This is a genomic window from Streptomyces sp. NPDC107765 (genome assembly GCF_055657085.1).
This window is the reverse complement of sequence record NZ_JBVKBL010000012.1, coordinates 281,569-339,239: the sequence shown is the minus strand read 5'-3', so window position 1 is coordinate 339,239 and position 57,671 is coordinate 281,569. Positions and strand designations below refer to the sequence as shown.

Sequence of the window (57,671 nt, the reverse complement as noted above, 5' to 3'; positions counted from 1 at the left end):
GATCAGGTTCGTACGGTCGGAGGCCGGTCAGCCTCCCTCTCAGCCCGGTACGCCCGGGCTCCCGCGAGTGCGTGCATCCGTCACCCTAATACGGGGCCGCGACGGGCCGTAAGGGAACGCGGACCCGGTCCGGTGGCCCGGGGGAGCCGCGCGGCGGTCCGTGACGGTGTGTCAGAGATCTCCTTGCGCGCTGCTGCGAGCCGCGTCGCCGCCCGTCCTAGAGTGATCGGGTGAGCGAGCAGAGCAAGTCCTCCCAGGCCCCTGACCGCACGCCGCGCGTGGTGATCGTCGGCGCCGGAATCGCGGGCGTGCAGACCGCGGTCGCCCTGCGGGAACAGGGCTGGCCCGGCACGATCACGCTGATCGGCGACGAGCCGCACCAGCCCTACGACCGCCCCCCGCTCTCCAAGGCGGTCCTGCTGGGCAAGGCCGACGGCTCCGCCTTCGACGTCGACTTCGCCGGACTGAACATCGACCTCCACCTCGGCCGCCGGGTCACCGCCCTGGTCCCGCAGGAGCGCGTGGTCGAGACGGAGGCGGGCCGGGTGCCGTACGACCACGCGGTGATCGCCACCGGTGCCGACCCGATCACCCTGCCCGGCAGCGAGGGGCTGCCCGGCGTCCATCTGCTGCGCACCCTCGACGACGCCGAAAGGCTGCGGCCGGTGCTCGCCGCCCAGCACGAGATCGTGGTCGTCGGGGCCGGCTGGATCGGCGCCGAGTTCGCGACCGCGGCCCGGGAGGCGGGCTGCGCGGTCACCGTCGTCGAGGCCGCCGACCGCCCGCTGGCCGGCGCGCTGCCCGCCGAGGTCGCCGCCCACATGACCGGCTGGTACGCGGACGCCGGCGCCGAGCTGCGGCTCGGTGCCCGGGTCGCCTCCGTGACCTCCGGGGCGGTCACCCTCGCCGACGGCACGGTCCTGCCCGCCGACGCGGTGGTCGTCGGCATCGGCGCCCGCCCCGCCACCGCCTGGCTCGCCGGCTCGGGCGTCGAGGTCTCCGCCGAGGACGGCTCCGTGCTCACCGACGAACGGCTGCGCACCTCCGCCCCCGATGTCTACGCGGTCGGCGACTGCGCCTCCTTCCCCTCCACCCGTTACGGCACCCGCCTGCTGGTCCACCACTGGGACAACGCCCTCCAGGGCCCCCGTACGGTCGCCGAGAACATCGCCCGCGCGGGATCCGAGGGGCTGGTCTACGACCCCGTCCCGTATTTCTGGTCCGAGCAGTTCGGCCGGTTCGTGCAGTACGTGGGCCACCACGTGGACTCCGACGAGCTGGTGTGGCGCGGCGATCCCTCCGGCGCGGCCTGGTCGGTGCTCTGGCTGCGCGGCGCCGAGGGGCCGGGCGGGACGCCGGCCGGCGGGAGCCCCGCGGGCCGGCTGGTCGCCCTGCTCGCCGTGGGGCGGCCCAGGGACCTCGCCCAGGGGCGCAAGCTCATCGAGCGGGGCGTGGTCCTGGACCGGGAGCGGGCGGCGAACGCGGCGGTACCGCTGAAGGCCGCGGCGCTGTAGCCGGCGGGCGGTGGGGGCGCCGGGGGCACCGCAGGCGCACCGGCGGCCGCGCCGCGGGCCCGTCGTCACCCTCCGGTGTGCCGGAAAGCCCCTGATGGGGATGCCCGGCTACCGGCTGTCAGTGCGAGGTGGCAGGCTTGTCCTGTGACCGAGATTGACGCAAAGATCGATGGACTCGTTCCCGCCTGGCTCACCCTCCCCGACATCGCCGAACAACTCGGCGTCGAGGTGACCCGTGTCCGGCAGCTGGTCAAGGAGGGCCAGCTGATCGCGGTGCGCCGCGGAGAGAATCGGGTGCTCCAGGTGCCCGCCGATTTCATCAAGGACGACAAGGTGGTCAAGGGCCTCGTCGGCACCCTCACCCTCCTCAAGGACGACGGCTTCACCGACGAGGAGATGCTGGAGTGGCTGTTCACCGAGGATGAGAGCCTGCCCGGCACCCCGGCCCAGGCGCTGCGCGAGAATCGCGGCACGGAGGTCAAGCGCCGGGCCCAGGCCCTCGCCGTCTGACGCCCCCGCCGCCGCGGCCGCCCCCGGCAGCCGCGGCGGCCTCCGCAGCCACCTCGATCCATGACCACCTTTCGGGGCGTACGGACCGGCAGACCCGGTCCGTACGCCCCTGACCTGGGGGGAAGCCGCCCATGAGCACCGCACGACAGGCCCTGTCCGACGCCCGGCTCTATCTCTGCACGGACGCCCGCAGGAAGCAGGGCGACCTCCCGCAGTTCCTGGACGCGGTGCTCGCCTCGGGGGTCGACATCGTCCAGCTGCGCGACAAGGGCATGGAGGCCGGCGAGGAGCTGCGGCACCTGGAGGTCTTCGCGGACGCCTGCCGGCGGCACGGCAAGCTGCTGGCCGTGAACGACCGGGCGGACGTGGCGCACGCCGCCGCCGGCGATGTGCTGCACCTCGGCCAGGGCGACCTGCCCGTCCCGGCCGCCCGCGCCCTGCTCGGCCCGGACGTCCTGATAGGCCGCTCCACGCACGCCGAGGCCGAGGTGGACGCCGCGCTCACCGAAGCGGGCGTGGACTACTTCTGCACCGGCCCCTGCTGGCCGACCCCCACCAAGCCGGGCCGGCACGCCCCCGGCCTGGACCTGGTCCGGTACACCGCGGCGCGCGCACCCGAGCGCCCCTGGTTCGCGATCGGCGGGATCGACGCCGGCAACCTCGACGAGGTGCTGGCGGCCGGCGCCCGCCGGGTGGTGGTGGTCCGGGCGATCACGGAGGCCGACGATCCGGGCGCCGCGGCCGCCGCACTGGCCAAGCGCATCCGGACCTGGGACGCCTGACGGGCCCCGGCGGCCCGCAAAATGTCCACCCACTGGACATGAACCGGACCAACCAGGCATAACGCCGATGACGGTTGGTGTGTGACCGGCTGCTGGTTAACCTGCCCGTATGGCCCTAGGTACAGCTTCCACCAGGACTGATCGCGCACGGACCGTGCGTGACCTGCTCGCTTCCGGCAAGCAGTCCTACTCCTTCGAGTTCGCCGCCCCGAAGACCGAGAAGGGTGAGCGGACCCTGTGGAACGCCATTCGCCGGATCGAGGCCGTCGCCCCGACCTTCGTCTCCGTCACGTACGGCGCCGGTGGCACCTCCCGTGACGGCACGGTGCGCGCCACGGAGCGCATCGCCACGGACACCACCCTCACCCCGGTGGCCCATCTGACCGCGGTCAACCACTCCCTCGCGGACCTGCGCAACATCATCGGCCAGTACGCCGACGCCGGGATCCGCAACATGCTCGCGCTGCGCGGCGACCCGCCCGGCGACCCCATGGGCGACTGGATCAAGCACCCGGACGGCGTCTCCTACGCCGCCGACCTGGTCCGGCTGATCAAGGAGTCCGGCGATTTCTGCGTCGGCGTCGCCGCCTTCCCCGAGATGCACCCGCGCTCGACGGACTGGGACACCGACGTGACCCACTTCGTCGCCAAGTGCCGGGCCGGCGCGGACTTCGCCATCACCCAGATGTTCTTCTACCCGGAGGACTACTTCCGGCTCCGCGACCGGGTCGCGGCGGCGGGTTGCCAGACACCCATCATCCCGGAGATCATGCCGGTCACGAACGTCCGTCAGATCGAGCGGTTCGCGCAGCTCAGCAATGCCGCGTTCCCGCCCGAACTGGCCGAGCGCATCCTGGCCGTCAAGGACGACCCGGCGGCGGTACGCTCCATTGGGATCGAGTACGCGACCGAGCTGTGTTCGCGCTTGATGGCCGAGGACGTGCCCGGGTTGCACTTCATTACCCTCAACCACTCCACGGCGACTCTGGAAATCTACGAGAATCTGGGGCTGCACCAGCGGCCCTGATCACGGTGGCCGGCGAGCGGCGGAAGAGGGGCGTATATGGGCTGGACGATCCTCTACCTCGCGTTCGGTCTGGTCGCCCTGTGGCTGCTGGGCGAGGTGCTGCTCCAGTACAAGGCCCGGCTGCGCTGGCGGTTGCTCGCCTTCGTCGGCTTCCTCGGCGTCGTCGTCGGCGTCATCATCCCCTCGGTGATCGTGATCGGGGTCGGTCTGATCGCGTTCGCCATCGGTCAGACGAATGTGACGCTCTCCTTCAAGCGCGGCTTCACCGAGGGCTGGGCGCTGGGCGGCAAGCCAGGTGAGAGCAAGCGGCGCCGCGGTCGCCGGTCCGGACCGCCCGCCGCGGAACCGTCCCTGGAGGTCTCCGACGTCGAGGCGGTGCCGCCCGCCGACGGTCCCGGCGCCGGCCCGGCCGACGGTCCGCAGGCCGGCCCCGGCCGGGGCGCGGACGGGGGCCCGGACACCTTCGAGAGCACCGGGGGCTTCCAGAGCCCCGGCTTCCCCGGTCAGGACGGCTACGCCGGACAGGACGGCTACGGCAGCCAGGACCCCTACGCGGGTCAGGACGCCTACGCCGGTCAGGGCTCCTACGACTACGCGAGCGGCGGGTACGGCGCGGGCGGCTACGGCGGTCAGGACCCGTACCAGGACCCGCAGGACCGGAGCGTGTTCGCCACCCAGTCCTTCGACGCCATCGACGCCACCACCGTCTACGCGCCGCAGCCGCTGCCCGACGAGACCGGCCAGTACGGCATCTACAGCCCGGACGCCCGAGCCCCGCAGGGCAGCGACTACGGCGGTTACGGCGGTTACGACGCGTACGGTGCCACCGCGGACGGCGCCGCGGGCAGCGGCACCGGGGACGCCAACGGCTATGGCTACGGCGGCAGTTACGGCGCGCCCGCGGCCGGCCAGGACCCCTACGCCGACCCGTACGCGGCCTACGGCGACGGCTCCGGCCAGGCCGGCTACTCCGACCCCTACGGCGGCCAGCAGTACGCCGCGCCCTACGACCCCTACGCCCAGCCCGACCCCTACGCCCAGCCCGACCCCTACGGCCAGGCGTCCTACGGCGGGCAGCAGTACGGCCAGGAGCAGCCCGCGGGACAGAACCCCGGCCAGGGCTACGGCGAGACCCGGCCCGGCGGGGTCTGGGTCCCGCAGCAGCGCGGTGACGAACTCCCGCCCGAGCAGCAGCCCTACCCGCCGTACCAGCAGCAGGACTACGACGGCCGACCGTACCGCTACTGAAGCGGGGACCGGGAGCCGAAGGCTCGTCCCGGCCCGCAGCGGCCCGCCGCCCGGCCCGCTCCGAGCGCCCCTGACTTCCCCCGACCGCCCCGGCCAGGCCCTACGTGGAGCCGTGCCAGTCGTCGCCGTGCACGATCAGGCCCGCGACGAGCGCCCCCGACATCCCGGCGTGCGCCAGACCGCCGCCCGGATGTGACCAGCCGCCGACCGCGTACAGCCCCGGTATCCGGGTGCGGTTCCCGGGCCGCAGGAAGCGGCCCTCCTGGCCCGGCAGCGCGGGGGCCGGTATCGCCTCCTCGTCCGCCGGCGGCAGCACCTCACGCCACAGCACCCGCTCGCGCAGCCCCGGCACCGCGGCCTCGGCCACCGCCGTCAGCCGGTCGGCCGCCTCCTCGACGGCCGCACCGTCGGGCCGGTCCACCGGGCCGTGCGCGGCAACCGTGGCGGACAGCGTCACCGCCTCGTGCTCCCCGTCGGGCCGCGTGGTGGGGTCGTCCGGGCGCAGCACCGTCACCGTCGGCCGCGCACAGGGCGTCCGCGGGCCCCCGCTGCCGTCCCCGAACACGCCCGCCAACTCCGCGGCGCGGTCCGCGGCATGGACCACCGTGCGGTGTACCGCGCCGGCCTCGCGGGGCCCGCGCAGCGCCAGACAGACCGTCAGCCGCCCCGGGGCGCGGTCCGCCGGGCCGGTCCGCGGCCGCACCTCGTCCGCGCCGTACGGCTCGCGGCCGCCCAGCAGCCCGGGCAGCCGGGCCGGATCGAGGCCCGCGACCACGAAGGCGGCCTCCTCCCGCCGGCCGTCGGCCAGCTCGACGCCCGCCACCCGGCCGTCCTTCTCGGCGATCCCGGTCACCTCCGCACCGAAGGTGAACTCCACCTTGCGGGCCAGACAGCGCTCGTACAGCGCGTCGGCCAGCGCCCGTACACCGCCGCGGGGGTACCAGCTGCCGAAGGTCTGCTCCATGTACGGCAGCACCGCGGCGCTCGCCGGGGCACGGCGCGGGTCCAGGCCGTACGCCAGCGCATGGCTCTCCAGCAGGGCGACCAACCGGGGGTCGGTCAGCTCGCGGCGGGCGATCTCGGCGAGGGTGGCCGTCGTCGGCCCCTTGTCGCGCCGGCCGAACAGCCCGCGCCGGCGCACCGCCGGATACGGATCGCGCCCCAGCACCCGCCAGTCCTGCCACAGCGGCTCCTCCAGAAGCGGTCGGCGGGCGGCGTCCCAGGCGTCGCGGGCGCGGCCCACCAGCTCGCTCCAGTGCTCACCGGCACCCGCGCCCAGCGCCTCGTCCAGCGCCGTGAGGACCCCGGCACGCGAGGCGTTGGGCAGCGACACCGCCGTGCCGTCGGCGAAGACATGGCGGCTCGCGGGATCGACCTGGGACAGCTCCAGGCAGCTCTCCAGCGGCTCGCGGCCGGTTTTGATGAACAGGTCGCGGTAGACCGCGGGCAGATGCAGCAGGCCCGGTCCCGTGTCGAAGGTGAAACCGTCCCGCGCCAGCTGCCGCACCGCGCCGCCGTGCGTCGCGGCACGCTCGAACACCGCCACCCGGTGGCCCGCGACGGCCAGCCGGGCAGCGGCCGCCATCGCGCCCATCCCGGCGCCGATCACTGCAATCCGTGCCATGCCTGCGACTTTATCCGCCGCCACCGACAACGCCGGAACGGGCGGGTGCGGCCGCGGCCGGCGGACCGCTCAGCCCGTCGGCGGTACCCCGGCGCCCGCCGCGGCCAGCCGCTTCTCCGCGCGCCGGGCCCGTCGCCGGCGCAGATACCGGCGGATCCGCGACCACAGCACGACCACCACCACGATGCCCGTGAGCAGCAGGAGGGCCGCGATGGACGCCGCGATCACCGGATGGAACACCGCGAAGACCACGATCCCGGCCACGCCCAGGTCCTCCAGCAGGCTCAGCACGATGTTGCTGGCCGGCTCCGGCGAGGTGTTCACAGCGATCCGGGTGCCCGCCTTGACCAAGTGGCTCAGCAGCGCCGTGGAGCCGCCCACCGCGCCCGCCGCCAGCTGGGGCAGCGACCCGTCGTGCCCGGCCAGCAGCGCCGCCACCACGCCGCCCGCGACCGGCCGGACGACCGTGTGCACCGCGTCCCAGACCGAGTCGACGTAGGGGACCTTGTCGGCGATCGCCTCGACCAGGAAGAGCACCCCGGCCACGATCAGCACGTCGGGGCGCTGCAGCGCGGCGGGCACGTCGTCGGTGACGCCGGCCGTGCCGAGCAGGCCGAGGAGCAGGACGACGGCGTAGGCGTTGATCCCGCTCGCCCAGCCACTGGTGAAAACCAAGGGAAGTACGGCCACGCCGCAGATGGTAGGCCGCCCGTGGGGCCCGGTGCTCAGTTTTGAGTATCCGTACTCAGACGGCCAGATGAGTAGGTACGCGGATGGGCCGGCGGCCGTCCGGACGGAAGAGTGGGGGCCACGGAAGGGAAGCGGCGCCGCACCGCCGACACGGGGCGGCGGAGCAGCGCGGCTCCCGGACGTGACGGGGGAAGACGGGGGAGTACGGGGGCTCCACGGGGGAGCACGGGGAGCACGGGGGAAACGCCGCCCTGGTCGGATCGGCGGGGGAACGATCCGCGCCAGGGTGGCGCACTCTCCGGTGCGGCCCCCCGGGGGAACACAAAGGAGTGCGCGCCGTACCTGACCAATACGGCGCGCACTCGTCCATTTCTGCGGTCGGTCCGCAGCTACCCGCTGCTTCCCTGGCCGGTCGTCACCGGCCTTCCGTGGAACGGCCGCTGACCCGGCCCTGCAGCAGCCGCGACAACGCGGCGTGCACCTCGTCGATCGACCGGTCCGGCTGGTACGACTGCCAGTCCAGGGCCGCCACCAGGACCATCCCGAACAGTGCCGAGGCGGTCAGTGGAATGTCGATCTCCCCGCTCAGCTCCTCCTGGTCGACCGCCTCGCGCAGCACGTTCTCCACGACCGTGATGGCCCGCTCCCGCACCACCATCAGCGTCGACTGCCAGGCGCGGTTGGTGCGCCACAGCTCGGCGACGTAGAGCTGGGTGAGCGCCGGGTAGCGGGAGATGAAGTCCAGCCCGGCCCGGATCATCGCGTCCAGTGCGTCGATCCGGCTGCCGCCCCGGTCGGTGACCTCGTCGGCGGCCGCCTGCAGGGAGGTCGCCAGCAGCTCTATGCCGTGCCGCAGCAGCTCCTCGAAGAGAACGTTCTTGCTCGCGAAGTTGTAGTAGACCGTGCCCTTCGCGACCCCCGCCCGTTCGGCGATCTCGTCCACCGTGGTGGAGGAGAAGCCCTGTTCGGCGATGAGTGTGACCGCGGCTTCGAAGAGCTTGCGCCGGGTGGCGTCGCGGCGTGTGTTGGAGCTGTCCATGGAGGGGATTGTGCCGCTCTCCGGGGTGTGCGTGCTCATAGGCTCAGCTCCGGGTGGAGGTCCTTCATCCGGACCACCTGGCGGCCACGGGCGGTCAGCGAGGTCAGCAGGAGCGCGCCGACGGTGAAGGCCGCCAGTACCGCACCGCCCTGCCACACGGGCGCGAGGTCGCCCCCGGTGATGAGCCGGCGCAGCCCCTCCACGATGTAACTCATCGGCAGATACGGGTGGATGGCGCCGAAGAAGCCGGGGCTGGTCTGCACCGGGTACGTGCCGCCGGCCGAGGTCAGCTGGAGCATCAGCAGCGCCAGCACCAGGATCCGGCCGGCCGGCCCGAACTGTGCGTTCAGCCACTGCACGATCGCCGAGAAACAGGCCGTGACCAGCACCAGGAAGCCGAGCGTGCCGGCCGCCCTGGCCATCTGCAGTCCGAGCCCGAAGTGCAGTACGGCCATCAGGGCCGCGGTCTGCAGCACGCCCACGCCGACCACCGGCAGCCAGCCGGAGACCGCCACCCGCCAGGAGGAGGCACCCATCGCCAGCGCCCGCCTGTTGAGCGGCTGGATCAGCATGTACGCCACCATGGCGCCGACCCACAGCGACAGCGGGATGAAGTACGGCGCGAAACCGGTGCCGTAGTTGGGCGCCTTGTGGGCGGCGCCGGAGGCCAGCTGCACCGGGTCGGACATCACCAGGGTGCGGGCGTCGCGCTCCTTCTTGCCGTAGTCGGGGATCCGCTTCGCCCCGTCGTGCAGCCCGCCGGCCAGCTTCTGCGAGCCGTCGGAGAGCTTGAACATGCCGCCGTCCAGGGTTTGCGCGCCGTCCTTGAGCTTGCCCACCCCGGAGTCGAGGTCCTGCATCCCGGTCGCGGCCCGGCCCGCGCCGTCGTGCAGCCGGTGCGCACCGTCGTTCAGCCGGTCCGCGCCGGCGGCGAGCTTCGCGTTGCCCGCGGCCAGCTTGCGGGCGCCCGCGGACACCTTGTGGGCACCGTCGTTGAGGTCGTTGATCTTCTTGACCGCGGCGTCCATGTCGGCGCCCAGGGTGGGGCCGCGCTGTGCCAGCTCGCTCGCCAGGGAGTGCAGGGTGTCCAGGTCCCGGCCCAGCCGGTCGAGGTTCTTCTGGTCGTGGACGTAGCCGCTGACCTCCTCGGCCCGGTCCGCCGCGGTGGCCGCCTGGTCCTTGATCCGCTTCAGTTCGGCGCAGGAGGTGTCGAGGGTGACCCCGCTCTCACAGCGCAGCCGGTAGTAGGCGGCGAGGTGGTCGGAGAGGCCCCGGGAGAGCCTGGCCCCCGTGGAGGCCGCCGCGGGCAGTTTGTCCAGGTGGTCGCGGACCGCCTGCGAGCCGTCCGCGACGAGCCGGGCGGCCTCGCCGATCTCCTTGCCGTGGGCCCGGACGAACGGCCCGACCTTGCCGACGACGCCGTTCACGGTGTCGGCCAGTTGCTGCGTCCCGTCGGCCACCTGCCCCGCGCCGTCGGCCAGTTGGCGCGAGCCGTCGGCGGCCGTACCGGCGCCGCGGGCGAGGTCACCGCTCCCTCGGGAGAGCCGTCCGGCGCCCGCGTTGAGGTCACCGAGGCCGGTGACGAGCCTGCCGCTGCCGTTCTTGGCGCTGCCCAGACCGTCGGCCAGCTTGCCGGCGCCGTCCTCGGCCTGCCCGATGCCGTCCTTGAGCCGGTCGGCACCGTTCGCGGCCTGCTCGGTCCTGCCGTGCAGCGTCGAGAACGAGACGAAGATCTTGTCGAGGAAGGTGCGCGACGACTTCGCCGAGGCCGCCGCGCGCACCTCGGAGAACACCGTCCGGGAGATCTGCCCGACGATGTAGTTGTTCGCGTCGTTCGTGCGCACCTTGAGGGCGCCGGTCTCCGGGTGGTCGCCCGAACTGGAGGCGATCCGCCGGCTGAAGTCCTTCGGGATGGACAGCGACAGGTAGTACGTGCCGTCCTCGACGCCCCGGGCGGCCTCCGCGGCGCCCACCGGGTGCCAGTCGAAGGTGTGGCTGTCCGCGAGGCCGTCGACGATGCTGTCGCCCGCGGAGAGGTGCTTCCCGCCGACCTCGGCGCCCTTGTCCTCGTTGACCAGCGCGACCGGTACCTTGTCCAGCCGCCCGTACGGGTCCCAGAAGGACCACAGGTAGAGCGCGCCGTACAACAGCGGCAGGAGCAGCAGCGCGGCCAGTGCGGCGCGCGGCAGCTTCCCCCTCCCGAACCGCTTCAGCTCAAGCGCGGCCAGCTTCGGCGAACGCATCGGCCGCCCCCTCCTCGTCGTCCTTCGCGTCGTCGTGCTTCGCCTCGCCGTCGCCGTCCCCGGCGGCCGGCTCCTCGGGCCCCTGCGCGGGGGGCTCCGCGGCCGCGTCCCGCGCGCCTCCCGCGTCCTGCCCGCCGGTCCGCTCCGGGCGGTTGCCGGTCCGGACCAGCACCACGTCCGCGCCGTCCCCGGGCGGCTCGCTGCACACCGCGAGGACGGTCGTGCCGGCCGCGGCGATGCCGCGCAGCATCTCCCAGGCGGCGGCACGCTCCCCGTCGGACAGCTTCAGGTCGGTGTCGTCGACGGCCAGCAGCCGGGGCCGGCCGATCATCGCGAGCGCCACGGAGAGCCGCAGCGCCTCCAGCCGCTCCAGGTCGCGCACCGACGTACGGATCCCCTTGGGCAGCGCCGCGAGGTCGAGTCCGGCCGTCGTCAGCGCGTCGTCCACCAGGGCGCGGGCCTCGGCCCGGCGCTCCCGGCGCGGCCGCAGCAGGGCGCGCAGCGAACCGCCGAACCGGCCCTGCAACAGGGCGCGTTCCCGCAGGTGCTCACCTACGGTCAGGGCGGGTTCGAGATCGGCGATCCCGGGCACATGCGCGAGTGCGGTGATCGACCGGACCGCGGCCTTCTTCTTGGGCAGCGCCAGTCCGGCGATCCCGGCGGTGCCCTCGGCGGACTTCATCCGGCCGGTGAGCGCGAGCAGCAGGCACGTACGGCCCGAGCCCGACGGGCCCTGTACAGCGATCAGCGAGCCGGGGCCGGCCGTGATGTCGACGTTCCGGAACGCCCAGCCGCGGGGGCCCTTGACCCCGAACCGCTCGGCCGTGACCGCCGCCCCGTGCGGGGTGCTGTCCACGATCCCTCCCTTGTACTGACTGGTCAGTACAAAAAGTATGCCGCATCCCACCCCGGGTTCCGCAAGGGGGTCCGGTGAACCGGTTCGGGCCCGGCAATCGCCCCCGCTTGCCCCGCTCCGCGTGAAATTCGCCGTCAGGCCAGGGAAAGTGCAGGTCAGGGCCGATTGTCAGTGGTGTGCCGCACGATGGGGTCAGACGGGCCGAATCAGCGTTCGGCCCCGAACCGGCATGTGACGACAGGAGGTTCGTCATGGCAGCTCGTCCCACCGGGGCCAGTTCCGCTGCGTACGGTCCCCCGAGCGATGTCCACCCCGTCCTGCGCAGGGCGGCCGCACCACCCGCCGCCCTGGCCCTGCTCGCCCAGGCCCAGCAGGGCCTCGAAGAAGCGCGGACCCTGGAAGCCCCCAACGAGCGGTTCGCCACCGCCCATCTGGCCGCGCTGCGCACCGCAGCCGCCGTCCTCGCCGTGCGCGCCCGTCCGGAGCCCACCCTACGCCGCCGGCCGGGAGCCGCTCCGCGGCGCGGCCGCCGGGAAAGCATCCGCAGCGCCTGGGATCTCCTCCCCGAGGTCGCGCCCGAACTCACCGAGTGGAGCGCCCTGTTCGCCTCCGGCGCCGCCCGCCGGGCCCGGGCCGAGGCCGGGATAACCGGCGCGGCCAGCAGCCGGGACGCCGACGACCTCCTGCGGGACGTCGCCATGTTCCTGCGCCTGGTCGAACGGATGCTGCTCCTCCAGCCGCCGCTGCCGCCCCAGCGGGCGGGATGAGCGGGCCGCCGCGCGGGAGGCGCGGGGCGTCACCGGCGGAGTGAGCGGGCCGCCGGCGGCGGGGCCAGGGGCTCCGCCGGGGAGCGTCACGGACGGGCCGCGAGGCCCCGGCGGGGCGGGATGAGCAGGCCCTCACCCGCTCCGCGGGGCTCCGTGGGCGGCGGACGGCGCGGGACGGAATAGGGTGGTGGACGACTGGATGTTCATGCCCCCGCCGAGGAGCCACCCGCCGTGTCTGACCCGCTGCGCCCGCGCGCATCCCTTCGTACCGCCGTGGTCTGGGACGTCCTGAAGGACGCCCTGGAGCGCCGGGTCAAGGCGGCCGGGCGCGACGCCCTGGACGTCCTCGACACCGGCGGCGGCACCGGCAACTTCGCCGTGCCGGTCGCCCGCCTCGGCCACCGCGTCACGGTCGTCGACCCCAGCCCCAACGCCCTTTTCGCCCTGGAGCGCCGGGCCGCGGAGGCCGGTGTCGCCGACCGGATCCGGGCCGTCCAGGGCGACGCCCACGGCCTGTTCGACGTGGTCGAGCGCGGTGGCTACGACACCGTGCTCTGCCACGGCGTGCTGGAGTACGTCGACGACCCGGCCGAGGGCATCCGCAACGCCGTCGACGCGCTGCGCCCGGCCGGCACCCTCAGCCTGCTCGCGGCCGGCCTCGGCGGTGCCGTGCTCGCCCGCGCCCTGGCCGGCCACTTCACCGAGGCCCACCAGGCCCTCACCGACCCGGCCGGCCGCTGGGGCGAGGGCGACCCGATGCCCCGCCGGTTCACCGCCGAACAGCTCACCGGCCTGGTCTCCGCCACCGGCCTGGAGATCGGTGCGGTGCACGGCGTCCGGGTCTTCGCCGACCTGGTCCCCGGGGTACTCGTCGACACCGAGCCGGGTGCCGTGGAGGCCCTGCTGAAGCTGGAGGCGGCCGCCGCCGAGCAGCCCGCCTTCCATGCCGTCGCCACCCAGCTGCACGTCCTCGCCGAGCGCGACTGACGGGGGAGCGGGCCCGGCCGGCTGCGTGCGGTCGGCCACAGGCCACCCGATCAGCCCCTTGGCCCCGTATGATCGGTGTACGACGTTCCGGCATGACGGACAGGCGGGTGGGGAATGCAGCCAGCATCACCCCCGGCCACCACGGCGGCCCGGACAGTGAACTGGCGTCGAGGGGCGGGTTTCACGGGGGCGATTCCCTGCCTATCCTGAAAGGGTCGCACCCCGGTCGCCCCCCGCGACCGACGAGTAGGAGGACTCCGTGCCGCTCTCGGAGCACGAGCAGCGCATGCTCGAGCAAATGGAGCGAGCGCTGTACGCCGAAGATCCCAAGTTCGCGACAGCGCTTGAGGGAAGCGGGCTGCGTACGTACACCCGGCGACGGGTCTACCAAGCGGTCGCGGGCTTCCTGGTGGGTATCGCCCTGCTCATGGCCGGCATGGTCGCGCAGCAGATCTGGATCAGCGTGGTCGGTTTCCTCGTGATGCTCGGTTGTGCCGTGTTGGCGGTCACCGGGTGGCGCAAGGCGCCCAAGCCCGGTGAACAGCGCGCCGGCGCCGAAGGCCCGGCGCGGCGTCAGGCCCGGCCGCGGCGCTCGATGATGAACCGCATCGAGGACCGCTGGCAGCGCCGCCGCGACGAGCAGCAGGGCCACTGACCCCGCTCCGAACGTCCTCCCCCTGACGCGCCGTCGCGCGTCCCCGGCTTCCGTGCTGTGGCCGCCCGATTCCTTCGGGCGGCCACAGCACGTTCTGCTGCCGCGGGAAGGGTTTGCTGCCGCTGGCACGTACTTCTGCCGCTGGCATGTTCTGCTGCCGTCGGCAGGTTTTGCTGCCGGTCGGGCCGTCGCAGCAGGCGGTAGGGTCGCGCCGGGCCAGCTGGGTACGCCCGCGCCGAGTCAGCTGGGTACACCAGCGCCGAATCAGCTGGGTACGCCCGCGCCGGGCGTCGTGGCCCTGCCCGGGCGTCGCGTTCTCGCCGGGCTTCGGGCCCCGCCGGCCTCGCGTCCCCGCTGACCTCGCGGCCCTGGCGCCCCTGGCCCACCGGGTGTCCCTGGCCCCTGGCCCTGGCGGACGTCGCGGGTGGTCGCACGACGCCGGCGGGGCCGTCCAACGGGCGCGCCCCCGCCCGGGCCCCCGCTCGCGCCCCGGGTCCGTCCCACGCCTGGACGCGCCCCACGCCCCGGCCCTGGCCCCGCCCCACGCCCTGGCCCCGCCCCACGCCCTGGCCCCGCCCCACGCCCTGGACGCTCCCCAGCCCTGGCCCCGCCCCCACACCGGACGCACCCCCCGCGCCCCGGACGCCGCCCTTGCGCCCTGCGCCCTACGCCCCCTGTCGCCGCCCCCGCCGGAGCGTGGACGTCGCTCGCCGTAGTGCGGTCACCGGGCGGCTCGTACGGCAGCGGAGGCGCAGGGACGCCCAGCGGGCTGCGCCGGCCCGGCGGAGGCGGGCGGCCGAGCGCGGGGCGAACAGTGCCCGCAGCCGCAGCCCACGGGGCGCACCGGCGCGCAATCCGGCCAGCACGTGCTGGACGTCGCCGGCCGGCCCGGTCACCGGCCGAGGGCGCGGGGCGTAGAGGATCTGCTCGACCGCCTCCGCGACCCGGCGCGCGGCGGCGGCCGGCTCCGGTTGCAATTCCCCGACGCGAATGATCCGGGCGGCAGCCCTGCGCGGGGTCAGCGACTCGTCCGGGACGATCCCGAAGTCCCAGGCGGTGTCCAGCAGCTCCTGCCAGGCCGCCAGCGCGGCCGCCGCCCCGCCGGCGTCCGTCGCGCCGCTCCCGCCCGGGCCGCCGGGCGCCAGTCGCCGGGAGCGCAGCCGCAGCCGCCACAGCAGCGGGACCAGGGGCAGCAGCAGGACGAGAAGCGCGACCAGCCCGAGAGCGGCCACCGCCCAGGGGGACGAGCCATCGTCCGAGGGGCGGGCGCCGGACTGCGCGGGCAACGGCGGACAGTCCGCCCCGCTGCCGGCCGGATGCTCACCCGGGCCGCACGAGGGCGTCGCCGACGGGCCCTCCGTGGGCGGTACGGGCCGGGCCGGCGCGGGGTCCGGGCGGCCCGGCTCGGTGCTGCCCGAGGTGTCGGGATAGGCGTAGTCCGGGATGCTGCCGCGGCTCGGCGTGGGCTCGAAACGGGTCCAGCCGATGCCCTGGAAATACAGCTCGGGCCAGGCGTGCGCGTCCTTGAGGCTGACCGAGGTCGTGCCGTCGGGCTGCTTCGTCCCCGGGGTGAAGCCGACCGCCACCCGGGCCGGGATGCCCAGCGTGCGGGCCATCGCCGCCATCGAGAACGAGAAGTGGACGCAGAAGCCCTCCTTCTGCCGCAGGAACCGGGCTATCGCCTCGGCACCGCTGCCGGCCCGGACCTCGGTGTTGTACGTGAAGCCGCCGTAGAGCGCGAACCAGTCCTGGAGCTTGACGGCCTTGGCGTAGGCGGTCGGGGCGCCCCGGGTGATCCGGCGGGCGGTGGATCGGACGACCGGGGGGAGCGAGGCGGGCACCTTGGTGTACTCGCGCAGCACCTCGCCGGGCGGTGCCGGTGCGGCGGCCAGCTGCTGGGAGGTGGGCCGCACCTGGAGGCTTTCCACCTGGTACTGCAGATCGCGGGTGTTCTGGCCGCGGTCGCCGACCAGCGTGCGGCCCTGCGGCTCGAAGCGCCAGCGGCCGGAGATGTCCACCCGGGACGCGGGATAGGGGAGGGGCAGCCAGTTCTGTGCGTACCACCCGGCGGTCGAGATGGAGGTGTTGATCCGCTCGCGGCCGACCGCGGAACTGAGGCCGGGCGGCTCCGGCAGCCGTTCGGGCACGTCCGTGACCGTGCGCTCGGACGGCTTCCAGGTCGTGCCGTCGAACTGGTCGAGGGCGACGATCCGCAGGTACAGATCGCGGGTATCGGCGGCGGTGGTGCGGTAGTTGAGGACCTCGCGGTCCTCGGGCTGGTTGAGGCTGTCCTGCAGCGACACCAGCGGGTTGACCGCGGAGATCGTGCCGCCCCCGCCGCCGCGGCCCGGGCCGGCGCCGGTGGGGCCGAGCAGTCCGTCGCCGAGGGAGGGCAGCGCGGCGGGCACCACGAGGGCGATGCCGAGGACCAGGGCGCCGATCCGCCGGCCCGTACGGACCGGCGCGGTGGCCGGTCCGCCGGCCGCGGAACCCGGCCCGCCGCCCGGGCCGGTGGCGCCGAAGACCCGGCCCCACTGGGAGAGCCGGTCGCGGCCCTCGGCCAGCAGGAGCAGCAGATAGCCCGCCGCGGCGATCAGGAACCACAGCCAGCCCGCACCGCCCTGGGCCAGCCCCGCCGCGACCGAGTAGAGGGCGAGCAGCGGCAGGCCCGCCGGCGCGGCGCTGCGGTACGTCACCGCCAGGGCGTCCACGATCAGGCCGATCAGCAGCACCCCGGCGACCAGCAGCAGCCGGATGCCGGGGGTGACCGGGGCGGGGATGGCGTACCGGCCGACGTCCTGGGCGCCGCTCCGCAGCAGCCGGCCGAAGGCGGCGAGCGCGTCCGGGCCCGGCAGCAGGCCGAGTACGGCGTCGGCCGGCACGAAGAGCACGGTCAGCAGCAGGACCAGGACCAGCAGCTGGGCGGCGATCGTCAGCGGTCCGGCGAGCGGGACCCGGCGGGCCAGCGCGCCCACCCCGGTCGTGATCGCCAGCAGGATCGCCGCCTGGAAGATCCAGCCCATCGGATCCACCAGCGGCAGCAGTGCACCGGCGGCACACAGGGTGGCCACCGCGGCACACAGCGCGAGTCGTGCCCGGCCGCTCATCCGTCCGCCTCCCCTCGCGCGAGGCCGTCCCCGTACGCGCGGTGCTTCCGCACCGGCCGCACCCTCCCGTTCACGGCCGTCCTCCCGTCACCGTCTCCGCGGCGCCGTCCGGCCCCGGCTCCAGGCGGTCCGGCGCCGTCCCGGCCTGGTCGGCGGCGGCCCGCCACAGATCGGCGAGCGCGTCCCCCGGCGTCACCGGCAGCGCCGTCCAGCCCGCCCGCCGCAGCAGCCGCAGCCGCTCGGCGAGCGGCACCTGGCCGGTGGCGAACCGGATGCCGCCGGGCCCCCGGCTCCAGGCGTCGCCGTCCAGGACGAACGCGATCGCCGTCCCGCAGCGCCGGCGCATCTGCCCGGCGATCGCCGCCTGTTCGGTGTCCAGGTCGCCGAGGAAGGCGATCAGCAGTCCCTCGCTGCCGCCGCGCAGCACCTCGTACGCCGCCGACAGCCCCTCCTCCTCGGAGTGCTCGACCACGGCGAGGGTGTCCAGCATCAGGCCGGCGGTGTCGGCGGAGCCGGCGCTCCCCGGGAAACCACCGGCGCCGTCCGGGCCGGGCACCGAGCTGCCGGTGTCGGTCAGCAGCCGGACCGCGAAACCGCGCTCCAGCAGATGCACCACCGTCGAGGCGGCGGCCGACACCGCCCACTCGAAGGCCGAGTCCGGTCCGCCGCCGGGGTGGGCGAGGTCGCGGGTGTCCAGCAGGACCGTGCAGCGCGCCTTCTGCGGCTGCTCCTCCCTGCGGACCATCAGCTCGCCGTGGCGCGCGGTGGACCGCCAGTGGATCCGCCGCAGGTCGTCGCCGTGGCGGTAGCCGCGCGGAATGACGTCGTCCTCACCGGCCAGGGCCGGCGAGCGGTGCCGTCCGTCGCCGTACCCCGCGGTCTCGCCGGCCAGCCGGACGGCCGGCAGCGGCTCGACCCGCGGCACCACCATCAGGGTGTCGAAGGTCTGGAAGGAGCGGGTCAGCTCGCACATCCCGAACGGGTCGGACAGCCGCAGCTGCAGCGGCCCGAGCGGATAGCGGCCGCGCAGGTCCGAGCGGACGCGGTAGGTGACCTCCCGGCGGCCGCCGGCCTCCACCCGGTCCAGGACGAAGCGCGGCCGCGGCCCGAGGACGTACGGCACCCGGTCCTGCAGCATCAGCACGCCGGTCGGCAGCCGGGAGACGTTCTCCATCAGCAGCCGGACCCGGGACTCGGTGCCGGCCGGCACCCGGGCGGGCGAGAGGGCGCGGCTGCCCGCGACGCGGTAGCGGGTGCGGTGCAGGACCAGGACGCACACCAGCGGCAGGGCGGCGAGCAGCAGCCCGACCCGCAGCAGGTCCGGCTGCCCGAGCAGGTACGAGCACACCGCGGCGGCCACCCCGGCGGCCAGGAACGACCGGCCCCGCGTCGTCATCCCCCCGAGGGCCGCCCGCAGCCCGCCCGGCTCCGGCGTCCCCTCGCTCCCCCCTCCGCTCATCACAACCCCCGGACCCCGGGCGGCCGGCCGTGCGTCCGCCACGGCTGCGCGGACGGCTCGGGAACCGGGACGCGCTGGAGGATCTCCACCACGATCTGCTCGGCCGATCTGCGGCTCAACTGCGCCTGGGCGGTGGGCAGCAGACGATGCGCCAGCACCGCGACCGCCAGCGACTGGACGTCGTCCGGCAGGGCGTACTCCCGCCCCGCGAGGGCCGCGGTGGCCTTGGCGGCGCGCACCAGATGCAGCGTCGCCCGCGGTGAGGCACCGAGCCGCAGCTCGGGGTGGTGGCGGGTGGCGGACACCAGGTCGACGGCGTACCGCCGGACGGCCTCGGCGACGTGGACCTCGCGGACCGCGTCGATCAGCTTGAGGATCTCGTGGGCGTGCGCCACCGGCTGGAGGTCGTCGAGCGGGGAGGCGCCGCCGTGCACGTCCAGCATCTGCAGCTCGGCGGCCGGGCTGGGGTAGCCGATCGACACCCGGGCCATGAAGCGGTCGCGCTGGGCCTCGGGCAGCGGGTAGGTGCCCTCCATCTCCACCGGATTCTGGGTGGCGACGACCATGAAGGGGCTGGGGAGTTCGTAGGTCTGCCCGTCCATGGTGACCTGGCGCTCCTCCATGGACTCCAGGAGCGCGGACTGGGTCTTGGGGGAGGCGCGGTTGATCTCGTCGCCGATGACGATCTGGGAGAAGATCGCGCCGGGCTTGAACTCGAAGTCGCGCTGCTGCTGGTCGAAGATGCTGACGCCGGTGATGTCCGAGGGCAGCAGATCGGGCGTGAACTGGATGCGCCGCACCGAGCAGTCGATGGAGCGGGCGAGCGCCTTGGCCAGCATGGTCTTGCCGACGCCGGGCACGTCCTCGATGAGCAGATGGCCCTCGGCCAGGAGCACCGTCAGCGCGAGCCGTACGACCTCCGGCTTGCCCTCGATCACGCCTTCCACCGACCGGTGAACCCGCTCCGCGGTGGTGGTCAGATCGGTGAGGCTCGCTCGTTCGTCATACGTCGTCACTCGGCCCTCCTCGGCCCTGTGCCACGGGCCGCCACCCCCTTGTGCGGAACCGGCCCACCCCGAAAATGCGCGTCGGTCCCGGCCACCGCCGGCACGACGTCACCTACGCATTCTTGCCGCCCGCGCGCTCCGGCGTCATGACCTGTGGATAACTCACCACCTCGTGCCCCGGCGTTCCGGGCGAACCCGGCGATTCCGGCGCGGGCCGGCCCGGAAAACCGGGCCGGCCCGCACTCCGGACGGTCAGTCCTGGGGGTCGATCTCCCGCAGCAGACCCGTCTTGACGTCGAAGACGAAGCCGCGCACATCGTCGGTGTGCGGCAGGAAGGGCGAGGTGCGCACCCGCTGCATGGACTGCCGGACGTCCTCGTCGAGGTCCTTGAACGCCTCGACCGCCCAGGTCGGACGCTGGCCGACCTCGGCCGCGAGCTCGTGGCGGAAGTCCTCGGTCAGGTTGAGCAGTCCGCATCCGGTGTGGTGGATGAGGACGACGGAGCGGGTGCCGAGCGCCCGCTGGCTGATGGTGAGGGAGCGGATGATGTCGTCGGTGACCACACCGCCGGCGTTGCGGATGGTGTGGCAGTCGCCGAGCTCCAGGCCGAGCGCGGCGTGCAGGTCGAGACGGGCGTCCATACAGGCCACCACGGCGACCTTGAGGACGGGCCGCGCGTCCATGCCGGGATCCGTGAAGGCGGCGGCATAGCGCTGGTTGGCCTGGACCAGACGGTCGGTGACCGTGCCGCCGGAGCGCACGGACGCACTGTCGAGGGACGAGGACGACGGCTGCGATGCAGGTATGGGCATGCATTCACCGTAATAGTCACTGGTCGTTCCGGCCCCGTGGGAGGCCGGGCATAGGGGGCAACATCACCCGTTGTGAGGTACTCCACAGCTCCGCCCGGGCAGCCGCCACACGGGTGAAAAGCCCGCCGGGAAGGACCCGGCGAACCCGTCGCGGGACGCGCGGAACCGGTTGATTGACCGGGGCAGCCGGTGGACTAAAGTGGCGCGAAGTGGGAGGCGTGACGCTCTCCTTGGATACCGAATTCCTCGCGTGCGCGCATCGTACGTACGGCTCGGCCTCCTCCCGCTCCCATGGACTTCCGACGTCACTTCCCCGTCGCCGGAGGGCCACTTCCCCTTCAGAGCGGGCGGGGACCAAGCGGTACGTGCGGCATCCCCCAGCCAGCGGCCGGGGACCCACCTGCCGCCCACCCCATCGGAAGGCGCATGAGTAATACCCGCCACGTACCCGTCATGCTCCAGCGGTGTCTGGACATGCTCGCCCCTGCGCTCGCCGAGCCCGGCGCGGTCGTCGTCGACTGCACCCTCGGCCTCGGAGGGCACAGCGAGGCGCTGCTCACGGCCTTCCCGGCGGTCCGGCTGATCGCCCTCGACCGCGACCCGGCCGCCCTGAAGCTCGCCGGTGAACGTCTCGCCCCCTACGGCGACCGCGCCACCCTGGTGCACGCCGTCTACGACGAGCTCCCCGAGGTGCTCGACCGGCTCGGCGTCCCCCGGGTCCAGGGCGTGCTCTTCGACCTCGGCGTCTCCTCCATGCAGCTCGACGAGGCCGACCGCGGCTTCGCGTACGCCCAGGACGCCCCGCTGGACATGCGGATGGACCAGACGACCGGCATCAGCGCGGCGGAGGTCCTCAACACCTACCCGCCCGGGGAGCTGGTGCGGATCCTGCGCACCTACGGCGAGGAGAAGCAGGCCAAGCGCATCGTCTCGGCCATCGTCCGCGAGCGCGCCAAGGAACCCTTCACGAACAGCGCGCGGCTGGTCGACCTGATCCGGGACGCGCTCCCGCAGGCCGCCAAGCGCACCGGCGGCAACCCCGCCAAGCGCACCTTCCAGGCCCTGCGCATCGAGGTCAACGGCGAACTCGCCTGCGTGGAGCGGGCCGTCCCGGCCGCCGTGGACGCGCTCGCGGTCGGCGGCCGGATCGCCGTGCTCTCGTACCACTCCCTGGAGGACCGGCTGGTCAAGCAGGTCTTCGCGGCCGGCGCCACCAGCACCGCACCGCCCGGCCTGCCGGTCGTGCCGGAGCAGTACCAGCCCCGGCTGAAGCTGCTCACCCGCGGCGCCGAACTCCCCACGGAGGAGGAGATCGCGGAGAACCGCCGGGCCGCCCCCGCCCGGCTGCGCGGCGCGGAGCGCATCCGCGAGAACGTCGGGGACGGCAGGAACGGCAGGAACGCCCACCACTCGGTGGGCACCCCGTGAGAGGCCAGGGGCGGCCGCGCGGCGCGCAGAAACGGCTCTCCGCGCTGTTCCCGGCCGCCCCCGCCGCCCCCGGCACCGCGGCGCGCACCCCGTTCGTCCTCCTCATCGTGGTCCTCCTCGGATCCGGGCTGATCACCCTGCTGCTGCTCAACTCCGCGCTCAACCAGGGGTCGTTCGAGCTGAGCCGGCTGGAGAAGAAGACCGACGAGCTGACCGACGAGCAGCAGGCGCTGCAGCAGGAGGTGGACGGCTACTCCGCACCGGGCGCCCTGGAGCGGCGCGCCCGGCAGCTCGGGATGGTGCCCGGCGGCGCTCCGGCGTTCCTGCTCCCGGACGGCACGGTCCGCGGCAAGCCCGGCGTGGCCGGTCCCGACGGCGCGCCGCTGAGCACCTCGGCCGAGCCGTCCGCGTCCGCCCTCCTGGGCACCACCGCGCGTGGCCCGGCCGCCCCGCGCGTCCCTGCCTCCGCACTCGTCGCGCCGTCCGTCCGGCCGCCGGTCCCGGCCGGCTCCGGGACGCTCGGCCCGCGGAGCACCCAGGGCGCGGGCGCCACCCCGGGCCACCCGGCCCCGGCACCCGCCCGGGCCGCCGCCCGCCCCGCCGGCCCCGCGCCCGCCCCCGCCCCGACGACCCCCGGCAGGTGACCGCGGTATGACCGAGCCCAGGGACCCCCGCCGGGTTCCGCGCCCCGCCCGGCGCGGCGGTCAGCCCCAGGACCGCACCGGCCGCCCGCCCGCCGCCCGGCGCCCCGCGCCGCGCCCCGGCGCGCCCCGCCCGGCCGCCCGCCGCTCCGGCCCGGCCCGGCCCGGCGCCGGCTCCCAGGCGCTCCGCCTCGGCAGCCCGCGCCCCCGGCTCCGTCTGGTCTCCCTCGGGCTGACGCTGATCATGCTGGTCTTCGTCGTACGGCTCTTCCAGGTGCAGGCCGTGGACGCCGGGGCGTTCGCCGCCCGGGCCAACGAGAACCGCTACGTCCCGGTCAAGCTGGCCGCCGAGCGCGGCGACCTCACCGACCGCAACGGCGTGGCGCTGGCCACCTCCGTGGACGCGTACGACATCACCGCCGACCCCAGCCTGCTGGCGCCCGCCAAGACCAAGATCCGCGATGCCCCGCAGCAGGCCGCCGCGCTGCTCGCGCCGATCCTGCACGTCGACAAGGCCGCGCTCACCGAGAAGCTCGACCGGCCCGGCTCCCGCTACGTGCTGCTCGCCCGGCAGCAGACCCCCCAGGTGTGGAAGCGGATCAAGGACCTCCGCAAGACCCTCGACGCCCGGGCGGCCGCCGCCCCCAAGAGCGCGCCCCGCCCCGACGTCCTGGTGGGGATCTTCGCCGACAAACACAGCAGGCGCGTCTACCCCAACAAGGACCTCGCCTCCGGCGTCCTGGGCTTCGTCAACAGCGTCGGCAAGGGCGGCGGCGGCCTGGAGGCCCGCCTCCAGGCGCAGCTCGCCGGCAAGGACGGCAAGCTCGTCTACGCCCAGTCCGGCGGCCGCCGGGTGCCCACCGCCGCCACCCGGGAGCACCCCGCCGTCCCCGGCGACGACATGGAGCTCACCCTCGACCGCGACATCCAGTGGGCGGCCCAGCAGGCCATCACCAAACAGGTGGCGAAGTCCGGTGCCGACCGCGGTTACGTCGTCGTCCAGGACACCACCACCGGTGAGATCCTGGCCCTGGCCAACGCCCCCGCCTTCGATCCCAACGACATCACCAAGGCGGAGCCGGAGGCGCTCGGCAACGCCGCGCTGTCCGACGCGTTCGAGCCGGGCTCGACCAGCAAGCTGATGTCGATGGCCGCCGTACTGGAGGAGGGGGTCGCCACCCCGTCCACCCGGGTCACCGTCCCCAACCGGCTGCACCGCGGCGACCGGCTCTTCGCCGACGACGTCGACCACGAGACCTGGCACCTCACGCTCAACGGCGTGCTCGCCAAGTCCAGCAACATCGGCACCATCCTCGCGGCCGGCCAGCTCGGCCGGACCCAGCCCGAGGCCAACCGGGTCCTCTACTCCTACCTGCGCAAATTCGGCATCGGCCGGCCGACCGGGCTGGACTTCCCGGGCGAGACCGACGGCATCCTGGCCAAGCCGCAGGCCTGGAACACCTCACAGCAGTACACGATCCCCTTCGGCCAGGGGCTGTCCCTCAACGCCGTACAGGCCGCCTCGGTCTACTCCACCATCGCCAACGGCGGCGAGCGGATCGCCCCCACGCTCGTCCGCGGCAGCACCGGGCCCGACGGCCGCTTCGTCCCGGCGCCCAAGCCCGCGAAGACCCGGGTGGTCAGCCGGAAGACGGCCCGCACCCTCGCCACCATGCTGGAGTCCGTGGTCGACGACGAGGAGGGCACCGGCGCGAAGGCGAAGATCGACGGCTACCGGGTCGGCGGCAAGACCGGCACCTCCAACCGGGTGGACCCCAAAACCGGCCGCTACCACGGCTACACCGCGTCCTTCGCCGGGTTCGCCCCCGCGGACAAACCGCGCATCACGGTCTATTGCGCCGTACAGAACCCCACCAAGGGCAGCTACTTCGGCGGCCAGGTCTGCGGCCCGATCTACCAGCAGGTCATGGCCTTCGCGCTGAAGACCCTCCAGGTACCGCCGACCGGCGCCCAGCCCCCGCGCCTGCCGGTCACCTTCAGGCCAGGCCAATGAAATCGAGGCAATCCCGCCGTGACGACCATCACCCCCGACGGCCTCCCCGAGCCCGCCGACCGCGCCCCCACACGGCCCTCACTTCGCCCCGGGACCGATCGGCCCGGTACGCTCACCGCCGTGTCACAAGCTGATCAGTCCTCGAACGCCCCGCACGCTCAGAAGGGTGGCCCCGGTACGTACCCGGGAGCGCCGCGCCCTGACCACGTCCGCCCCACCCCCCTGGCGGACCTCGCCGAGCAGCTGGGAACCCCCGCGCTCGCACCCGAGCACGCAGCGGCCCACGTCACCGGCATCACGCACGACTCCCGGGCGGTCCGCCCCGGCGACGTCTACGCCGCGCTGCCCGGCGCCCGGCTGCACGGTGCCGACTTCGTCGCCCAGGCCGCCGACCTCGGCGCCGCGGCGATCCTGACCGACCCGTCCGGCGCCGACCGCGCGGCCGAGACCGGCCTGCCGGTCCTCGTCGTCGACAACCCGCGCGGACGGATGGGCGCCCTGGCCGTCTCCATCTACGGCGCGCCGGGCGAGGACCTGCTCCAGATCGGCATCACCGGCACCTCCGGCAAGACCACCACCGCGTACCTCATCGAGGGCGGACTGCGCGCCGCCGCGGCCAAGCGCCCCGACGGCGGGCTGACCGGCCTGATCGGCACCGTGGAGACCCGGATCGGCGACGAGCGGATCAAGTCCGAGCGGACCACCCCCGAGGCCACCGACCTGCAGGCGCTGTTCGCCGTGATGCGCGAGCGCGGCGTCCGCGCCCTGGCCATGGAGGTCTCCAGCCACGCCCTGGTCCTCGGCCGGGTCGACGGCTGCGTCTTCGACGTCGCGATCTTCAACAACCTCAGCCCGGAGCACATGGAGTTCCACTCCGGGATGGAGGACTACTTCCAGGCCAAGGCCCAGCTGTTCACCAAGACCCGCAGCCGGGCCGGTGTGGTCAACCTCGACGACGAATACGGCCGGCGGCTGGCCGAGGGCGAATCCGAGGTCCCGGTCACCACCTTCTCCGCCGAGGGCCACCCGGACGCCGACTGGCGCGCCTCCGACGTCGAGGTCGGCGCGCTCGGCTCCACCTTCACCGTGCACGGCCCCGACGGGCAGACGCTGCGCGCGGCCTCCCCGATCGCCGGCCCGTTCAACGTGGCCAACGCGCTCGCCGCGATCACCGCGCTGGTCGTCGCCGGCATCGACCCGCAGACCGCGGCCGACGGCGTCGCCGCGGTGCCCGGCGTCCCCGGCCGCCTGGAGCGCGTCGACGCCGGCCAGCCGTACCTGGCGGTGGTCGACTACGCCCACAAGACCGACGCCGTCGAGTCGGTCCTGCGCGCGCTGCGCAAGGTCACCGACGGCAAGCTGCACGCCGTCCTCGGCTGCGGCGGCGACCGCGACCCGCACAAGCGCGCCCCCATGGGCGCGGCGGTCGCCCGCCTCGCCGACACGGCCATCCTGACCTCCGACAACCCGCGCGGCGAGGACCCGCTCGCGATCCTCGCCACCATGCTGGCGGGCGCCGCGGAGGTGCCGATCCACGAACGCGGCACGGTGCTGGTGGAAGAAGAGCGGGCCGCCGCCATCGCCGCCGCCGTCGCCCGCGCCGCGCCCGGCGACACCGTGATCGTCGCGGGCAAGGGCCATGAGCAGGGCCAGGACATCGCCGGAGTGGTACGCCCCTTCGACGACCGTCAGGTGCTGCGCGAGGCCATCGAGGCTTCCTTGACGTCACCGCACCCGAAACACCAGGGATGACACTCCGCCATGCGCGCACAACCGATTCCCCCTCACCGACCGCCGCTCGCCGGGGGTGACCTGTGATCTCCCTGTCCCTCGCCGAGATCGCGAGCATCGTCGGCGGGCAGCAGTACGACATACCGGACGCCGACCGCCAGGTCACCGGACCGGTCGTCGCCGACTCCCGGGCGGTCCGCCCCGGCGGCCTGTTCGTGGCCTTCGCCGGGGAACGCGTCGACGGCCATGACTTCGCCCGCGGCGCCGTCGAGGCCGGCGCGGTGGCCGTACTGGCCGCCCGCCCGCTCGGCGTCCCGGCGATCGTCGTGCACGACGTCACCGCCGCGCTCGGCGCACTCGCCCGCGCCGTCGTCGAGCGGCTGGGCACCACCGTCGTGGGCCTGACCGGCTCGGCCGGCAAGACCAGCACCAAGGACCTGATCGCCCAGCTGCTGCAGCGGCACGGTCCGACCGTCTGGCCCGAGGGCAACCTCAACAACGAGATCGGACTGCCGCTGACCGCGCTGCGCGCCGATGCGACGACCCGTCACCTCGTGCTGGAGATGGGCGCCCGCGGCGTCGGCCACATCCGCTACCTCGCCGCGCTGACCCCGCCCCGGATCGGCGTGGTGCTCAACGTCGGCTCCGCGCACATCGGCGAGTTCGGCGGCCGTGCGCAGATCGCGGAGGCAAAGGGCGAACTCGTCGAGGCGCTGCCGGCCGCCGAGGACGGCGGGATCGCGGTGCTGAACGCCGACGACCCCTACGTGCGCGCCATGGCGGCCCGCACCAAGGCCCGCACGGTGCTGTTCGGCGAGGCCGAGGACGCCGCCGTACGCGCCGAGAATGTCCGGCTCACGGAGCTCGGACAGCCCGCCTTCACGCTTCACACACCCTCCGGGTGCAGCGATGTGACCATGCGGCTGTACGGTGAGCACCACGTGTCGAACGCGCTCGCCGCGGCCGCCGTCGCCCATGAGTTGGGCATGCCCGTAGACGAGATCGCCACCGCGCTCTCCGAAGCCGGCACGCTCTCCCGCTGGCGCATGGAGGTCACCGAGCGCGCGGATGGCGTGACGGTCGTCAACGACGCCTACAACGCGAACCCCGAGTCCATGCGAGCGGCGCTGCGTGCGCTGGTCGCGATGGGCGCCGCCGGCAAGGCGAAGGGTGCTCGTACGTGGGCGGTGCTCGGTGAGATGGCCGAGCTCGGCGAGGAGTCGCTCGCCGAACACGACGCGGTCGGGCGGCTGGTCGTCCGGCTCAACGTCAGCAAGCTCGTGGCGGTCGGCGGCAGGGAAGCGGCCTGGCTCGACATGGGCGCCAAGAACGAGGGTTCGTGGGGTGAGGAGTCGGTGCACGTGTCCGACGCGCGGGCGGCGGTCGACCTGTTGCGCAGCGAGCTGCGGCCGGGAGACGTCGTGCTGGTGAAGGCGTCCAGGTCGGTGGGGCTGGAGCGGGTGGCCGCAGCACTGCTGGATGACGCAGGGCTGTCGGGCGCCGCGGGCGCCGAGGGTGGAGCCGCGACCCGATGAACTCGATGAAGCAGATCCTCTTCTCCGGAATGATCGGGCTCTTCCTGACCCTGATCGGCACCCCGCTGCTGATCAAACTGCTGGCCAAGAAGGGGTACGGGCAGTTCATCCGCGATGACGGCCCGCGCACCCACGGCAGCAAGAAGGGGACGCCCACCATGGGCGGCATCTCCTTCATCCTGGCGACGATCATCGCCTACGTCGTCACGAAGGTGATCACCTCCAGCGACCCGACGTTCTCGGGCGTGCTGGTGCTCTTCCTCTTCGCGGGGATGGGCCTGGTCGGCTTCCTCGACGACTACATCAAGATCGTCAAGCAGCGTTCGCTGGGCCTGCGGGCCAAGGCGAAGATGGCCGGCCAGCTCATCGTCGGCATCGCCTTCGCCGTGCTCTCGCTGCAGTTCGCTGATCTGCGCGGACAGACCCCGGCCTCGGACCGGCTGTCCTTCACCCAGGACTTCGGCTGGCAGATCGGCCCGGTGCTCTTCGTCATCTGGGCGCTGTTCATGATCCTGGCGATGTCCAACGGCGTGAACCTCACCGACGGCCTCGACGGCCTGGCCACCGGCGCCTCGGTGATGGTCTTCGGCGCGTACACCTTCATCGGCATCTGGCAGCACCAGGAGTCCTGCGCCAACCAGATCACCGCGGGACCGGGCTGTTACGAGGTCCGCGACCCCCTCGACCTGGCGGTCGTGGCCTCCGCCCTGATGGGCGCCTGCTTCGGCTTCCTGTGGTGGAACACCTCGCCCGCGAAGATCTTCATGGGCGACACCGGCTCGCTGGCCCTGGGCGGCGCGCTCGCCGGTCTGGCCATCTGCTCCCGCACGGAGCTGCTGCTCGCCCTCCTCGGCGGCCTCTTCGTCCTGATCACCATGTCCGTGGTCATCCAGGTCGGCTCCTTCAAGATGACCGGCAAGCGGGTCTTCCGGATGGCGCCACTACAGCACCACTTCGAACTCAAGGGGTGGTCCGAAGTCCTTGTGGTGGTCAGGTTCTGGATCATCCAGGGCATGTGCGTCATCGTGGGACTCGGCATCTTCTACGGCGGCTGGCAGGCAGCGAAGTGACCACGCACGACCCGGACCGGATCCCCGAGGGGTTCGCCGGCATGGACATCACCGTCGCCGGCCTCGGCGTGAGCGGCATCAGTGCCGCCCGCGCCCTGGCCGGCCTCGGCGCCCGCGTCACGGTCGTGGACGGCGGCGCGGGCGAGAAGCAGCAGGAGTCCGCGCGCGAACTGGAGGCGGCCGGGATCGCCGTCCGCCTCGGCGACGGCGAGACCCTCCCCGAGGGCACCGACCTGGTCGTCACCTCGCCCGGCTGGAAGCCCGACAGCCCGCTGTTCGCCGCCGCCGCGGCGGCCGGTGTGGACGTCGTCGGTGACGTGGAGATCGCCTGGCGGCTGCGCGGTCCGGACTCGGCCGACTGGCTCGCGGTCACCGGCACGAACGGCAAGACCACCACCGTCCGGATGCTCGCCGCCATCCTGGAGGCCGAGGGCCTGCACACCATGGCCGTCGGCAACATCGGCACCCCGATCGTCGACGTCGTGCTGAACCAGGGCAAGGACGGCGCCCGCCCCTACGACGTGCTCGCCGTCGAGCTCTCCAGCTACCAGCTGCACTGGGCACCGTCGCTGCGCGCGCACTCCGCCGCGGTCCTCAACCTCGCCCCCGACCACCTCGACTGGCACGGCTCGATGGCGGCGTACGCCGCCGACAAGGGCCGGATCTACGAGGGCAACCGCGTCGCCTGCGTCTACAACGTGGCCGACAAGGCGACCGAGGACCTGGTGCGCGAGGCCGACGTCGAGGAGGGCTGCCGCGCCATCGGCTTCACCCTCGGCACCCCCGGCCCCTCCGAACTCGGCGTCGTCGACGGCATCCTCGTCGACCGCGCCTTCGTCGAGAACCGGCAGAAGCAGGCCCAGGAGCTCGCCGAGGTCTCCGACATCGCACCCGGCGCAGGCCCCGCCGCCCCGCACAACGTCGCCAACGCCCTCGCGGCCGCTGCGCTGGCCCGGGCCTACGGCGTCGCCCCGGCCGCGGTGCGCGACGGACTGCGCGCCTTCCACCCGGAGGCCCACCGCATCCAGCACATCGCGGAGATCGACGGCGTCCGCTACATCGACGACTCCAAGGCCACCAACACGCACGCCGCCGAGGCGTCGCTGGCGGCGTACGAGCACATCGTGTGGATCGCCGGCGGGCTCGCCAAGGGCGCGACCTTCGACGAGCTGGTGAAGACGGCGGCGGCCCGGCTGCGCGGGGTGGTGCTGATCGGTGCCGATCGGGCGCTGATTCGCGAAGCCTTGGCGCGACACGCCCCCGAGGTCCCGGTCGTCGACCTCGACCGGACCGACACTGGGGCGATGCCCGAGGCCGTCCGGGAAGCGACCCGTCTGGCCGGGCCCGGCGACACCGTCCTGCTGGCTCCGGCCTGTGCCTCGATGGACATGTTCGTCAATTACAACAAGCGGGGCGACGCCTTCGCCGATGCGGTCCGCGAGCTGACCGCGAGGGACCAGTAGACCGTTTCTCCCCGTGGCCGCCGGCAGCCGGCGGCGAGCGCACTTGGAGGGGACGAGGATGACGGCCCGATCGGCGGACGCAGGCAGAGCGGGCGGGGGATCGTCCGCGAGACCGCGCGCGGGATCCTCCGCACGGGCCGGCGGGCGTGTCTCCGGCCCCGCGCGCCCGCCCCGACGGCCCGCGACGGCGCGCCCGGCGCGCGGCGGCGGCCGTCCGTCGGCCGGCGGTCCGCGGCGGCTGCTGAACCGGCTCAAGCGCGCCTGGGACCGTCCGCTGACCGCGTACTACCTGATCCTCGGCGGCAGTCTGCTGATCACCGTCCTCGGCCTGGTGATGGTCTACTCGGCGTCCCAGATCAAGGCGCTGCAGTCCGGTCTCGCCCCGTCGTTCTTCTTCCGCAAACAGCTGCTCGCGGCCGTGCTCGGCGGCGGGCTGCTGCTGATCGCCACCCGGCTGCCGGTCCGGCTGCACCGTACGCTGGCCTATCCGCTGCTCGCGGGGTCGGTCTTCCTGATGTGCCTGGTGCAGATTCCGGGCATAGGGGTCGCGGTCAACGGCAACCAGAACTGGATCAACCTCGGCGGCCCTTTCCAGATGCAACCGAGCGAGTTCGCCAAACTCGCGCTGGTCCTGTGGGGCGCCGACCTGCTGGCCCGCAAGCACGACAAGAAGCTGCTGGTGCAGTGGAAGCACCTGCTGGTGCCGCTGATCCCGGTGGCGTTCCTGCTGCTCGGTCTGATCATGCTCGGCGGCGACATGGGCACCGCGATCATTCTCACGGCGATCCTGTTCGGACTGCTGTGGCTGGCCGGTGCGCCGACCCGGCTGTTCGTCGGCGTGCTGGGCACCGCGACGGTGATCGGCGCGCTGCTGATCAAGACCAGCGCCAACCGGATGTCCCGGCTCGCCTGCATCGGAGCGACCGATCCGGGCCCCGGTGACCAGTGCTGGCAGGCCGTGCACGGGATCTACGCCCTGGCCTCCGGCGGATTCTTCGGTTCCGGCCTCGGCGCAAGTATGGAAAAATGGGGTGAACTACCTGAACCGCACACCGACTTCATCTTCGCCATCACCGGGGAGGAACTGGGTCTGGCGGGGACGCTGTCGGTCCTCGCCCTCTTCGCGGCTCTAGGCTATGCGGGTATCCGCGTGGCCGGACGCACGGAGGACCCCTTCGTACGGTACGCCGCGGGAGGTGTGACCACCTGGATCACGGCCCAGGCCGTGGTCAACATCGGTGCGGTGCTCGGCCTGCTGCCGATCGCCGGTGTCCCGCTCCCGCTGTTCTCCTACGGAGGCTCCGCCCTGCTGCCGACGATGTTCGCCGTCGGGCTGCTGATCGCCTTCGCGCGTGACGAGCCCGCCGCACGGGCGGCACTGGCCGCGCTGGCTACGCGGAAGCCGGTTTTCGGAAGGAAACCGGCTGGGGTGAGATGGAAGACGATGAGACGGCGCGTCAAGAAGCGGCCGTCCGGAGAGCGGTGAATTTCGGTGCATGTCGTACTCGCCGGTGGGGGGACCGCCGGCCACATCGAGCCCGCGCTCGCCCTCGCGGACGCACTGCGGAGGCAGGACCCCACCGTGGGGATCACGGCACTCGGTACGGAGAAGGGGCTGGAGACCCGGCTCGTCCCGGAGCGCGGCTATGAGCTGGGCCTCATCCCGGCCGTACCGCTGCCGCGCAAGCCCACCCCCGAACTGATCACCGTCCCCGGGCGGCTGCGCGGCACGATCAAGGCCGCCGAGCAGATCCTGGAGCGCACCAAGGCCGATTGCGTGGTCGGCTTCGGCGGCTACGTGGCGCTGCCCGGCTATCTGGCCGCCAAGCGGCTCGGGGTGCCGATCATCGTCCACGAGGCCAACGCCCGCCCCGGCCTGGCCAACAAGATCGGTTCGCGGTACGCGAAATTCGTCGCCGTCAGCACCCCCGACAGCAAGCTGCGCGGTGCCCGCTACGTCGGCATCCCGCTGCGCCGCACCATCGCCACCCTCGACCGGGCCGCGGTCCGCCCCGAGGCGCGGGCCGCCTTCGGCCTCGACCCCAACCTGCCGACGCTGCTGGTGTCCGGTGGTTCCCAGGGCGCCCGCCGGCTGAACGAGGTCATCCAGGCCGCCGTGCCGGCCCTCCAGCGCGCCGGCATCCAGGTGCTCCATGCGGTCGGTCCGAAGAACGAATTGCCGCATGTGGACAACATGCCCGGGATGCCGCCCTATGTCCCGGTACCGTACGTGGACCGGATGGATCTCGCGTACGCCGCGGCGGACATGATGCTCTGCCGCGCGGGCGCGATGACCGTCGCCGAGTTGTCCGCCGTCGGGCTGCCGGCCGCGTTCGTCCCGCTGCCCATCGGCAACGGCGAGCAGCGGCTGAACGCCCAGCCGCTGGTCAACGCCGGCGGGGGCCTGCTGGTCGACGACGCCCAGCTGACCCCGGACTGGGTGCAGGGCAATGTGCTCCCGGTCCTGGCCGATCCGCACCGGCTGTACGAGATGTCCCGCGCGGCCTCCGAGTTCGGCCGCCGGGACGCCGACGAGCTGCTGGTCGGCATGGTGTACGAGGCGATCGAGCAGCACCGCAAGTAGCGCACGAGAGAAGGCAGGGAGCGTGGCCGGACCGACGACCGCCCGGCGCGGCGAGAAGAAGTCACCGTCCGGCCCGCCCTCCTCCACGGAGGTGCGCGGGCGAAGACTCCGCTGGGTGCGCCTGCCCCGTCGCGCGCCGGGCCGCCGCGGTCTGATCATCACCCTGGTCCTCGCGGTGCTGCTCGGCGCGTTCGGCGTCTGGGCGCTCTACGCCTCCGACTGGCTGCGGCTGGAGCGTGTCCGGGCCACCGGGACCGACGTCCTGACCCCGCGTGAGGTCGTCGCGGCGGCGCACGCCCCGGTGAACTCCCCGCTGATCTCGGTGGACACCGACGCCCTCGCGCACCGGTTGCGGGCCCGGCTGCCGCGCATCAAGAGCGTTGACGTGGAACGGTCCTGGCCGCACACCATCAGTCTCAAAGTGACGGAAAGAACCCCGGAACTGCTGATGCAAACGGGCGGAAAGTTTGCCGAAGTGGACGCCGAGGGCGTCCGGTTCGCCACCGTCAGCGCCGCCCCCAAGGGCGTTCCCCTTCTGGAAATGTCCGTTTCCGACTCTCCGAGCGCGCGCCGGTTCGGTCCCGACCGGTTGCGGCGCGCCGCGGTCGAGGTCGCTCAGGATCTGCCCCCAGTCGTACGCAAAGACGTACGCAAGGTCCGAGTGCGGTCATATGACGCCATCAGCGTCGAACTGGCCGGCGGGCGCACGGTCGCCTGGGGCAGCCGCGAACAGGGCGCCGAAAAGGCGAAGGTGCTGGTCGCGCTGCTGAAAGCGGCCCGTACCGCCCGGCACTTCGACGTCTCGGTCCCCAGCGCCCCTGCGGTGTCGGGGAGTTGACGTAGCAAGTCGCAGGCCAGCACCCTGGATGGCTACGACTATGGGTGATCACATAGGGTGAAAAGAAAAACGGGAGGTTCGGCGTGTTCGTTGAACGGGCGCGCCTTGTCGACTTAGTGTCTCGTTCCAAAGGGACTATGGAACCAAGGAACACAGGCACAGGTAACCCTAAACTTCAACGTTAGGGTTCGGGTCGGCGATACGGACCGTCCCATCGGCATCAGTCGGCGTCCACAGGCAAGTGCGGCGACGACACGTAACTCGAGGCGAGAGGCCTTCGACGTGGCAGCACCGCAGAACTACCTCGCAGTCATCAAGGTCGTCGGCATCGGCGGCGGTGGCGTGAACGCCATCAACCGGATGATCGAGGTCGGGCTCAAGGGCGTCGAGTTCATCGCGATCAATACCGATGCGCAGGCGCTGCTGATGAGCGACGCCGACGTCAAGCTCGACGTCGGCCGCGAAATGACCCGCGGCCTCGGCGCCGGCGCCAACCCCGACGTGGGGCGCAAGGCGGCCGAGGACCACCGCGAAGAGATCGAGGAGGTCCTCAAGGGGGCCGACATGGTCTTCGTGACCGCGGGCGAGGGCGGCGGCACCGGCACCGGCGGCGCACCCGTCGTCGCCAACATCGCCCGCTCGCTGGGCGCCCTGACGATCGGTGTGGTCACCCGGCCGTTCACCTTCGAGGGCCGCCGTCGCGCCAACCAGGCCGAGGACGGCATCGCCCAGCTGCGCGAAGAGGTCGACACCCTCATCGTGATCCCCAACGACCGGCTGCTGTCCATCTCGGACCGCCAGGTGAGCGTGCTCGACGCGTTCAAGTCCGCGGACCAGGTGCTGCTGTCGGGTGTCCAGGGCATCACCGACCTGATCACCACGCCCGGTCTGATCAACCTCGACTTCGCCGACGTCAAGTCCGTGATGTCGGAGGCCGGCTCGGCCCTCATGGGCATCGGCTCGGCGCGCGGCGACGACCGCGCCGTGGCCGCCGCGGAGATGGCGATCTCCTCGCCGCTCCTGGAGGCGTCCATCGACGGCGCCCGCGGCGTGCTGCTGTCCATCTCCGGCGGCTCCGACCTCGGTCTGTTCGAGATCAACGAGGCCGCCCAGCTGGTCAGCGAGGCCGCCCACCCGGAGGCCAACATCATCTTCGGCGCGGTCATCGACGACGCGCTGGGCGACGAGGTCCGGGTCACCGTCATCGCCGCGGGCTTCGACGGCGGCCAGCCGCCGGCCCGCCGCGACCAGCAGGCCACCCTGTCGTCCCCGAAGCGCGAGGAGCCGGCCCCGGCCGCCAGCCGTCCGGCCGCCCCGCCCGAGCCCCGTACCCCGGCGTCGTCGTTCGGCGGCCTGGGCTCCGTCCCCGTACGGGACGCCGGGGCCTTGGCGGACCGCGGCGAACCGGCCGCCGAGCCGTCGTCCTCGCTGGGCGAGGCCGCACCCCCGTCGAGCGGGCCGCAGGTCCCCCCGGCCCGTCCGTCGTACTCCGACAGCGCGGCCGAGGAACTCGACGTTCCCGACTTCCTGAAGTGACGTAAAGCACCGAAGTGATAGGGCAACAGCACCACGAAAGCGGCGCGCACTTCGCCTTCACCGACAGGTGGGGCGGGGTGAGCGCCGCTCCGTATGAGCAGCTCAACCTGGGGGGCGCGGTCGGCGACGACCCGCAGGCCGTGCGTACCAACCGCGCCCGCGCGGCCGGCGCGCTCGGTCTCGACCCGACCGCGGTGATCTGGATGAACCAGGTCCACGGCCGGGACGTGGCGGTGGTCGACGGACCTTGGCGCGACGCCGACGTCCCGTGCGTGGACGCGGTGGTGACGGCCCGCAGGGGTCTCGCGCTCGCCGTCCTGACCGCCGACTGCACCCCGGTACTCCTCGCCGACCCGGTCGCGGGCATCACCGGCGCGGCACACGCCGGCCGGCCGGGCCTGGTCGCCGGCGTCGTACCGGCGGCCGTCGAGGCGATGACCGAACTGGGTGCGGAGCCGGCCCGGATCCTCGCGTACACCGGCCCGGCGATCTGCGGGCGCTGCTACGAGGTGCCCGACCGGATGCGGTCCGACGTCGCGGCGGTGGTGCCCGAAGCGCATGCGACGACCAGCTGGGGCACCCCGGCGGTGGACGTCATCGCCGGTGTACGCGCCCAACTCACCGCGGCGGGCGTGCCGGTGCGTGACGATCCCCACATCTCGCACGTCTGCACGCGGGAATCCGCGGATCACTTCTCCTATCGGCGCGACCGCACGACCGGGCGGCTCGCGAGTTACGTGTGGCTGGACGGCGAGCTGTGACGGACGACCGTAGAACGGAACTGGCGACCAACCTGGCGCGGGTGGAGGAACGTATCTCCGCCGCCTGCGCCAAGGCCGGCCGGCCGCGGGACGAGGTGACGCTGATCGTCGTCACCAAGACCTACCCCGCGAGCGACGTCCGGCTGCTGGCGGAGCTGGGGGTGCGGCAGGTCGCCGAGAATCGTGACCAGGAGGCGGCACCCAAGGCTGCCGAATGCGCTGATTTGCCGCTTACTTGGCACTTCGTCGGTCAGTTGCAGACCAACAAGGTGCGATCCGTGGCGAGTTATGCCGGAATTGTGCAGTCGGTCGACCGGGCGCGACTGGTCACCGCACTCTCCAAGGAAGCGGTCCGTGCGGGTCGGGAGCTGGGCTGCCTGATCCAGGTGGCACTTGACGCCGAGTCGGGTGCGGGCCGGGGGAGCACCGGTGACCGGGGCGGTGTGGCGCCGGACGGCGTCCCGGCGCTGGCGGAGGCGATCGCCGGGGCCGAAGGGCTGCGGCTGGACGGCGTGATGACGGTCGCGCCGCTGACCGGGCCGTATGCCGGACGCCAACTGGCCGCATTCGAACGGCTCATGGAAATCTCAACCGACCTGCGCGCCACCCATCCTGCTGCCAACATGGTGTCAGCAGGCATGAGTGCGGACCTTGAGGACGCCGTGGCGGCCGGAGCGACACATGTGCGCGTCGGTACGGCGGTACTCGGAGTCCGACCACGGCTCGGGTAACGTCGCCAAGCAAGTCGGACCACAGCACAATATATGGTCATTTCCGCAGAAAGCGGGGAGGCCGCGTGGATCCAAGGCCCTGGTGACGGAGCCGATCCACCACAGAGCGGAGGACGCAGAGAATGGCCGGCGCGATGCGCAAGATGGCGGTCTACCTCGGCCTCGTGGAGGACGATGGGTACGACGGCCGGGGGTTCGACCCCGACGACGAGTTCGAGCCCGAGCTCGACCCGGAACCCGACCGGGGACGGCGCCAACAGCACCAAGTGCAGGCCGAAACACGCCCGGAACGGGACGAACCCGTCCGTGCCGTGACGCCCCCGGCGCCACGCGAACCCGCCCCGCTCGCCCCGGAAAACGGACGACCCGCGCGAATCGCCCCCGTGTCATCCATCACACCCGACCGTCCGAATCTGGAGAAGAACGCACCGGTGATCATGCCCAAGGTTGTGTCCGAGCGGGAGCCCTACCGCATCACCACGCTGCACCCGCGGACCTACAACGAAGCCCGTACCATCGGGGAACACTTCCGCGAGGGCACTCCGGTGATCATGAATCTGACGGAGATGGATGACACCGATGCGAAGCGACTTGTCGACTTTGCGGCCGGTTTGGTGTTTGGTCTTCACGGCAGCATCGAGCGGGTGACGCAGAAGGTGTTCCTGTTGTCGCCTGCTAACGTCGATGTCACGGCGGAGGACAAGGCCCGTATCGCAGAGGGCGGGTTCTTCAACCAGAGCTGAGACGCAACACCGGGCACACCGAGGCCGTAGGGCCGACACAGAAGCAAGGGGAGAGGGACGCGCGAGATGAGTGTCGCTGGTCAGGTGATCTATATCGCGCTGTACTGCTTCCTGATCGTGTTGATCTTCCGGCTGGTGATGGACTATGTCTTCCAGTTCGCCCGTTCATGGCAACCCGGCAAGGCGATGGTGGTCATTCTGGAGGCCGCCTACACTGTCACTGATCCGCCACTCAAGCTTCTGCGGCGGGTAATCCCGCCGCTGCGTCTCGGGGGCGTGGCGCTCGACCTGTCCTTCTTCGTATTGATGATCATCGTCTACATCCTGATCACCGTCGTGAGGTCGGTGTTGTTGGTGTGAACGATACGGTCTTGCCGATTGCCGACGACTACGTTGAGGTGAAGTAGAGATGCCGTTGACCCCCGAGGACGTGCGGAACAAGCAGTTCACGACCGTCCGCCTCCGAGAAGGCTATGACGAGGACGAGGTCGATGCCTTCCTCGATGAGGTCGAAGCCGAACTGACCCGGCTCCTGCGGGAGAACGAGGACCTGCGCGCCAAGCTGGCCGCCGCCACGCGCGCCGCCGCGCAGAACCAGCAGCAGCAGGGGCTGCGCAAGGGACCGGACCAGCAGCAGGAGCAGCAGCAGCGTCCGGGGGCTCCCGTGCCCGCCGCCATATCTGGTCCGCAGCCGGTCCCGCCGCAGCAGCAGGGGATGGGGGGCCCGCCCCAACTGCCCGGTGGTGCACCGCAGCTGCCTCCTGGTCCCGGTGGCCACGGCCCGCAGGGCCCGCACGGTCCCGGTCCGATGGGCCCCGGCGGTCCGATGGGTGGCCCGATGGGCGGCCCCGGTGGTCCGCAGCAGCTCCAGCAGGGCGGCCCGCAGGGCGGCCCCGGTGGTGACAGTGCCGCGCGCGTGCTGTCGCTGGCGCAGCAGACCGCCGACCAGGCGATCGCGGAGGCCCGTTCCGAGGCCAACAAGATCGTCGGCGAGGCGCGCAGCCGTGCCGAGGGCCTGGAGCGGGACGCCCGCGCCAAGGCCGACGCGCTGGAGCGGGACGCGCAGGAGAAGCACCGCGTGGCGATGGGCTCGCTGGAGTCGGCCCGCGCGACGCTGGAGCGCAAGGTCGAGGACCTGCGCGGCTTCGAGCGCGAGTACCGCACGCGGCTGAAGTCCTACCTGGAGAGCCAGCTGCGTCAGCTGGAGAACCAGGCGGACGACTCGCTCGCCCCGCCGCGGACCCCGGCGGCCGCCTCGCTGCCGCCGTCCCCGTCGATGGCGTCGGCCGGTGCCGGCACGATGGGCGGCAACCACACCATGGGTGGCGGCCAGTCCATGGGCGGCAACCACTCGATGGGCAACGGCTCCGGCGGTGGTCCGTCCTACGGCGGTCAGCAGCAGATGTCGCCGGCGATGACCCAGCCGATGGCTCCGGTGCGGCCGCAGGGCCCGTCGCCGATGCAGCAGACCCCGTCGCCGATGAGGGGCTTCCTCATCGACGAGGACGACAACTGACGCCCGCCTGAGGCGTACCGTCGGCAATCAGGGCCGGGCCCCGAGGGATTTCCCTCGGGGCCCGGCCCTTTTGTGCGGTGGGCCGGCCCTGTCGGGGCGCGCCCCGGCCGGCCGGTGGTGACCGGTGTCCATATCGACAAAACGGGCTCAACTGCCCACCTCTGTATGGAAATGGCGAATGCCCCGGTGTGGTGCACACCGGGGCATTCGGGACGAGGTCGGGCCTCGCGGATTACGCCTTACGGAGGTGGAACGTCAGTGCCAGTGCCTCGTCGGTGAAGGCCGGGCCGTAGCCGCCGTCCGGCTCGCCGGGGGCGAAGTCCGTGGCGAGGACCTCCTCGGCGATCAGACCCGTGTGCTCGGCCAGGGCCGTCCGGACCTCCTCGTCGGACGACGCCCAGCGCAGCGCGATCCGGTCGGCGACGTCCAGACCGCTGTTCTTCCGCGCCTCCTGGATCAGCCGGATCGCGTCCCGGGCCAGACCGGCCCGGCGCAGCTCGGGGGTGATCTCCAGGTCCAGGGCGACCGTGGCGCCCGCGTCGGAGGCCACCGACCAGCCCTCGCGGGGGGTTTCGGTGATGATGACCTCGTCCGGGGCGAGGGAGACGGTCTCGCCGTCGACCTCGACGCTCGCCGTGCCCTCCCGGAGGGCGAGCGAGAGCGCCGCGGCGTCCGCGCCGGCGATGGCCTTGGCGACCGCCTGGACGCCCTTGCCGAACCGCTTGCCCAGCGCCCGGAAGTTGGCCTTCGCGGTGGTGTCGACGAGCGAGCCGCCCACCTCCGACAGGGAAGCCAGCGAGCTGACGTTGAGCTCCTCGGCGATCTGGGCGCGCAGGTCCTCGGGCAGCCCGGCGAAGCCGTGGGCCGCGACCAGCGCGCGGGACAGCGGCTGGCGGGTCTTCACACCGGACTCGGCGCGGGTCGCCCGGCCCAGCTCGACCAGTCGGCGGACCAGCGCCATCTGGGCCGAGAGCGCCGGGTCGATCAGCGACTGCTCGGCGACCGGCCAGCTGGAGAGGTGGACGGAGTCCGGGGCGTCCGGGGTGACCGGGGCGACCAGGTCCTGCCAGACCCGCTCGGTGATGAACGGGGTGAGCGGCGCCATCAGGCGGGTGACCGTCTCGATGACCTCGTGGAGGGTGCGCAGCGCGGCCGCGTCGCCCTGCCAGAAGCGGCGGCGCGAGCGGCGGACATACCAGTTGGACAGGTCGTCGACGAAGGCGGACAGCAGCTTGCCGGCGCGCTGGGTGTCGAAGGACTCCAGGGACTCGGTGACCTGCTCGACGAGGGTGTTCAGCTCGCCGAGCAGCCAGCGGTCCAGCAGCGGACGCCCGGCCGGGGCCGGGTCGGCCGCGGACGGTGCCCACTGGGACGTCCGGGCGTACAGCGCCTGGAAGGCGACGGTGTTCCAGTACGTCAGCAGGGTCTTGCGGACGACTTCCTGGATGGTGTTGTGGCCCACCCGGCGGGCGGCCCACGGCGAGCCGCCGGCCGCCATGAACCAGCGGACCGCGTCCGCGCCGTGCTGGTCCATGAGCGGGATCGGCTGGAGGATGTTGCCCAGGTGCTTGGACATCTTGCGACCGTCCTCGGCGAGGATGTGGCCGAGGCAGACCACGTTCTCGTACGACGACTTGTCGAAGACCAGGGTGCCGACGGCCATCAGCGTGTAGAACCAGCCGCGGGTCTGGTCGATGGCCTCCGAGATGAACTGCGCCGGGTAGCGCTTCTCGAAGAGCTCCTTGTTGCGGTACGGGTAGCCCCACTGCGCGAACGGCATCGAGCCGGAGTCGTACCAGGCGTCGATGACCTCCGGGACGCGGACCGCGGTGTGGGCGCAGCCCTCCTCGGGGCAGCCGAAGGTGATCGCGTCGATGTACGGGCGGTGCGGGTCCAGGTCCGACTGGTCGGTGCCGGTCAGCTCGGTCAGCTCGGCGAGCGAGCCGACGCAGGTGAGGTGGTCGTCCTCGCAGCGCCAGATGGGCAGCGGGGTGCCCCAGTAGCGGTTGCGGGACAGTGCCCAGTCGATGTTGTTGCTCAGCCAGTCGCCGAACCGGCCGTGCTTGACCGACTCGGGGAACCAGCTGGTGTTCTCGTTCTCCCGGAGGAGGGCGTCCTTGATCGCGGTGGTGCGGATGTACCACGACGGCTGGGCGTAGTAGAGCAGTGCGGTGTGGCAGCGCCAGCAGTGCGGGTAGCTGTGCTCGTAGGCGATGTGCCGGAAGAGCAGGCCGCGGGCGTCCAGGTCGGCCACCAGCGTGCCGTCGGCCTTCTTGAAGAACTGGCCGCCGACCAGCGGGAGTTCGTCCTCGAAGGTGCCGTCGGGGCGGACCGGGTTGACGACCGGGAGGCCGTACGCCTTGCAGGTCTTGAGGTCGTCCTCACCGAAGGCCGGGGCCTGGTGGACCAGGCCCGTGCCGTCGTCGGTGGTGACGTACTCGGCGTTGACGACGAAGTTGGCGCCCTCCAGCTCGACCAGGGAGAACGGGCGCTCGTAGGACCAGCGCTCCATCTCGCGGCCGGTGAACGACTGGCCGGTGGCCTCCCAGCCCTCGCCCAGCGCCTTCTCCAGCAGGGGTTCGGCGACGACCAGCTTCTCCGTGCCGTCGGTGGCGACGACGTAGGTGACGTCCGGGTGCGCGGCGGCGGCGACGTTGGAGACCAGGGTCCAGGGGGTCGTCGTCCAGACCAGGAGCGCGGCCTCGCCGGCCAGCGGGCCGGAGGTCAGCGGGAGGCGGACGTAGACCGAGGGGTCGACGACGGTTTCGTAGCCCTGCGCCAGCTCGTGGTCCGACAGGCCGGTGCCGCAGCGCGGGCACCACGGGGCGACGCGGTGGTCCTGGACCAGCAGGCCCTTGGTGAAGATCTGCTTCAGCGACCACCACACCGACTCGATGTAGTCGGGGTCCATGGTGCGGTAGGGGTTGTCGAGGTCGGTCCAGTAGCCCATGCGCGTGGTGAGCTCGGCGAAGGCGTCGGTGTGCCGGGTCACCGACTCGCGGCACTTGGCGTTGAACTCGGCGATGCCGTACGCCTCGATGTCCTTCTTGCCGTTGAAGCCCAGCTCCTTCTCCACGGCCAGCTCGACCGGGAGGCCGTGGCAGTCCCAGCCGGCCTTGCGGTCGACGTGGTAGCCCTGCATCGTGCGGAACCGGGGGAAGACGTCCTTGAAGACGCGGGCCTCGATGTGGTGCGCGCCGGGCATGCCGTTGGCTGTCGGGGGGCCCTCGTAGAAGACCCACTCGGGCCGGCCCTCGGACTGCTGGAGGGTACGGGCGAAGACCTTCTGCTCCTGCCAGAAATCGAGCACGGCGTGCTCGAGGGCGGGCAGGTCTACCTGGGCGGGTACCTGGCGGTACAAGGGCTGCTCACTCATCGGGGCTTCCTCCGGCGGACATCTGCTGCTTCTCCGTCCGGAGGGACGAGAGCCCTGGCTCCCGCGGTACCACCCTCCTTGGCGGTGCGTGCCGCACCGCCCCCTCATTGGGGTCGCGCTGCCGGTTCTACTCGCTCCGGGTGGCCCGAGGCCCAGGGGGCGGAGCCCCCTGTCCGGGCCTGTGGGTGGGGCCCACTGTTCAGAGCTTTCTTCCGGCGGCTCCGGGGTGATCTTCACGTCGTGCACGCCCCCGGGCTTCCACCGTCCCCGGGTCGCTGCTGGCTGCGTACGGCGCTACTCGTCCCATCACTGCCTCTCGCTGGGCCCAGTGTACGGGGCGCCACCGACAGCGGCCGACCGGATTTACGGCGGGGGCGCGGGACGGGGGCGCGCGACCGGGCCGTGACCCGAATGGCCAGCGGCCGGGTGCCGGGCGGCCAAGCGGATTACGGGGCGGGCAGCGGGGCACAACCGAGGCAGACCGGACTTCCGGGCCGGGTGGCAGGACCTGATGGGGCGGTGCGTCCCGTTGCCGCGTGCTCTGTGGCGATTTATCGTTCCCGTCACGATTCGCGAATAAAAGTCACATATGTGAAGGGGTCGCGGCCATGGTGGCGAAGAAGACCGCCGCGGAGAAGAGCACGACGCCTGCCGGCGAGGCCGTCGCGAAGCAGCCCGCACCGAAGAACAGCACTCCGAAGAAGGCCGCTCCGAAGAAGGCTGCCGCCCGGAAGACGACGGCCACGAAGACCACGGCCAAGAAGACGGCGGCCGCGAAGACCGCGAAGCGGGCTCCGGCCACCAAGGCCGAGGCGCCCGCCAAGAAGACGGGAGCCAAGACGGTGGTGGCGAAGAAGACGGTGGCCGCGACGGCCGGGGAGCACGGCAACGACTCCGCGGTGCCCGTGGCCCGGACGGCCGCGGCGCCCGGCGAGCTCGCGGTCCGGCCCGGCGAGGACCCCTGGACGGCCGCCGAGGTCGACGAGGCGCGCTCGGAACTGATGGAGGAGGTCGGGCGGCTGCGGCTGGAGATCACCTCCGCCGAGGACGCCATCGCCGGGCTGATGCGCGACTCCGGCGACGGCGCCGGCGACGACGAGGCGGACACCGGCAGCAAGAACATCACCCGCGAACACGAGCTCGCGCTCGCCTCCAACGCCCGCGAGATGCTCCACCAGACCGAGCGGGCCCTCGGCCGGCTGGACGCGGGCACCTACGGGCTGTGCGAGAACTGCGGCAACCCCATCGGCAAGGCACGGATGCAGGCATTCCCCCGGGCGACGCTGTGCGTGGAGTGCAAGCAGAAGCAGGAGCGCCGCTGAGCCGGCGCCCTCGGACCGGTCGTCGCGGGCGGCCCCCGGACCGCCCGCGCCCGTACGTGTGTGCCGTACTCTCGTGGTTCAGCCAGGCACGGCCTGGCCGCGGACACGACGGGCTGAGGGACTCACACGTGGCAGAGGCGGAACGCATCACCGGCACGCCGGAACCCGAGCCGGGTACCGGAGCGGATCCCACAGCGGAGGCCGCAGCGGACGCACCGGCGGAGGCGGAGCGGGGCGCCGGCCGCGGCAAGCGGCGGATCGCCGCGCTGCTGCTGGTCGCGTGCGTGGTCTACCTGCTCGACCTGGGAAGCAAGCTGCTGGTCGTGGCGAAGCTGGAGAACCACGAGCCGATCCAGGTGATCGGCACGCTGCTCCAGTTCAGCGTGATCCGCAACCGCGGCGCCGCCTTCAGCATCGGCGAAGCGCTGACGATCTTCCTGACGATCATCGCGGCGGCCGTGATCCTGGTCATCGCCCGGGTCGCCCGCAAGCTCTACAGCCTGCCCTGGGCCATCGCCCTCGGGCTGCTGCTCGGCGGCGCCTTCGGCAACCTCACCGACCGGATCTTCCGCGCGCCGGGCGTCTTCGAGGGCGCCGTGGTCGACTTCATCGCCCCCGCGCACTTCGCCGTCTTCAACCTCGCCGACTCCGCCATCGTCTGCGGCGGCATCCTGATCGTGATCCTCTCGTTCCGGGGGCTGGACCCCGACGGAACGCTCCACAAGGACTGACCTCAGCAGGGGCCGGTGGCCGGGCCCCCGGCCGCCGGGCAGGACACCATGGGGCGACTGCCATACTCGTGGGGTGAGCACGCTTCCCGAGATCCGCACCCTGCCCGTACCGGACGGCCTGGAGGGCGAGCGCGTCGACGCCGCGCTGGCCCGTATGTTCGGCTTCTCCCGTACGAAGGCGGCCGAACTCGCCGCCTCCGGAAAGGTCCGGGTCGACGGGTCCGAGGTGATGAAGTCCGAGCGGGTGCGCGGCGGTGCCTGGCTGGAGGTCGAGATGCCGCAGGCCGCGGCGCCCGTCGAGGTCGTGCCCGAGCCCGTCGAGGGCATGGAGATCGTGCATGACGACGACGACATCGTCGTGATCGTCAAGCCGGTCGGCGTGGCCGCGCACCCCAGCCCCGGCTGGACCGGCACCACCGTCATCGGCGGACTGGCCGCGGCCGGCTACCGCATCTCCACCTCCGGCGCCGCCGAGCGCCAGGGCATCGTGCACCGCCTCGACGTCGGCACCTCCGGCCTGATGGTGGTCGCCAAGTCCGAGCGGGCGTACACGTCCCTCAAGCGGCAGTTCAAGGAGCGCGTCCCCGACAAGCGCTACCACGCCCTGGTCCAGGGCCACCCGGACCCGATGAGCGGGACCATCGACGCCCCCATCGGCCGGCACCCGCAGCACGACTACAAGTGGGCGGTCACCGCCGAGGGCAAGCCGTCGGTCACGCACTACGACCTGATCGAGGCGTTCCGCGCGGCCAGCCTGCTCGACATCAAGCTGGAGACCGGCCGCACCCACCAGATCCGGGTGCACATGGCCGCCCACCGCCACCCCTGCGTCGGCGACCTCACCTACGGCGCGGACCCCACCCTCGCCAAGCGGCTGGGCATCGGCCGGCAGTGGCTGCACGCGGTCCGCCTCGGCTTCGAGCACCCCTCCGACGGCAGCTGGGTCGAATTCGCGTCCGCCTACCCGGACGACCTCCAGCACGCCCTGGACACCGTGCGGGACGAGAGCAGCTGACGGAGCCGCGTGACGGCGCGCGGCCGGCGGCACGCGGCGCCGCGCGGACCGGCACGGCGGTCAACCACGGCGGGCATGGCACCCTTGGGCGAAAAGTGATCGAATCCGACCGCTTTGGAGCGTAGCCACCGTGGATCAGCTGGCTCTGCTGTTCGTCCTTCTGCTCGGAGCCGTGGTGATGGTTCCGGTCGGCGACCGGCTGGGACTGCCGTCACCGGTGCTGATGACCCTCGCCGGGGCCGTCCTGGCACTGCTGCCGTTCGTCCCCAACGTCGAGGTACCGCCCGAGTTCATCCTGCCCGTGGTGCTGCCGCCGCTGCTCTACGCGGCCGTGCAGCGCACGTCCTGGCGGCAGTTCACCGCCAACCTCCGGCCGATCTTCCTGCTCGCCGTCGCGCTGGTCTTCGCCACCACGGCCGCGGTGGCCGCGGTCGCCCAGGCAGTGGTGCCCGGGATGCCGGTGGCCGCCGCGGTGGTGCTCGGCGCGCTGGTCGCCCCGCCCGACCCGGTGGCCGCGACCGCGGTCGCCGGCAAACTCGGGCTGCCCCGCCGGATGGTCTCCATCCTGGAGGGCGAGGGCCTCTTCAACGACGTCACCGCGATCGTGCTCTACCACGTCGCGCTCGCCGCGGCGGTCAGCGGCAGCTTCTCGGTGCCCGGCGCGCTCGGCTCCCTCGTCCTGTCCGCCGTCGTGGCCATAGCGGTCGGTCTGGCGATCGGCTGGGTGACCAACAAGATGATGGGCCTGCTCGGCGACCCCACGCTGCAGATCGGGCTGACGCTGCTGGTGCCGTTCGTGGCGTACGTGCTCGCCGAGGAGTTCCGCGGCTCCGGGGTGCTGGCGGTGCTGACCTGCGCGCTCTTCCTCGCCGAGTACGCGGTCGACCCGGACGACGTGATGGGCCGGCTCGCCGGATACACCTTCTGGGAGGTCGTCGACACCCTCGTCACCGGTGTGGCCTTCGGGCTGATCGGCCTGGAGCTGCACAACATCTTCGGGGCCGCCGCACACCGCTGGGGCCAGCTGATCGGCGCCGGCGCCGCGGTCGTGGCGGTCGTCGTCGGCGTCCGCCTGCTGTGGCTGCTGCCCGCCGCCTGGCTGGCCAAGCGGATGCACAAGCGCCGCGACTACGACGAGGACATCCCGATGAGCTGGCGCGAGACGCTCATCATGTGGTGGGCGGGGATGCGCGGGGTGGCCTCGGTGGCGCTGGCGCTGGCCATCCCGTTCGGCGTGGACGGCGGGCCGTTCCCGGCCCGGAACGACATCCTCTTCATCGCGTTCGCGGTGGTCCTCGCCACCCTCCTCGTCCAGGGCCTGACGCTGCCCTGGCTCGTGCGCAGGCTGCGGGTGCGGGCCGACACCGACGCCGTGGACGCCCTGGAGCGGGAGCTGGCGGTCCGGGTGATCAAGGCGTCCAAGCGGCGGCTGAAGGAGATCATGGAGGTCGAGGAGCTGCCCGACGAGGTCAGCGACCAGCTCTCCCGCCGGGCCTTCGACATCGGCGCCCGGATCGCGCCGGACATCGTCGACGACGAGCGGCGCGACCTCTTCGAGAAGCGGATCAGCCGGCTGAAGAAGGTGCAGCGCATCCAGGGCGAGATGCTCTCGGCGGCCCGGCACGAGGTGCTGGCCGCGCGCAGCGAACCGGGCGCCGACCCGGAGATCGTCGACCGGGTGCTGCGCCACCTGGACATCCGCAGTCTGCGCGGCGCCCCCTGAGACGACCGCGGCTCGACGGGGCCCGGGGTCAGTCGCGCGTGCGGCCCGCGCCCGGCGGGGCGTCCAGCTCCGCCGGTGCCGTGCTGATCCGCGGCAGCGCGTAGGCGTGCTCGGTCCGCAGCCAGTCGAGCATCCGCTCGCGGACCTCGCAGCGCACGGACCAGATCGCGTCCGCGTCCCGGGCGGTGACCAGCGCCCGCACCAGGATCGTGGTCGGCGTGGTGTCGGTGACCACCAGGCTCCAGGCCCGGCCGTCCCAGTCCGCGCACTCCTGGAGGACCTCCAGCAGGTGCTGCCGCATCTTCTCCACCGGCGCGCTGTGGTCGAGGTGGAAGAAGACCGTGCCGGTCATCTGGGCGCCGCCGCGCGACCAGTTCTCGAACGGCTTGCCGGTGAAGTACGACACCGGCATGGTGATCCGCCGCTCGTCCCAGGTCCGCACGGTCAGGAAGGTCAGGGTGATCTCCTCGACGGTGCCCCATTCGCCGTCCACCACGACCGTGTCGCCGATCCGCACCATGTCGCCGAAGGCGATCTGCAGCCCGGCGAAGAGGTTGCCGAGGGTGGACTGGGCGGCGATACCGGCGACGATGCCCAGCAGCCCGGCCGACGCCAGCATGGACGTGCCGACCGTCCGCATCTCCGGGAACGTCAGCAGCATCGAGGCGGCCGCGACGACGGTCACCACCGCCGTCACCACCCGCTGGATCAGCGTCACCTGGGTGCGCACCCGCCGCACCCGCGCCACGTCCCGGGCACTCGCCGCGTAGCGGGAGTACGACGACTCCACTATCGCCGCCGCGGCACGGATGGTCAGCCAGGCGGTGGCCGCGATCAGCACCAGGCTGAGCGTCTGGCCGATCCCCGCCTCGTGCTCCTCGACGGTCGTCAGCCCGGTCTCGTCGTAGGCGCCGCGCAGCAGGGCCGCGCACAACGCCACCTGCAGCGGTACCCGGCAGCGCCGCAGCAGCCCCCACAGGGGGGTCTCGGGGTGCGCGGCGTCCACTCGGCGCAGTGCCCGGTCGGCGAGCCAGACCAGGACGAGCGTGAGGGCGACGGAGCCGCCCAGGACGGCGATGGGGCGCAGCACGTCCTCCACGGACACGGATTCCTCCTCGGCTGGGATGCGCTGTCTGTGCGGGTACCCGGTCCTGCCGACCGTAACTGGCAGGATGGAAGGAGAGCGATCCGATCAAGGGAAGTGATGCAGTGCCGGCCTCCAGCGAGCCCGCGACCAGCGGCGCTTTGACGATTGTGCTGTTCCACTCGGTGTGTGGGCTGCGCCCCGCGGTGCACGCGGCCGCGGACCGGCTGCGCGCCGCGGGACACGAGGTGATCGTCCCCGACCTGTTCGACGGGCGGACCGCCGACTCCGTGCCGGACGGCATCCTGATCAAGGACGAGATCGGCAAGGAGGAGCTGCTCAAGCGCGCCATCACGGCCGTCGCCCCGTACTCCGAGCGCGGTCTGGTCTACGCCGGGTTCTCCTTCGGCGGCGCGGTCGCCCAGAACCTCGCGCTGGGTGACGAGAAGGCCCGCGGGCTGCTGCTGATGCACGGCACCTCGGACATCGCCGAGGGCGCGGCCGTCGACGAGCTGCCGGTGCAGCTGCACGTCGCCGACCCCGATCCGTTCGAGCCGCACGACTGGCTGACCGCCTGGTACCTGCAGATGCGCCGGGCCGGCGCGGACGTGGAGGTCTTCCGCTACGCCGGCGCCGGCCACCTCTTCACCGACCCCGACCTGCCGGACTACGACGCGGAGGCGGCGGAGAGCGCCTGGAAGGTGGCGCTGGGCTTCCTGGCGGACATCTGAGGGCGCGGGCCGGGGAGGAGCACCCCCCGGCCCGCCGCCCCGGTCCTAGCCCGCCGGCCGGTCCGCCCGCTCGATCTGCTGGGTGCCGCTCCGGGTGCGGTAGGAGCGCAGCAGGCTGCTGGTCGCGTTCGGGTCGGTCTTGTCGGAGATGCCGTAGTAGTCCATCTGCGTGCGCTCCGCGCTGACGTCCAGGACCCCGTAGCCGTGCGAGTCCATGTCCAGCCACTTCACGTGCCGGTTGGCGGCCCGGATGGCGGCGACCCCGGCCAGCGAGACGGTGTGCGGGGCGACGTGCAGGAAGTCGTCGACGTTGTCGGAGGTGACGGAGGTGACCACGAACTCCGTCGCCACCGGCCGGGTGGCGGGGTAGGTCGCCGCCTGCAGCGGGACGTCGTTGGCCCAGGCCATGTGGATGTCGCCGGTCAGGAAGACGGTGTTGTCGATCCCGCGGTCGCTGAGGTGGCTGAGCAGTTCGCGCCGGTCGTCGGTGTAGCCGTCCCACTGGTCGGTGTTGATCGCCAGGCCCTCCTTGGGTATCCCGAGGATCTCGGCGAGCGGGCCGAGCAGACGTGCCGGTATGGAGCCGAAGGCGACCTGGGAGACCATCACCGAGGTGCCGACCAGCCGCCAGGCGGTGTCGGAGCGTTCGAGACCGGTCTTCAGCCAGTCCAGCTGGGCCCGCCCGGTGATCGTCCGGCCCGGGTCGTCGACCGCGCCGCTGCCCGGGGCCGCCTGCTGGTCGCGGAACGACCGCAGGTCCAGCAGGTGCAGATCGGCGAGGTTGCCGAAGCGCAGCCGGCGGTAGGTGGTCCCGGCGACGGACGGCCGCACCGGCATCCATTCGAAGTACGCCTGCTTCGCCGCGGCCATCCGGGCGGACCAGGAACCCTCGGTGTCCGGCTGGTGGTTGACCGCGCCGCCCTTCCAGGCGTTGTCGGCGAACTCGTGGTCGTCCCAGATGGCGATGACCGGGTGGGTGGCGTGCATCGCCAGCGCGTCCGGGTCGGTCTTGTGGACGCCGTGCCGGATGCGGTAGTCGGCGAGGGTGAGCAGTTCGTGGGCGGGGGAGTGCGGGCGCACGACGTACTTGAAGTCGGGGTATTCGCCGGACTTGTACTCGTAGAGGTAGTCGCCGAGGTGCAGCACCGCGTCCAGCTCGGTGCGGGCCGCCAGGTGCCGGTACGGCGAGAAGTACCCGGATTCCCAGTTGGCGCAGGAGACCACGCCGAAGCGGACGTTGCCCGGCGCGGCGCCGTGCGCGGGGGCGGTGCGGGTGCGGCCGACGGGGGAGTGCTGCCCGCCGGCGGTGAAGCGGTAGTAGTAGGTGGTGGCCGGCCGCAGGCCGCGGACGTCCGCCTTGACGGTGTGGTCGCGGGCCGCCGAGGTGGTCACCTTCCCCCGGGCGACGGCCGTGTCGAAGCTCTTGTCGGCGGACACCTCCCAGGCCACCTCGGTGGCCGGGCCGCGGCCGGAGCCCGGCGTGGCCGACGGGTCCGGGGTGATGCGGGTCCACAGCAGTACGCCGTCCGGCAGCGGGTCCCCCGAAGCGACCCCGTGCTGGAAGAACGAGCCCTGGCCCGGGCCCTGTTGGGCGTGGGCGGCGGTGGCACCGGCGAGTGGCAGAAGAGCAGCGGTGGCGGCGACGGCCGTGACGGCGGTGCGGCGCGAGATCTGGTCATGATCGGTCACGGCCGCTCACCCTACTGGCCGGTAGACCGTCAACGGGAGGGCGGTGCAGGGGAATTACCGCGAATTCGCCCTCCCGTTGCCGGACGTCTGCTCAGTGGGCGCCCGTGGGGTCCTTTTCGCCCTCGCGGATACCCTTTCCACCGCTCTTGCCGGAATCGGCCCCGGCGCCCGCGCCCTTCGCCGGGCCGAACTCCTTGTCGATCATCTTCTCGAAGGCGGCCTTCGCCAGCTGGTTGTACTGCGCCTTCGTCATCCGCGGATCCTCCGGGATCTGGGGCATCACCAGCTTCTTGCCGCCGTGCATGAACGTCGGCGTGCCCTTGACGCCCTTGCGGCCGAACAGCGCGGTCATGTCCATCGCCCAGCGGTCGTAGGTGCCCTTCTTGACCGCCGTCTCGAACGCCATGTTGCCCTTCAGCTCCGGCACGTCGGCCGCGACCTTGAGCAGCTCGGCGTCCTTGGCGTAGAGGTCCTCGCGCTCGTCCGGGTGGTACTTCTCCGAGTACAGGGCGGACTTGTACTTCAAGAACGCCTCGGGGCTGACGTCGAGCGCCGCGCCCAGCGCGCTCAGCGCGTTCTTGGAGCCCTCGCCGCCCTGCATCCCGTCGATGAAGGTGTACATCGTGAAGCGGACCTTGTAGCGGCCGTCGTGGAGGTCCTTCAGGAGCGCCGAGCCGCTGCTCTGCTCGAAGGCCGCGCACGCCGGACAGCGGACGTCCTCGAAGACCTCCATGGTCTCCTTGGCCTTCGGGTCGCCTATCAGGATCTCGGTGTGGTCCTTGCCCTGGGTGTGCGCCGGGGCGATCTGCCGGGCCTCCTTGGCGGCCTCCCAGCCGGTCGGCTCGTTGGCCTTGACGACGGCGAAGCCGATCCCTCCGGCCACGGCGAGCACGCCGACCACGGCGCCGGCCACGATCAGCTGCCGGCGCAGTCGTTCCTTCTTCTTCTGCCGCTCGCGCTCGGCGCGGATGCGCTCGCGGGCCGCCTGCTTGTTGCCCTGGCTGTTGCGGTTGCTCATGTGGGGGTCCCCTCGAAGGTGGTGTGGTGGTGCGTGGGAAGGTCAGACGGCGGCCGGGCGGGGCGGGCCGCGGCGCCCGACGCAGTGCACGAGGAGGGGAAGCGGACGGGCCGGCGGCAGCGGGTGCAGCGGACGGACCCGGCGGCGGGGCGGGAGCAGTGCCGCCGCGGCCACCGCGGCCGCGGTCAGCAGCGGGCGGAAGGTGGCGGCCGCCGCGGCGCGCAGCAGCGCGTCCAGGGCGGCGTCCCCGCGGTGCAGCCAGCCGGCGGCGAGCAGGCCGACCGTGAGGTGGGCGGCCAGCAGCAGCCAGGGCGCGGCGGCCGGTACGGCCGGCGGCAGCGGACCGCCCGGATGGGCCACCAGCCGCGCCAGCGGGGTGCCCAACTCGCCGCCCCGGCACAGCAGATCGACGCCCACCGAGCGGAGCGGACCGGCGAGCGGCCCGCCGGCCGGGCCGTAACAGGTGTGCTGCCCGGCGGTGAAGACGGTGTCGGCGGCCAGCTCCAGCGGTACCAGCAGCCCGGCCACGGCCCGGTAGCCGCGCTCCCGGCCGGTCAGCGGATAGGCCGCGGCGAAGACCCCGGCGCAGATCGCGGCGACCACGGCGGGCGGCAACGGGGCGTGCGAGAGCAGCACATGGGAGGCCGCGGACAGGGTGGTGCACAGGGCGGTGAACAGCGCCGCCCGCACCACCCTGAGCTGAACCGCCGGTGCGCCCGCGGGCCGGGCGCCCGGGCGCACTCCCGTCGCCTGCACGGTCGGGAGTCTGCCATGTGCACGGCATCCGGCCGGGTCAAGATTTGGCATCGGCCGGCGCGCGGACCGCGCGCCGGCCGGGAAACATCACGGACCGTCAGGTCAGTGCTTGAGCTCCTTGTCGACCATCGAGTTGAAGGCCGCGACGGTGGACGGCGCCACCTTCCCCTGCGGGCTGTCCGTGCCGATGACGGTGTCGTTGACCTTCAGGGTCGGGGTGCTGGTGACGTCCTTGTGGGAGTTGAACTCGGTGGACATCTCCAGCGCCCACCGGTCGTACGTCCCGGCCTTGACGGCCTTCTGGAACGCCGCGTTGCCCTTCAGCGCCGGGATGGTGTCGGCGACCTTGATCAGGTAGCTGTCGTCGGCGAACTTGTCCGGCCCGGTCTCCTCCGGGTGGAACTCCTTCGAGTACAGCGCGTACTTGTACTTCAGGAAGGCGTCCGGGCTGACGTTGAGCGCGGCGCCCAGCGCGGACAGCGCGTTCTTGGAGCCGGTGCCCTTGAGGTTGGCGTCGAGGAACGTGCCGAGGTGGTACTCCGCCTTGTACCGGCCGTCCTTGATGTCCTTCTCGACGGTCGCGCCGACGTTCTGCTCGAAGGCCGCGCAGCCCGGGCAGCGCGGGTCCTCGAAGAGACCGAGGGTGTTCTTGGCGTCCGGCTTGCCGACGACGATGGTCGTGCCGTTGGCGCCGGTGGTGTTCGCGGGCTTGACCAGCTTGGCCTTGGCGGCCTTGACCCACGCCTGGCTGTCGCCCGCGCTGGCCGCGGCGTCGCCGCCGGAGGAGCTGCCGCCCCCCGAGGTGGCGACCGCGACCCCGATGCCGCCGGCTATCGCCAGCACGCCGACGATCGCGCCGCCGACGATCAGCTGCCGGCGCATCCGGTCCTTCTTCGCCTGCCGCTCGCGCTCGGCGCGCAGCCGCTCGCGGGCTGCCTGCTTGTTGGCCTGGCTGTTGCGGTTGCTCATGACTTCCTGCTCCGTGGGGTCCGTGGGACGGGTGTGCGTGCTGCGGGAGGCGTACGCGGCGCGGGTGAGCGTACGCGTACGGCGCGGCCGGGCCGCGCAGGGCCGGGGGAGCCGGCCTTCAGGCGGCGAGCACGCAGGGCGGCCCGCGGCGCACGACGCAGTGCACGAGCAGGGGGACGGACCGGGCTCGCGGGCCGGTCCGTGCGGCGGCCGGGACGGGGCGGGGCCGGGCGGCCGTGGTGCCGATGACCGCGACCGCGATCAGCAGCGGGCGGAACGCGACCGCGCAGACCGCGCCGAGCAGCTGGGCCAGCGCCGCCTCACCGCGGCGCAGCCAGCCGGCCGCCAGCAGCCCGACGGCCAGGTGCGCCGCGAGCAGCAGCAGCCAGGCCGAGGCGGGCACGGGAGCCTCGTCGGTCAGCCGCAGGAAGGGGGTGCCCACGCTCCCGCCGCCGCAGAGCAGGTCCACCCCGAGCGAGCGCAGCGGGCCGGCCACCGGGCCGCCGGCCGCGCCGTAGCAGGTGTGCTGACCGAGGCTGAACACCAGGTCGGCGGCGAGTTCCAGGGGGAGCAGCAGCGCCGCGATCCGCCAGTAGCCGCGCTCCCGGCCGGCCAGCGCGTAGGCGAGCGCGAAGACGGCGGCGCAGAGCGCGGCGACGGTGGTGAGCGGGAGCGGCATCCGGGACAGCAGCACGTGGGAGCCCGCGGACAGCGTCACGCACAGCGCCGTGAAGAGCGCCGCGCGCAGTGCCCGCAGGTGTGCCGCCGAGATGTCCATCGCTGCCGAGTGTGCCATGTGCCGGGATAAGTGGCGGCTAAGCCGAGGGGGACGGGGTCCCCGACCAGCCATGATCGGGACCCGCCCCCCTGAGCCGGCTATGCCTCCTTCAGGCCCGGGATCCGGCCGTTGCGGAAGAGGTCGACGAAGATCTGGTGGTCGGCGCGGGCCCGGGCGCCGTAGGAGTGCGCGAAGTCCACCAGCAGCGGGGCGAAGCCGTCCTCGTCGGCGGCGATCGCCGCGTCGATGGCCCGCTCGGTCGAGAACGGGACCAGGGAGTGGCCGCTCTCGTCGTCCGCCGCGGCGTGCATGGTGGCCGTGGCGCGGCCCAGGTCGGCGACGACCGCGGCGATCTCCTGCGGGTCGTCGATGTCCGACCAGTCCAGGTCGACCGCGTACGGCGAGATCTCGGCGACCAGCTGGCCGGTGCGGCGCCCGTCCTCCTCGATCTGCGTCCAGCCCAGCCACGGGTCGGCGTGGTCCTGCAGGGCGCGCTGGGAGATGACCGTGCGGTGGCCCTCGTGCTCGAAATAGCCGCGGACCGCGGGGTCGGTGATGTGCCGGGACACCGCCGGGGTCTGCGCCTGCTTCATGTAGATCACGACGTCGTTCTCCAGGGCGTCGCTGTTGCCCTCCAGGAGGATGTTGTACGACGGCAGGCCGGCCGAGCCGATGCCGATCCCGCGCCGGCCCACCACGTCCTTGACCCGGTAGGAGTCCGGCCGGCCCAGGCTCGACTCCGGCAGCGTCTCCAGATAGCCGTCGAACGCGGCGAGCACCTTGTAGCGGGTCGCCGCGTCCAGCTCGACGCTGCCGCCGCCCGCGGCGAAGCGCCGCTCGAAGTCGCGGATCTCGGTCATCGAGTCCAGCAGCGCGAAGCGGGTCAGCGACCGGGCGTCGCGCAGCGCGTCCAGCAGCGGGCCCTCGGCGGTGTCCAGCGAGAAGGGCGGCACCGCATCCTTGTCGGCCCGCTTGGCGCCGGAGGCCAGCGCGTGGATCCGCTCCCGGTAGGCACCGGCGTATATCCGCACCAGGTGGGTGATCTGCTCGTCACTGAGCGCCTTGGCGTAGCCGATCAGCGCGACCGAGGCGGCGAACCGCTTGAGGTCCCAGGTGAACGGGCCGACGTACGCCTCGTCGAAGTCGTTGACGTTGAAGATCAGCCGGCCGGTGGCGTCCATGTACGTGCCGAAGTTCTCGGCGTGCAGATCGCCGTGGATCCACACCCGGGCGGTGCGCTCGTCCAGGTAGGGGCCGTGATCCGCGCCGTCCGCCAGGTCGCGGTAGAACAGGCAGGCCGTGCCCCGGTAGAAGGCGAACGCGGAGGCGGCCATCTTCCGGAATTTCACCCGGAATGCCGCGGGGTCGGCGGCGAGCAGCTCTCCGAAGGCGGTGTCGAAGACGGCGAGGATCTCCTCGCCGCGCTGCGCGGCGTCCTGCGCCGGGGCGTACTGGGACGGCATCGCTGGGTGCCTCCTGAGGTGCGGAAAACAAGGGCGGAGAGCCGGAACTGACCGTGTGGGGGACACCCCCGGGCATGGCCGGGGGAGGGTCTGCCGGGACATCTGCCGGGACAACGGCCGAGGCTACCCACGAGTGCCCCGCGAGTGTCAGTGGGGAGTCGTAGACTTCGAGACCGTTCCGCCCACCAGTCGCCCACTTGTCTCCCGGAGGTCCCGCGCCGTGGCCAAGCCGCCGTTCACGCACCTGCACGTGCACACCCAGTACTCCCTGCTGGACGGTGCGGCGCGGTTGTCGGACATGTTCAAGGCGGCCAACGAGATGGGCATGTCGCACATCGCCATGTCCGACCACGGCAACCTCCACGGCGCCTACGACTTCTTCCACTCCGCGCAGAAGGCCGGGGTCACGCCGATCATCGGCATCGAGGCGTACGTCGCCCCCGAGTCGCGGCGCAACAAGCGCAAGATCCAGTGGGGCCAGCCGCACCAGAAGCGCGACGACGTCTCCGGTTCCGGTGGTTACACCCACAAGACCATCTGGGCGGCGGACAAGACCGGTCTGCACAACCTCTTCCGGCTGTCCTCGGACGCCTACGCCGAGGGCTGGCTGCAGAAGTGGCCGCGGATGGACAAGGAGACCATCGCGCAGTGGTCCGAGGGCCTGATCGCGTCCACCGGCTGCCCGTCGGGCGAGCTGCAGACCCGGCTGCGGCTGGGGCAGTACGAGGAGGCCCGCAAGGCCGCCGCCGAGTACCAGGACATCTTCGGCAAGGACCGGTACTTCCTGGAGCTGATGGACCACGGCATCGAGATCGAGCGCCGGGTCCGCGACGACCTGCTGAAGATCGGCAAGGAACTCGGCATCCCGCCCCTGGTGACCAACGACTCGCACTACACCTACGCCCACGAGTCCGCGGCGCACGACGCGCTGCTGTGCATCCAGACCGGCAAGAACCTCTCCGACCCGGACCGCTTCCGCTTCGACGGCACGGGGTACTACCTCAAGTCCACCGAGGAGATGTACGCCATCGACTCCTCGGACGCCTGGCAGCAGGGATGTGACAACACCCGGCTGGTCGCCGACCAGATCGACACCACCGGGATGTTCGAGAAGCGCGACCTGATGCCGAAGTTCGACATCCCCGAGGGCTTCACCGAGGTCACCTGGTTCCAGGAGGAGGTCCGGCGCGGCATGGCCCGCCGCTTCCCGGGCGGCATCCCGGAGGACCGCCAGAAGCAGGCCGAGTACGAGATGGACGTCATCATCCAGATGGGGTTCCCGGGCTACTTCCTCGTGGTCGCCGACTTCATCATGTGGGCCAAGAACAACGGCATCGCGGTCGGTCCCGGCCGTGGTTCCGCGGCCGGTTCGATCGTCGCGTACGCCCTGGGCATCACCGACCTCGACCCGATCGAGCACGGGCTGATCTTCGAGCGGTTCCTCAACCCCGAGCGCGTGTCCATGCCCGATGTCGACATCGACTTCGACGAGCGCAGGCGCGTCGAGGTGATCCGGTACGTCACGGAGAAGTACGGCGCCGACAAGGTCGCCATGATCGGCACCTACGGCAAGATCAAGGCCAAGAACGCGATCAAGGACTCCGCCCGCGTCCTCGGCTACCCGTACGCCATGGGCGACCGCCTCACCAAGGCCATGCCCGCCGACGTCCTCGGCAAGGGCATCGACCTCGACGGCATCACCAACCCCTCGCACCCCCGGTACAACGAGGCCGGCGAGATCCGCGCGATGTACGAGAACGAACCGGACGTGAAGAAGGTCATCGACACCGCCAAGGGCGTCGAGGGCCTGGTCCGGCAGATGGGTGTGCACGCGGCCGGCGTGATCATGTCCAGCGAGCCGATCGTCGACCACGCCCCGATCTGGGTGCGGCACACCGACGGCGTGACGATCACGCAGTGGGACTACCCCCAGTGCGAGTCGCTCGGCCTGCTGAAGATGGACTTCCTGGGCCTGCGCAACCTCACCATCATGGACGACGCCGTCAAGATGGTGAAGAAGAACAAGGGCGTCGACCTGGAGCTGCTCTCCGTCCCGCTGGACGACCCCAAGACGTACGAGATGCTCTGCCGCGGTGA

47 protein-coding genes and 1 riboswitch (2 of these 48 only partly in view) are annotated in these 57,671 nt (G+C 72.5%); of the genes, 30 read left to right on the top strand and 17 right to left on the bottom strand.

Annotation, left to right across the window (positions count from 1 at the left end):
- A riboswitch (TPP riboswitch) is annotated at nucleotides 1-75 on the bottom strand; it reaches 38 nt to the left of the window's first position.
- Between the two features lie 155 nt (nucleotides 76-230).
- From ACZ7MX_RS28030 to ACZ7MX_RS28010, 5 genes are all read left to right on the top strand, one after another.
- Nucleotides 231-1,514 (top strand): NAD(P)/FAD-dependent oxidoreductase, encoded by a 1,284-nt coding sequence (locus ACZ7MX_RS28030; protein WP_472135992.1) that lies wholly within the window; start codon nucleotides 231-233, stop codon nucleotides 1,512-1,514.
- A 144-nt stretch (nucleotides 1,515-1,658) separates the two neighbouring features.
- Nucleotides 1,659-2,024, top strand: a complete 366-nt coding sequence (locus ACZ7MX_RS28025) for an Rv2175c family DNA-binding protein (RefSeq protein WP_030807602.1) — start codon at nucleotides 1,659-1,661, stop codon at nucleotides 2,022-2,024.
- A gap of 131 nt (nucleotides 2,025-2,155) precedes the next feature.
- Nucleotides 2,156-2,806: a thiamine phosphate synthase gene (gene thiE, locus ACZ7MX_RS28020; RefSeq protein ID WP_030807605.1), complete on the top strand. Its 651-nt coding sequence runs from the start codon at nucleotides 2,156-2,158 to the stop codon at nucleotides 2,804-2,806.
- 109 nt (nucleotides 2,807-2,915) lie between these two features.
- Nucleotides 2,916-3,833 carry a methylenetetrahydrofolate reductase [NAD(P)H] gene (gene metF / locus ACZ7MX_RS28015; RefSeq protein WP_472135991.1) on the top strand — a complete coding sequence of 306 codons (918 nt, stop codon included), beginning with the start codon at nucleotides 2,916-2,918 and terminating at the stop codon, nucleotides 3,831-3,833.
- 36 nt (nucleotides 3,834-3,869) lie between these two features.
- Nucleotides 3,870-5,081 carry a hypothetical protein gene (locus tag ACZ7MX_RS28010; protein ID WP_472135990.1) on the top strand — a complete coding sequence of 404 codons (1,212 nt, stop codon included), beginning with the start codon at nucleotides 3,870-3,872 and terminating at the stop codon, nucleotides 5,079-5,081.
- A gap of 100 nt (nucleotides 5,082-5,181) precedes the next feature.
- Here the strand turns inward: ACZ7MX_RS28010 and ACZ7MX_RS28005 are convergent, their stop codons facing one another.
- The 5 genes from ACZ7MX_RS28005 to ACZ7MX_RS27985 all read right to left on the bottom strand — a co-directional run bounded on the left by ACZ7MX_RS28005 (nucleotide 5,182) and on the right by ACZ7MX_RS27985 (nucleotide 11,533).
- Nucleotides 5,182-6,705 (bottom strand): phytoene desaturase family protein, encoded by a 1,524-nt coding sequence (locus ACZ7MX_RS28005; protein ID WP_472135989.1) that lies wholly within the window; start codon nucleotides 6,703-6,705, stop codon nucleotides 5,182-5,184.
- Nucleotides 6,706-6,774: 69 nt separating this feature from the next.
- The gene (locus tag ACZ7MX_RS28000; protein WP_472135988.1) at nucleotides 6,775-7,395 is read right to left on the bottom strand and encodes a DUF4126 domain-containing protein; all 621 of its coding nucleotides are present in this window, start codon (nucleotides 7,393-7,395) and stop codon (nucleotides 6,775-6,777) included.
- Between the two features lie 415 nt (nucleotides 7,396-7,810).
- The gene (locus tag ACZ7MX_RS27995) at nucleotides 7,811-8,434 is read right to left on the bottom strand and encodes a TetR/AcrR family transcriptional regulator (RefSeq protein WP_472135987.1); all 624 of its coding nucleotides are present in this window, start codon (nucleotides 8,432-8,434) and stop codon (nucleotides 7,811-7,813) included.
- 35 nt (nucleotides 8,435-8,469) lie between these two features.
- Nucleotides 8,470-10,677: a YhgE/Pip family protein gene (locus tag ACZ7MX_RS27990; RefSeq protein ID WP_472135986.1), complete on the bottom strand. Its 2,208-nt coding sequence runs from the start codon at nucleotides 10,675-10,677 to the stop codon at nucleotides 8,470-8,472.
- The gene (locus ACZ7MX_RS27985; RefSeq protein ID WP_472135985.1) at nucleotides 10,649-11,533 is read right to left on the bottom strand and encodes an ATP-binding cassette domain-containing protein; all 885 of its coding nucleotides are present in this window, start codon (nucleotides 11,531-11,533) and stop codon (nucleotides 10,649-10,651) included. Before ACZ7MX_RS27985 ends, ACZ7MX_RS27990 begins: the two co-directional genes overlap by 29 nt.
- Nucleotides 11,534-11,784: 251 nt before the next feature.
- Here ACZ7MX_RS27985 and ACZ7MX_RS27980 point away from each other — a divergent pair, with 251 nt between their 5' ends.
- The 3 genes from ACZ7MX_RS27980 (at nucleotide 11,785) to ACZ7MX_RS27970 (ending at nucleotide 13,942) form a co-directional block, all read left to right on the top strand.
- Nucleotides 11,785-12,300: an SAV_6107 family HEPN domain-containing protein gene (locus ACZ7MX_RS27980; RefSeq protein ID WP_472135984.1), complete on the top strand. Its 516-nt coding sequence runs from the start codon at nucleotides 11,785-11,787 to the stop codon at nucleotides 12,298-12,300.
- A gap of 231 nt (nucleotides 12,301-12,531) precedes the next feature.
- Nucleotides 12,532-13,287 carry a methyltransferase gene (locus tag ACZ7MX_RS27975; RefSeq protein ID WP_472135983.1) on the top strand — a complete coding sequence of 252 codons (756 nt, stop codon included), beginning with the start codon at nucleotides 12,532-12,534 and terminating at the stop codon, nucleotides 13,285-13,287.
- A 259-nt stretch (nucleotides 13,288-13,546) separates the two neighbouring features.
- Nucleotides 13,547-13,942, top strand: a complete 396-nt coding sequence (locus tag ACZ7MX_RS27970) for a DUF3040 domain-containing protein (protein ID WP_030415502.1) — start codon at nucleotides 13,547-13,549, stop codon at nucleotides 13,940-13,942.
- 665 nt (nucleotides 13,943-14,607) lie between these two features.
- On the opposite strand, the gene ACZ7MX_RS27965 is transcribed toward ACZ7MX_RS27970, so the two are convergent.
- From ACZ7MX_RS27965 to ACZ7MX_RS27950, 4 genes are all read right to left on the bottom strand, one after another.
- Nucleotides 14,608-17,049, bottom strand: coding sequence for a transglutaminase TgpA family protein (locus ACZ7MX_RS27965; RefSeq protein WP_472135982.1), 2,442 nt, complete (start codon nucleotides 17,047-17,049; stop codon nucleotides 14,608-14,610).
- A gap of 70 nt (nucleotides 17,050-17,119) precedes the next feature.
- Nucleotides 17,120-18,508: a DUF58 domain-containing protein gene (locus ACZ7MX_RS27960; RefSeq protein ID WP_472135981.1), complete on the bottom strand. Its 1,389-nt coding sequence runs from the start codon at nucleotides 18,506-18,508 to the stop codon at nucleotides 17,120-17,122.
- Nucleotides 18,508-19,524, bottom strand: coding sequence for an AAA family ATPase (locus ACZ7MX_RS27955; RefSeq protein WP_472135980.1), 1,017 nt, complete (start codon nucleotides 19,522-19,524; stop codon nucleotides 18,508-18,510). The genes ACZ7MX_RS27960 and ACZ7MX_RS27955 overlap by 1 nt, the downstream gene beginning before the upstream one ends.
- A gap of 243 nt (nucleotides 19,525-19,767) precedes the next feature.
- Nucleotides 19,768-20,328, bottom strand: coding sequence for a beta-class carbonic anhydrase (locus tag ACZ7MX_RS27950; RefSeq protein WP_472135979.1), 561 nt, complete (start codon nucleotides 20,326-20,328; stop codon nucleotides 19,768-19,770).
- A gap of 426 nt (nucleotides 20,329-20,754) precedes the next feature.
- On the opposite strand from ACZ7MX_RS27950, the gene rsmH reads away from it, so the two are divergent.
- From rsmH to ACZ7MX_RS27870, 16 genes are all read left to right on the top strand, one after another.
- Nucleotides 20,755-21,756, top strand: a complete 1,002-nt coding sequence (gene rsmH / locus ACZ7MX_RS27945) for a 16S rRNA (cytosine(1402)-N(4))-methyltransferase RsmH (RefSeq protein WP_472135978.1) — start codon at nucleotides 20,755-20,757, stop codon at nucleotides 21,754-21,756.
- A complete protein-coding gene (gene ftsL / locus ACZ7MX_RS27940) occupies nucleotides 21,753-22,400 on the top strand; it encodes a cell division protein FtsL (protein WP_472135977.1) in 648 nt (215 codons plus the stop codon). The genes rsmH and ftsL overlap by 4 nt, the downstream gene beginning before the upstream one ends.
- Before the next feature lie 7 nt (nucleotides 22,401-22,407).
- Complete coding sequence (locus ACZ7MX_RS27935; protein ID WP_472135976.1) at nucleotides 22,408-24,411, top strand: peptidoglycan D,D-transpeptidase FtsI family protein; 2,004 nt, start codon at nucleotides 22,408-22,410, stop codon at nucleotides 24,409-24,411.
- 18 nt (nucleotides 24,412-24,429) lie between these two features.
- Nucleotides 24,430-26,163, top strand: a complete 1,734-nt coding sequence (locus ACZ7MX_RS27930) for a UDP-N-acetylmuramoyl-L-alanyl-D-glutamate--2,6-diaminopimelate ligase (protein WP_472135975.1) — start codon at nucleotides 24,430-24,432, stop codon at nucleotides 26,161-26,163.
- A gap of 62 nt (nucleotides 26,164-26,225) precedes the next feature.
- A complete protein-coding gene (locus ACZ7MX_RS27925; protein ID WP_472135974.1) occupies nucleotides 26,226-27,677 on the top strand; it encodes a UDP-N-acetylmuramoyl-tripeptide--D-alanyl-D-alanine ligase in 1,452 nt (483 codons plus the stop codon).
- Nucleotides 27,678-27,682: 5 nt separating this feature from the next.
- Nucleotides 27,683-28,747, top strand: coding sequence for a phospho-N-acetylmuramoyl-pentapeptide-transferase (gene mraY / locus ACZ7MX_RS27920; protein WP_030417128.1), 1,065 nt, complete (start codon nucleotides 27,683-27,685; stop codon nucleotides 28,745-28,747).
- A gap of 41 nt (nucleotides 28,748-28,788) precedes the next feature.
- Entirely contained in the window at nucleotides 28,789-30,210 is a 1,422-nt protein-coding gene (murD, locus tag ACZ7MX_RS27915) for a UDP-N-acetylmuramoyl-L-alanine--D-glutamate ligase (protein ID WP_472136013.1), read from the top strand.
- A gap of 58 nt (nucleotides 30,211-30,268) precedes the next feature.
- The gene (gene ftsW, locus ACZ7MX_RS27910; protein WP_472135973.1) at nucleotides 30,269-31,696 is read left to right on the top strand and encodes a putative lipid II flippase FtsW; all 1,428 of its coding nucleotides are present in this window, start codon (nucleotides 30,269-30,271) and stop codon (nucleotides 31,694-31,696) included.
- Between the two features lie 6 nt (nucleotides 31,697-31,702).
- A complete protein-coding gene (gene murG, locus ACZ7MX_RS27905; protein ID WP_030415220.1) occupies nucleotides 31,703-32,794 on the top strand; it encodes an undecaprenyldiphospho-muramoylpentapeptide beta-N-acetylglucosaminyltransferase in 1,092 nt (363 codons plus the stop codon).
- 22 nt (nucleotides 32,795-32,816) lie between these two features.
- Entirely contained in the window at nucleotides 32,817-33,632 is an 816-nt protein-coding gene (locus tag ACZ7MX_RS27900) for a cell division protein FtsQ/DivIB (RefSeq protein ID WP_472135972.1), read from the top strand.
- A gap of 282 nt (nucleotides 33,633-33,914) precedes the next feature.
- A complete protein-coding gene (gene ftsZ, locus ACZ7MX_RS27895) occupies nucleotides 33,915-35,168 on the top strand; it encodes a cell division protein FtsZ (protein ID WP_472135971.1) in 1,254 nt (417 codons plus the stop codon).
- 14 nt (nucleotides 35,169-35,182) lie between these two features.
- Nucleotides 35,183-35,929, top strand: coding sequence for a peptidoglycan editing factor PgeF (pgeF, locus tag ACZ7MX_RS27890; protein ID WP_472135970.1), 747 nt, complete (start codon nucleotides 35,183-35,185; stop codon nucleotides 35,927-35,929).
- Nucleotides 35,926-36,660 (top strand): YggS family pyridoxal phosphate-dependent enzyme, encoded by a 735-nt coding sequence (locus tag ACZ7MX_RS27885; RefSeq protein ID WP_472135969.1) that lies wholly within the window; start codon nucleotides 35,926-35,928, stop codon nucleotides 36,658-36,660. The genes pgeF and ACZ7MX_RS27885 overlap by 4 nt, the downstream gene beginning before the upstream one ends.
- Nucleotides 36,661-36,782: 122 nt before the next feature.
- Nucleotides 36,783-37,403 (top strand): cell division protein SepF, encoded by a 621-nt coding sequence (locus ACZ7MX_RS27880; protein WP_385864173.1) that lies wholly within the window; start codon nucleotides 36,783-36,785, stop codon nucleotides 37,401-37,403.
- 66 nt (nucleotides 37,404-37,469) lie between these two features.
- Entirely contained in the window at nucleotides 37,470-37,763 is a 294-nt protein-coding gene (locus ACZ7MX_RS27875; RefSeq protein ID WP_030415214.1) for a YggT family protein, read from the top strand.
- A gap of 49 nt (nucleotides 37,764-37,812) precedes the next feature.
- Complete coding sequence (locus tag ACZ7MX_RS27870) at nucleotides 37,813-38,919, top strand: DivIVA domain-containing protein (protein ID WP_472135968.1); 1,107 nt, start codon at nucleotides 37,813-37,815, stop codon at nucleotides 38,917-38,919.
- Between the two features lie 232 nt (nucleotides 38,920-39,151).
- Here ACZ7MX_RS27870 and ileS read toward each other — a convergent pair whose 3' ends face one another.
- Complete coding sequence (ileS, locus tag ACZ7MX_RS27865) at nucleotides 39,152-42,295, bottom strand: isoleucine--tRNA ligase (RefSeq protein WP_472135967.1); 3,144 nt, start codon at nucleotides 42,293-42,295, stop codon at nucleotides 39,152-39,154.
- A gap of 608 nt (nucleotides 42,296-42,903) precedes the next feature.
- Here ileS and ACZ7MX_RS27860 point away from each other — a divergent pair.
- The 4 genes from ACZ7MX_RS27860 to ACZ7MX_RS27845 all read left to right on the top strand — a co-directional run bounded on the left by ACZ7MX_RS27860 (nucleotide 42,904) and on the right by ACZ7MX_RS27845 (nucleotide 47,086).
- Entirely contained in the window at nucleotides 42,904-43,617 is a 714-nt protein-coding gene (locus ACZ7MX_RS27860; RefSeq protein ID WP_472135966.1) for a TraR/DksA family transcriptional regulator, read from the top strand.
- A 128-nt stretch (nucleotides 43,618-43,745) separates the two neighbouring features.
- Nucleotides 43,746-44,348 carry a signal peptidase II gene (gene lspA, locus ACZ7MX_RS27855; RefSeq protein WP_472135965.1) on the top strand — a complete coding sequence of 201 codons (603 nt, stop codon included), beginning with the start codon at nucleotides 43,746-43,748 and terminating at the stop codon, nucleotides 44,346-44,348.
- 73 nt (nucleotides 44,349-44,421) lie between these two features.
- Nucleotides 44,422-45,363: an RluA family pseudouridine synthase gene (locus tag ACZ7MX_RS27850; protein WP_472135964.1), complete on the top strand. Its 942-nt coding sequence runs from the start codon at nucleotides 44,422-44,424 to the stop codon at nucleotides 45,361-45,363.
- 130 nt (nucleotides 45,364-45,493) lie between these two features.
- The gene (locus ACZ7MX_RS27845) at nucleotides 45,494-47,086 is read left to right on the top strand and encodes a Na+/H+ antiporter (protein WP_472135963.1); all 1,593 of its coding nucleotides are present in this window, start codon (nucleotides 45,494-45,496) and stop codon (nucleotides 47,084-47,086) included.
- Between the two features lie 28 nt (nucleotides 47,087-47,114).
- Here the strand turns inward: ACZ7MX_RS27845 and ACZ7MX_RS27840 are convergent, their stop codons facing one another.
- The gene (locus tag ACZ7MX_RS27840; RefSeq protein WP_472136012.1) at nucleotides 47,115-48,185 is read right to left on the bottom strand and encodes a mechanosensitive ion channel family protein; all 1,071 of its coding nucleotides are present in this window, start codon (nucleotides 48,183-48,185) and stop codon (nucleotides 47,115-47,117) included.
- A gap of 110 nt (nucleotides 48,186-48,295) precedes the next feature.
- Between ACZ7MX_RS27840 and ACZ7MX_RS27835 the strand changes: the two genes are divergently transcribed.
- The gene (locus tag ACZ7MX_RS27835) at nucleotides 48,296-48,901 is read left to right on the top strand and encodes a dienelactone hydrolase family protein (RefSeq protein ID WP_472135962.1); all 606 of its coding nucleotides are present in this window, start codon (nucleotides 48,296-48,298) and stop codon (nucleotides 48,899-48,901) included.
- A 45-nt stretch (nucleotides 48,902-48,946) separates the two neighbouring features.
- Here the strand turns inward: ACZ7MX_RS27835 and ACZ7MX_RS27830 are convergent, their stop codons facing one another.
- The 6 genes from ACZ7MX_RS27830 to ACZ7MX_RS27805 all read right to left on the bottom strand — a co-directional run bounded on the left by ACZ7MX_RS27830 (nucleotide 48,947) and on the right by ACZ7MX_RS27805 (nucleotide 55,574).
- Nucleotides 48,947-50,590, bottom strand: coding sequence for an alkaline phosphatase D family protein (locus ACZ7MX_RS27830; RefSeq protein ID WP_472135961.1), 1,644 nt, complete (start codon nucleotides 50,588-50,590; stop codon nucleotides 48,947-48,949).
- 91 nt (nucleotides 50,591-50,681) lie between these two features.
- Complete coding sequence (locus ACZ7MX_RS27825) at nucleotides 50,682-51,608, bottom strand: thioredoxin domain-containing protein (protein WP_472135960.1); 927 nt, start codon at nucleotides 51,606-51,608, stop codon at nucleotides 50,682-50,684.
- 42 nt (nucleotides 51,609-51,650) lie between these two features.
- Complete coding sequence (locus ACZ7MX_RS27820; protein WP_472135959.1) at nucleotides 51,651-52,364, bottom strand: hypothetical protein; 714 nt, start codon at nucleotides 52,362-52,364, stop codon at nucleotides 51,651-51,653.
- 102 nt (nucleotides 52,365-52,466) lie between these two features.
- The gene (locus tag ACZ7MX_RS27815; RefSeq protein ID WP_472135958.1) at nucleotides 52,467-53,333 is read right to left on the bottom strand and encodes a thioredoxin domain-containing protein; all 867 of its coding nucleotides are present in this window, start codon (nucleotides 53,331-53,333) and stop codon (nucleotides 52,467-52,469) included.
- A 118-nt stretch (nucleotides 53,334-53,451) separates the two neighbouring features.
- Entirely contained in the window at nucleotides 53,452-54,111 is a 660-nt protein-coding gene (locus ACZ7MX_RS27810) for a hypothetical protein (RefSeq protein ID WP_472136011.1), read from the bottom strand.
- A gap of 98 nt (nucleotides 54,112-54,209) precedes the next feature.
- Nucleotides 54,210-55,574, bottom strand: coding sequence for a DUF2252 domain-containing protein (locus ACZ7MX_RS27805; RefSeq protein WP_472135957.1), 1,365 nt, complete (start codon nucleotides 55,572-55,574; stop codon nucleotides 54,210-54,212).
- Between the two features lie 220 nt (nucleotides 55,575-55,794).
- Between ACZ7MX_RS27805 and dnaE the strand changes: the two genes are divergently transcribed.
- Nucleotides 55,795-57,671, top strand: partial view of a DNA polymerase III subunit alpha gene (dnaE, locus tag ACZ7MX_RS27800; protein WP_472135956.1) — the 5' portion only. The gene runs 1,666 nt beyond the window's last position; only the first 1,877 of its 3,543 coding nucleotides appear in the window; it begins with the start codon at nucleotides 55,795-55,797; its stop codon lies beyond the right edge, outside the window.

Excerpts from the sequence above, each read along its gene's own strand:
- thiE (WP_030807605.1), top strand. The coding sequence starts at position 2,156 with ATGAGCACCGCACGACAGGCCCTGTCCGACGCCCGGCTCTATCTCTGC.
- metF (WP_472135991.1), top strand. The coding sequence starts at position 2,916 with ATGGCCCTAGGTACAGCTTCCACCAGGACTGATCGCGCACGGACCGTG.
- ACZ7MX_RS28010 (WP_472135990.1), top strand. The coding sequence starts at position 3,870 with ATGGGCTGGACGATCCTCTACCTCGCGTTCGGTCTGGTCGCCCTGTGG.
- ACZ7MX_RS28005 (WP_472135989.1), bottom strand. The coding sequence starts at position 6,705 with ATGGCACGGATTGCAGTGATCGGCGCCGGGATGGGCGCGATGGCGGCC.
- ACZ7MX_RS27995 (WP_472135987.1), bottom strand. The coding sequence starts at position 8,434 with ATGGACAGCTCCAACACACGCCGCGACGCCACCCGGCGCAAGCTCTTC.
- ACZ7MX_RS27990 (WP_472135986.1), bottom strand. The coding sequence starts at position 10,677 with ATGCGTTCGCCGAAGCTGGCCGCGCTTGAGCTGAAGCGGTTCGGGAGG.
- ACZ7MX_RS27980 (WP_472135984.1), top strand. The coding sequence starts at position 11,785 with ATGGCAGCTCGTCCCACCGGGGCCAGTTCCGCTGCGTACGGTCCCCCG.
- ACZ7MX_RS27965 (WP_472135982.1), bottom strand. The coding sequence starts at position 17,049 with ATGAGCGGCCGGGCACGACTCGCGCTGTGTGCCGCGGTGGCCACCCTG.
- ACZ7MX_RS27960 (WP_472135981.1), bottom strand. The coding sequence starts at position 18,508 with ATGAGCGGAGGGGGGAGCGAGGGGACGCCGGAGCCGGGCGGGCTGCGG.
- ACZ7MX_RS27950 (WP_472135979.1), bottom strand. The coding sequence starts at position 20,328 with ATGCCCATACCTGCATCGCAGCCGTCGTCCTCGTCCCTCGACAGTGCG.
- rsmH (WP_472135978.1), top strand. The coding sequence starts at position 20,755 with ATGAGTAATACCCGCCACGTACCCGTCATGCTCCAGCGGTGTCTGGAC.
- ACZ7MX_RS27935 (WP_472135976.1), top strand. The coding sequence starts at position 22,408 with ATGACCGAGCCCAGGGACCCCCGCCGGGTTCCGCGCCCCGCCCGGCGC.
- mraY (WP_030417128.1), top strand. The coding sequence starts at position 27,683 with ATGAAGCAGATCCTCTTCTCCGGAATGATCGGGCTCTTCCTGACCCTG.
- murD (WP_472136013.1), top strand. The coding sequence starts at position 28,789 with ATGGACATCACCGTCGCCGGCCTCGGCGTGAGCGGCATCAGTGCCGCC.
- ftsW (WP_472135973.1), top strand. The coding sequence starts at position 30,269 with ATGACGGCCCGATCGGCGGACGCAGGCAGAGCGGGCGGGGGATCGTCC.
- ACZ7MX_RS27880 (WP_385864173.1), top strand. The coding sequence starts at position 36,783 with ATGGCCGGCGCGATGCGCAAGATGGCGGTCTACCTCGGCCTCGTGGAG.
- ACZ7MX_RS27875 (WP_030415214.1), top strand. The coding sequence starts at position 37,470 with ATGAGTGTCGCTGGTCAGGTGATCTATATCGCGCTGTACTGCTTCCTG.
- ACZ7MX_RS27870 (WP_472135968.1), top strand. The coding sequence starts at position 37,813 with ATGCCGTTGACCCCCGAGGACGTGCGGAACAAGCAGTTCACGACCGTC.
- ileS (WP_472135967.1), bottom strand. The coding sequence starts at position 42,295 with ATGAGTGAGCAGCCCTTGTACCGCCAGGTACCCGCCCAGGTAGACCTG.
- ACZ7MX_RS27860 (WP_472135966.1), top strand. The coding sequence starts at position 42,904 with ATGGTGGCGAAGAAGACCGCCGCGGAGAAGAGCACGACGCCTGCCGGC.
- ACZ7MX_RS27825 (WP_472135960.1), bottom strand. The coding sequence starts at position 51,608 with ATGAGCAACCGCAACAGCCAGGGCAACAAGCAGGCGGCCCGCGAGCGC.
- ACZ7MX_RS27815 (WP_472135958.1), bottom strand. The coding sequence starts at position 53,333 with ATGAGCAACCGCAACAGCCAGGCCAACAAGCAGGCAGCCCGCGAGCGG.
- ACZ7MX_RS27810 (WP_472136011.1), bottom strand. The coding sequence starts at position 54,111 with ATGGACATCTCGGCGGCACACCTGCGGGCACTGCGCGCGGCGCTCTTC.
- ACZ7MX_RS27805 (WP_472135957.1), bottom strand. The coding sequence starts at position 55,574 with ATGCCGTCCCAGTACGCCCCGGCGCAGGACGCCGCGCAGCGCGGCGAG.